This is a genomic window from Rugosimonospora acidiphila (assembly GCF_039543385.1).
GTDB lineage: Bacteria > Actinomycetota > Actinomycetes > Mycobacteriales > Micromonosporaceae > Rugosimonospora > Rugosimonospora acidiphila.
In genome coordinates this window covers 56,608-112,911 of the sequence record NZ_BAABJQ010000029.1, presented here as the reverse complement: position 1 = coordinate 112,911, position 56,304 = coordinate 56,608, and the positions used below count along the sequence as shown (strand labels likewise).

Here is a 56,304-nt window from a genome sequence, read left to right as displayed (position 1 = left end):
CGGGTCCGGTGGGCGATGCGCTGGAAGCCAGCGTTGAACGCCTTCGCTATCACCTTCAGCGACCGATTCCCGGCCGCTGAAACCTACTAACAAGATCGCCGGAAACACCGTTGAAGAAACAGACCCCGCGTTGGTGCAACCAGCGTGCACGGGCTTGGTGACGGCGTCGCCAGTCGAGCCAGTGTGCGTCATGCTCGGGTGGTTTCGGGTGTTGAAGGACGCTGGCGAGTAGTCGCTTTATCTCGGGGACGGTCAGCGGGATCATCCCAGGGTCGGGTGGCGGGGCCTGGTCCGGCGTAGCTGGGGGCGGCGCCTGGGTGTCGCTGCGATCCCGGAGACGGGCCGCGGTGACAGCGCAGACCGCCAGGGCCGGCCATGACCAGCACGGTGTGACGCAGGATCGCGGTGTAGAGCCTGGCCTGGCACTGGTCCAGGCCGAAGCAGTCCTTACCGAGCCCGAAATCTTCCTCGACTGGCCAGCGCAGCCCGGCAGGCGGATCAGCCTCGTCTTGGTCAGCATCTGCCCCTCGGGCACGTAGCAGTAGTGAAAAGCCAGCTCACCGGTCTTCAGGTGACGGCGGACCAGCAGATGATGGCGGCATGACGAGCCAGCTCGTCATGCCGCAACCGTCGTCGCTGATCTGAACAGTGCCGCAGAGGCGTTGCTCGCAAAACAGACGGTAGCCGTCATCCTCGCCGAACACCTTCACGTAGTCGCCGGTCGTCGAAGGGGTTGTATACGAGGCGTCCCACCCTTTTCGGTAGCAGGTTGAGGCAGCGCCTGTTGTCGTAGATGGGAACCTGTAGTTCGGCCGCGACCGCGATCATCTGCTTCAGGCTCCAATCGGCCTTGGTCCACATGAGCAGGCTGCCGTTCGGTCCGCAGAAGCTGATCCGGAACGGGTCGTAGTGGATCGCCCGGATCCGACTGCGCCCCACCTGGATGGGCCTGTTCCGCCGAAAATAGCTCAGCCTGACGCGCACCGTGGTCTCGGTGATCTCCAGCCGTATCCAGCGCCATAGGGCCCAGGTGAGCAGCCAGCGCAGCAGCAGAGCCCCGAACGAGAAATAGCCCTCTGGCTGGCTGACGGCGGCCCAAACGCACGCCCAGGCAAGGATCACCCATGAGATCACGATCCAGGGTTTCCACCACGTCGGTCTGACAATCATCTTGTCCCCCGCCCCAGTCCCCGGGGCAACGTATCAGCATTCCGCCACCTTGGGAGGGTCCAGCAGCCCGCATACTCCGGCCGTCGTTGCGCGGTGAACCCCTCAGACACTCAGCACATGAACGCGCTCATCTCGTACGGCAGCCGCCACAAGTTCCGGCCAAAGGGTCACTGTGAGGGTGCGACGCGTCGCGGTTCGCGATGCCGGCGCCTCAGCTTCGCGGGGAGCGCGCAACTGCTGCGGCTCGTCATGGTCGGGGATAGTCACGCGGCGGTGTCGTCACCGGGGTCGGCCGCACGCCGTGGCTCGGTGCGAGATGGGTGATGCCGCAGTTGTGTGACGAGCAGGTCGGCGAGCGCGATGGTGGCCTCGTCGGGTTCGGCGTCGATCTCCGCGAGACGCCGCGTCAATGCTTGTCGCAGGGTGCGAATAGCATCGAGGTCGCGCAGCGCGCTGTGAGCGCGCATCGCCTGCTGGTAGGTCGATTCGGAATATGGGTCAAGGTCGATCGCCGCGTGCAGGATCGCGAGTTGGTCATGAGGGTGCCCGTCGAGGGTGTCGGCGAGTGCCAAGTGCGCGTCGAGGACCTGCTGGCGAATGGCTTGTCGGTACGGTTCGATCCAGTCGTAGTCGAAGCCTTCAGCGAGCGGCCCGTGGTAAGTGGTCACGGCGCGGCGTAGCGCCTCCGTGCGCGACTGTGGGTCCGTAGCGTGTTGCGCGTCGCGCAGGGCTTGCCGCATGCGCCACAGATCGATGTCGAACAGGTTGTTAATCAGGGTGTACTGCATGGGGGCGTGGTTGATGAAGGTGGCCGACGTGCCGCTCGCGCGGCGTAGAGCGTTACGCAGGGCCGAGACGTAGGTGTGCAGCCGGTGGGGCGCTTTCGCGGCGGGGGCTTCGGGGATGAGGTCGTCGAGGATCGCGTCGTGGCGGGCGGCGCCGTCGTGTACGGCGAGGTAGACCAGCAGTTCGAGTGATTTGGCGCGGAGGTGGTAGGTGGGGTCGGCGCCCAGGATCCGGGCCTCGCCGAGCACGCGTACCTGCACCCTGCCGGCGCTCGTGTCCTGCGGGCCGCTGCCTGCGGCGTTCTGGCGTTCGGTGACGTCGGCGTCGATCTCCTCGCCGGCGTCCCAGGTCGTCGTTGCTACTGCCGGCGTCGCAGCCGGGGGTTCCGCGGTGCTGCCTGGTCCAGTGGTCGGGCCCTGGACCGGCACCTCGGTATCGGTTGGGGCCAGCGCGACTGCGCCGGAGACGGAACCGTCCCCGGCGCGGGAGGGTTGGCTGGCGGAGGCCGGGGTCTCCACCGGTGGCCTGTGCGCCAGTCCGGTGTGGGACTCGGCGAGAGTCGTGATCAGATCCAAGGTCTGACCAGGGTCGAGAACCGAGAGCCGATCGAGGTCGGCGGGGTGCCGGCCGTGCCGGGCGGTGTCGCCGTCGGCGGGGCTGGTGGTTCCGTCCTCGGCCACGGCCACGGTGTTGCCCGCCGGCCACTGGCCGACGAGGACACCGTGGATGTCGAGGCGTTGTCCCTGGGACAACAGGGCGGCGATGCGGGCCCGTTCGTGGTCGGCGACGGCGTCGGCGATCAGCACGATCGGGGGGAGTGGCTCTTCGTACGGGTCGGCGCGGCGTAGCGCGGCGACGTCGTCGACTTCCCGCCGGTAGACGAGTCGGGTGCGGTGCAGCGTCTGGGTTTCCAGGATTTCCAGGGCGTCGTCGAGGCCCGCGCTGATGGTCAGCCGTGGGGTGGTGGGCAGCTGGACGGCGGCAGCGCCGAGCAGGGTTGCCGCGGTGGCCGAGGGCATGACCACCCAGCTGCGCGCGTCTGGGTCGTTCAGGCCGCCAGCGGCGAGCGCGGCGGCGAGGAATCCTCGGGCGGCGGCTTGCGCGCCTGGGCCGGTCAGGCCGAGTCCGGCCGGTGGCCACACCGCGGACAGGGGGTTGTTCAGCGCGGGTACGGCTGGCAGATTGTCGGGGCGCTGCGGTCCCTCGGTCTGCCAGTCAGCCCCAGCAGCTGGGTCGATTTCGCCACGGTCGTCGAGGTCGAGCTCGGACAGATCGTCCTGCTCGGCCTGGTCCGGGTCGGGCTCGTCCACGTCGAGCGGGTCGACGCGATCCCGCTGGCCGTCGGCGAACACGTCGAGGTCGGCGTCGCGGTCGGCCCATCCTGGTGAGGCGGTGCGTGGGGCGTGTTGGCGCAGTCCGCGCCGGATCTGGGTGACGGCCGGCGGCATGGGGGCGAGCTCAGGGTCGTCCAGGCGCAGGTCGGGTGAGGGCGGTCGGGGTGTGTAGCGGCGTCGGCGATGGGCCCAGACCAGCGCCGTGGCGGCCACGATCGCCGCTGCCAGGCCCAGGTCCACCCAGCCGCCTTCGGGTAGCCGCACGCCGGCCGGCCGATGCCGCTGGGCGGGGGATGCCTGGTCGGCGTTGGTCGCGGTGGCGGCTGGCGCGGCACGGGCCGACGGCGGGGGAGCCGTGGGCGCGGCGCTGACGGTGGTAGGCGTCGGCGCCGTGGTCGATGGTGAGGCTGACGGGGTGACGCCGGTGGAGGCGGCGCTCGCGGGCCCAGGGGTGGCCGGTGTGGTCGGGGTGATCGTGCCTGGGCCGGCAGGGCCGGCGGCGGGCGGTCCGGCGGGCCGCGTGTGCGCGGGGGCCGGCGCGGGTGGGGTTACCGGCGCGGGGACGGGGGTTGCTCCGGCGGGTGGGGCGGCGCCGTCCGGCATAGTCAGCACCCAGCCGGTCTGGATGTGGTCGCCGTGACGCATCCGCCCGTGCTGGTCGTAGGCGTGTTGGTTGAGGTGGTAGATCTCGCTCCACCGCATGGGGTTACCCAGCCATTGCGCGGAGATGTGCCACAGTGTGTCGCCGGTTTTGACGGTGTAGGTGTAGTGCTGGTGGCCGACCAGCACGATCAGCTGAGTCGGCGCCGGGGCCACGGTCTGGCTGTGGCCCGACGGGTCGGTTGCGGGTGTGGTGGTCGTGTTGTCGGGCACCACCAGCGGTATCCGTAACGCCGCGGCGAGGTTCGGCCCGCTGGTGGGGGCCGTGACCGTCGTGGTGACGGCGACGGGTGGCAGCGCGGCGATGGGGGGAGCGGCCATCGCGGTCGCCGCCGTGGCGGCGGGACTCATCATGAGTCCGGCGATCAGCGTCGCGGCGAAGTAGCGCATCGGGTTCAACACGGTTCGGCTGGTGCGGTGTTCGCCACGGCGCAGGTAGCGGGCTTCGTCGACCAGAGTCGCCACGAACACCAACCAGAGCAGCCACACCAGCATCGCGAGGAGGTCCTCCACGACGGTGCCGGTGGGTGGGGTTGTCGCCCACAGCCACGCTTGCTGGGCGCTGGCCGGCAGGGGGCTGCCGATGACGCAGACCAGCGCCGCCGGCAGGCCGGCGACCAGGGCGGCCAGGGCGATGAGGCTCGTGGTGAAGCGGATCGCCCGCCCGGCGCGGGGATGGCCAGGCATGAGGGTCTCCTTTACGGTACGGGCGCGGTCACCCCGTGCAGCGGGGTCGCGGTTTGGGTGGCCTGTTCGTGGAGGGTCCGCACCCCGGCGAGGTTGAGCAGCTGGGTGGGGGTGGTACTGGTGACGGTGACCGTGACCGTGGTTACCGTCGCGGTGGCGGTGCCTGTGGCGCCGACCGTGGCCAGGTAGGCGCGGGCGGCGGCGGCCGCGGCTGCGGGGTCGAGCTGGATGGTGCCGGTCTGCCGGTACCGGGCGAGGTCGATCTGTTGCGCGCCGGTGCGGGCGGCGTCAGCGGCGTGGTTGCGGTCGGTGTTCCAGGCCTGGATGCCGGTGCCGGTGTCCAGGACGAGACCCAACGCGATCAGCGCGATCGGGATGGTCAGCAGGGTCCAGGCGGCGGCGACCCCGTCGTCGCGCCGCCACCACCGCCCGGTGCGGGAACGGGTGGTCATGAGGTGGCCGCGCCGTAGACGTCGACGGGTGAGGTCGCGGTGGCGCTCAGCCGCCGGGTCGGGGTGGTGGGGATGGGCAGGTCGGACAGGCTGATGGTGCAGGCCACGGTGACGGTCACCGCGCCGCCGGGCGCGAACCGATGAGTGTCCACCGCCACGGCGATCTTCCGGCAGGCGGTGGTGGCGCTGGTCAGGTCCGCGGTCGCGGTGCGCCGGGCGGCGGCGGTGGCCCGCCCCGGCGTCAGTTGCAGCGAGGCGGCGCGGGACGCGGCGGAGGCCGCGTTGGTCAGGTCCGCGCCGGCGGATTCCCCCCGAATGATGATCATTGCGAGGCCGAGCAGGAGAAGGGCGACAGGCAGGCCGATGATCAGCCACTCGGCGGCGGCCACTCCCCGGTCCGGGGCGGCGGCCAGGCGTGCGAGGCGGTGGCGGAAGGCGCGGGTCATGGTCAGCCTCCAGGGGTGAAACGCTCGAGGGGGCAGACCGCCGTCCAACCGACCGGCAGGTGGATGAGCGGGCTGTCGCCGCTGACCGTGACCTGGGCGGTGGTCGCGTCGCGGGCGGCGGTGACCCGCGGGTCGCGCAGCAGCTGGCCGGCGATGTTGTCCAGGCGGGTGGTGGCGCTGGTCTGCCCATCACGGGCGGTGGCACCGTACGCGGCGGCATCGCAGGCCCCGCCGTCGGCGGCGTCCCGGGCGCCCAGCAAGGCCAGGCCCCACAGCGCGAACTGGAGCAGGGCGAAGAACGTCACGGCGGCCATGGGCAGCACGAACGTCAGCGACTCGACCACCACTGCGCCCGTGTCGTCGCCCCAGCTCGGCCCGGGTCGGTGTGGGTGTCGGCGCATCGCGGGATCCCGGGCCTAGTTGAGGTTGATGCCGTTGGCCTTGGCGGTGAACTTCGGTACCAGGATGGCGGTCAGCACCAGACCGATGGCCACCACGATGGCCAGCATCAGCAGGTACTCGGCCATCGTCATCCCGGCATCGGGGTTTTCTCGCAGCCGCTGGACGCGTTCGCGCAGCAGCGACGGGGTGGTGGACAGGAACGCGGCGACGCGGTGGAACATCCGGGTGACCTTTCACCGAGGGGCTTAGCGGATTTCGTGAACTCACGGACCTTTCAGAGGCCGGCGCTGATCGCCTCCACCGCCGGGTAGAACAGGAAGATCACGTAGGCCAGGGCCATGAGCATGATCGGTAACACCATGCGTTGGTTGGCGGCTTTCGCGTGGGCTTTGAGGTCGGCGGCCTGCCGGGTGCGCAGGGTGTCGGCCCGCGCGGTCAGCGACGGGCCGACCGGGGCCCCGTCGCGGCCGGCCCGCATCACCGCGGCGGCCAGTTCCTGCAGCTGCCGCACGCCGGTGTCCGCGCCGAGCTGGCCGAGGGTGCGCCACGGGGCGACCTGCGCACGGTGCGCGGCCTCGATCGCGCCCCGCAGCCGGCGCATGCCCCAGCTGGAGCCGAGGATGGGACGGGACGCGTCGTGCAGGGCCTGCTCCACCCCAGCGCCTCCGGCCAGGCAGATGACGACCAGGTCGAGCAGGGTGGACAGGGCGTGGCGCAGCTCGACGCGTCGTTTCGCGGCCTGGGCGCGTAACGCCACCTGGGGGAGCAACGCCCCGGCGGCCGCGGCGCACAGCCCGGCCCACAGCGGCAGTTCAAGGTTCACCTGAATTCCCGCCGCCGCGGCGGCCAGGGTGGACAGCAGCGCCGGTGCCGCCAGCCCGGCCACGGCGGTGCCGAGTTGAACGGCGAGGTAGCCGGCCGGGTCGCGGTCCAGCAGCGCGAGGTCCCGCAGGGTGGCGGGTCGGGGGAGCCCGGCGCGGCCCAGCAGCCGCAGCGCGGGTCCCAGTGGGCGCGCGAGCCACCCGGGGACCGGCCGCCCGGTGCCGACCGGGGCTGCTGGCGCGGTCACGGTCGTGGTGTTCAGCGCGGCGACCACCACACCCAGCCGCGGCTGGGCGGGCAGCACCGCGTCGAGGGCCAGCCAGAGGGCCAGGCCGGTGCCGGCGCCGAACAGGATCGTCCAGATCATGGCCGCGCCGCCGAATCGTCGACCAAGACCCTCGGTGGGGCGCCGAACCGGGCCAGCCGGCCCATCCACCCGAACGCGGTCAGGAACAGGCCACCGACCAGCGCGAGAACCAGTTGCCCGGTCATGGTGTGGTACGGGGCGAGGAACGCGTGGCGGAAGATGTCCAGTCCGCCGACCAGCACCACGGTGGTGGCCACGACCATCCGGATCTCCGCCCGGGCCCCGGCCCGATCGGTTTCGGCGTCCAACCGGTCCGCGACGTGGGCGCGGGCCTGCCGCGCCATCGCCGACAACGCCTCCCCGAGCTTGCCGGCCTGGGCGTTGGCCGCCAGCGACAGCTGGACCAGGACGAGGTCGGCGATGGGGTCGGCCACGGTCAGGGCGAAGCGTCGCAGCGCGGCGGTCATGTCGACCCGTCGGGACACGTCGTCGGCCAGGGCCCGCACCGGGGCGGCGATCGCCTCCGGTGGCAGGGTGGCGCTGTCGACGATGGCCTGTTCCAGGCCGGCGGCCCCGCGCAGGGTGTCGCGCAGCGTCTCGGTCCAGGTCGCGATCGCCTCGACCCGCTGGTCGATGTCGTTGGCGGCGCGGCGCTGACCCGCCAGCCGGGGGAGCAGGACCACGGTCAGGGCGGTGAACAGGGCGGCGACCGGCCACCCGGTTCCGACCTGCACCAGCAGCCCGGCCCCGGCCCCGGCCGCGGCCCGCAGCACAACATCGCGGCGCACCCCCAGCCGCGCCCCGCGGCGAGGAACGCGGGGCCGCCGGGTGGCACCGTCGACCGCGAAGGTCAGCGCCGTGGCGCAGCCGACCCCGAGCAGCGCGGCGATCGTGGGCGCCATGATCACCTCCAGCCTTGACGGTCGGCGTCCAGCACGGCCGGGTCGAACCCGACCGCGATCAACGCCCGCAGGGTCTGCTGCCGCGGCGGCACCGCGTACCGGGCGCGGCGGTCCGGGCCCGGCTGGTACACCTCGTTCGAGGTCACCTGGGTGCCGTCGAACCCGGTGACCTCCCGGATCGAGGACACCACCCGCCGCCCGTCCGGGGACCAGTCCAGATGCACCACGACGTGGACCGCTTCGGCGATCAGCCGGCTCATCGTCTCGAACGTGACCGGGGTCGAGCCGGTGGTCATGGCGCAGGTGGCCAGGCGGCTGAACACCTGCTCGGAGTCCGACGCGTGCAGGGTGGTCATCGACCCGTCGTTGCCCTGCCGCATGGCCTGACACATCGGGATCGCCTCGGCGCCGCGGACCTCACCGACGAACACCCGGTCGGGGTTCATCCGCAACCCCATCCGGACCAGCTCGTCCATCGGGATCGCGCCGACACCCTCGATGTTCGCCGCGCGGGACTGCAACGCCACGACGTTCGGGTGGAACGGGTCGCGGTGCAGATCCAACTCGAGGACGTCTTCCACGGTGATCAGCCGCTCGTAGGCGGGGATCGCCCTGGCCAGGGCCCGCAGGAACGTCGTCTTCCCGGTGTCGGTGCCCCCGGCGACCACGATGTTGCGCTTCGCGCGGACCAGGGCGCTGAGCAAGGCGACCATCGCCGGGCTGATCGTGGCGAACTGCTCACACAACTGGGTCAGGTCGACCAGGCTCAACCGGTGCCGGCGGATCGACACGTAGGTGCGGGCACCGACCGCCATCACCGCGAACATCCGGGACCCGTCGGGCAGCTGCGCGGAAACCGACGGGGAACCCCGGTCGAAGCGGCGTTCCTCCCCACCGCCTGCGTGCGCGGCGATCTGGCGGATCAACGCGTCCAACGCGGCGTCGTCACCCCGGTCCACGTCCGGCCCGAACAAGGGCCGCGCCTGCGCCCGCCGACCGTCGGTGTACTGCAGCCACACCTCGGTCCACCCGTTGATGTCGATGTTCTCGACGTCCGGGTCGGCCAGCAGCGGCTGCAACGGGCCCAAGCCGAGCAACGCGTCACGGACCCGGCTGCTGATCGCGGCCCGCAGGGCCGGATCCGGCGGGTCGAACCCGGCCGCGATCGCGGCCTGGGCGTAGCTGACCAGCGCCTCACCGAGCAGCCGCTCGACCAGTTCCTCCCTGCCCACCACCGCCTCGCCGGACCCGCCCGGGCCGTGGGGGACAGGTCGTTGCAGCTGACTGGAGATCATCTGACTGATCTGGGTCGCCACCTCGTCCACCACCCCGGCACCCGCACCGGCTCGGGCGGGCGACGGCGGCCACGAATAGCCGGTGACCATCGCGTTCACCGCCGGGTCACCGCCGCCCACCCCGCCGCACCAACCGCCGCCGCCGGCGGCGGGCACAGCCTGTGGTGCAGGGCCACGGCGACGCTGCGCCCGGCACGCGCCAGACTCAGCCGCCGCCAGCCAGGCCCCGGCGGGAGCTCACCCCCGAACACCTTCGCCCCCCACCGGTCCTGCCGCGTCTGCAGCACCACCAGGACCCCCAAGTCACGGCCGATACTCTTCGCCGACAGCGGGCCATCGCCGACCAACACGACACCGACGTTGTCGACCCGCGCCTCGCGCAGCGCCGCGACCGTCGCGGCCGCGTGCGCCGCCTCGTCCCATCTGGGGCGTAGCACCAGCAGCACCACGTTCGACGCGGCCGCGATTGGGAACGCCGGTGATCCGGCATCCAGCCGGCCCACGTCGACCACCACCACCGCGTCACGGCCCCAGGCCGTCAGCAGCCCCGAACTCGCCGCGTGCGTCACCGACGCCGAGGCCTGTCGGTACGACGACGCGCACAGCAACGCCCCGACCCCTACCGGCAGCCGCTGGGCGTGCGCGGCCGGAAATCGCGGACCGTCGAGGCCGCTGGCCGCCGCGGCGGCGCTGGCCAACCCCGGCGCCGGGGGCAGATTGAACCGGGCCGCGAGGTCCCCACCGGCCGGGTCGGCCTCGACTAGCAGAACCGGGGCCGGGCCGGGCATCCCCGCCGCGACCGCGACCGACAGTGTCGTCACGCCCGTCGACTTGCCCGAGCAGATCGTCAACACCCCCACAGTCGCCCCCCGCTCCTCATCCGCGCGGCGCCAGGAGCACCAGCGACACGTCCCCACTCGACGCGCCCGCCAACTGCAGCCCCGCGTCCTGCGTCACCAGCAGCGACACGAGTTGGGCCCCGGATCCGTCGCTTGCCGCCGCCACGGCCACCACCGTGGCCGGGTCCCGCACTTCCGCCGTCTGCGCGCCAGACGTGGCTCCGCTGGTGGCCGCCGGGCTGATCAGCACCATGACGGTCGCGCCGGGTTGCAGATCCATGGGGACGTGTCCCGCTTTCACTGGCAGCGCCACCTCCGCCTGCCCCGCCGGCGGCCACGCGGCCTGCCCGATCTGCCGCGGCGCCAGCAACGCCCCCCGCACCAACGGCACCACCGCCGTGTGCCCCACCACCCCGCCGAGCTGGTCGGCTGGCACGACCGGAACCCCGGCCTCCACCGCCACCCGCACCGCGACCAGATCCGCGGCCGTCAGCCGCTGCCCGGCCGCGACCGACCTGGTCACCGCCAACACCGGCACCTTGTGATCGGTGCGCTGCGACACCATGACGAAGACCAGCGCCATCACCGCCGCCAGCAACAGCCCCGCGACGAGACGGCCGACCGAGCGACGCGGACGTACCCCGGTCGTGTCCACGGGTGCCGCGAAGTCCGGCGCGCGGGCGTCCAGACCTGGCCGATCCATGGTCCTCAATGGGCCCGACACGGATTCCTCCCCTAGAACTCGGTACCGCCGTGGTCAGCCGATCGTGACCGTCTGTGACGTGCCCACCGTGACACCGACCTGGGCGGTGGTCTGCATATCCGGGGCGGTGCCGGTCTGCCCGCCCCCGGCCCAGCTGACCTGCCAGGTGACCGCGGCCGTCAGGGTGAACGCGTTGCCCGGCGCCCCGGCCGAGGTGGAGAGGTAGGTGTGCCCGCAGGTCGGCGACGCCGAGGCCGGGTCGTCACCGGCCGACCAGGGTGTGCCCGCACCGGTACAGGCGACCGATGTGCCGTCGCCCGGCGACCACACCACTCGCGTCGGGCGCGCGGTCGCGGTCACCGACATGCCCGGCACACTCGCCGTCGCCGTCTGGTCCCCCCACGAATCCAGCCACAGCCACACGGGCACTCTGATCAGCACCTGGGCCGCCACCGAGGGATTCGTTCGGATCACCGGCGCGGGCAGGCGTAGTGCCTTGACCGCCATGTCCGCGAGTAGCTGGGGACCCGGTGCGGAGCCAAAGACGCGGAACTGGGTCAGCCCCGGCACTGGCGGGTAGCCGCACTGACCGACGTACCACTGCGCTGGCGGGGTCAGGATTCCACCGGCGGCTTCGGCGGCGGCGAGTTCGTCCCCGGTGGCGGGCTGGTAGTAGCAGCCGTCGTCGGCCAGCCAGCCCACCCCCGGCAGAGAGCAGGGCACGACCGTGCCGTTGGGGTCGTGGCACGCGCTGGACGCGGTGGTGCCCGGGCTGCCCGGGCCGCCGCTGGTGCCCACCGTCACCAGGCATTGCGGGTTGGAGGGGGTCTTGCGGCAGTCGACGGAGCCCCAGGCGCCGGCGAAGGCTGGACGGCCGATGGGTGCGAGCGTGATCGCCAGCACGAGCACGGCCGTAGCGGTGAGGACTGTGGTCAGTCTGCGCATGTCCCGACGTCCTTGATGGCCAGGGAGGTCACTTTCCACACGCTCCCGCTGCGGTCAATCACGGCGCTGGTGCCGCGGCGCCCCGACGGCGGGTTGTCGGCGAGTTTGCCGTCGTACGTGTAGAGGAGCCAATGCGTATCGTCGACGCAGCCTGTGACGGTGACGCTGGTCGGGTCATCCGCGGGGGAAATCTTCGTGACTTGCGGCGCGTCGATACCCGGCTGCCCCTGCGACTTCACCCCTTTGGACTTGTTGTCCTGCAGCCCGTCGGACAGCACCTGCAGGGCTGTTCCCGTTCCGTAGTTCGACAGGTCGCTGGTGTCGGTCGTCCCGGCATTACTCGCCGCGACGAACGCGTGCAACAGGTCCATGTACGCGGTCACGGCCTGCTGGACCTGACCACCACTCGGGTCGGTCGACGGGCTCGACACGGCGGGAGCGCTCAGTGTCGGCACGGGCGGGGTCGCCGCGCTCGACGGCGAGTCGCTCGAGCAACCGGCGGCTGACGAGGCTGTGAAGACCGCCAGCGTGACCGCCAGACAGCTCGCAAAACCTCGCACCGGCACACCCTCCCGCTTGACGCCGACAACAGTCATAGCCCACCTCCACCGATCTCCGCTACGGGCAGTAATGACGCGCAAGCCGCACGTGCCAGCATGACGCGAAGCCGGCACGTGCCGGCATGACGTCATCGCGGCACGTGCTGTCGCGACGTCAGCGGTATCCACTTTGCCCGCAAAACTCATCTCAGGAGGGGTTGTCAGCGCGCACCGGCCGGCACAGAATGTCGCCAACCCGCCGCACTACGCGGTGATCTCCACGAATGTGCGGACCGGCGAATCGGGGTGGCAGGCATGGAATTCGAGTTCGAGGCGCTGCTACGAACGGCCGAGTTCCTGCAGACGCCACATGTCTTGGACGTCCTGGGCTGCCTCGCGGAAGGCCTGCCGCCACACGCCCACCTCGCTACCGCGGACCCGGACGCGGTCAACGCGGCCGTCTGCTTACTCATCGAGGTCGAAGCCGCACACCAATGTCCCGACGGGACAGCCCTCGGTAGCCCCTCAAGTGCCCGTGTGGCGGTGACCGTGAAGGGCCGTACCATCCTGCGACTCGCGCAGGACCTCGACTGGCCGCCCGTCTCGCCGGAATTCGCGATAGACGAACGCGCGGCCTGGTAATCGGGAAAGCGACTCTACCCGCTTAGTCGGGCGGGCGGACCTCGAAGAACCGATCACGCCAGCATGAATATTCAAGATCACCAACAGTTACGGGTCTTGACACCCACAGCGAACCTCGCTGAAGTGAACGCTTGCATTGAGCAACCTGAGAAATGACAGACGGCGGGGTGGGACGTCGCTCGGGCCTGGGGGCAGGACGGTGTGTGAGTGAGCTACGACCAACTACAAGAGATCAACAGCCTGGTGTACTACGTCTGGGACGCGGCCGCCCTGGTCTGCTTTCAAGGGCGGAACCAACCCCTGCGCTACAGCGAAGTCGGCGCGGCCCTGGCCGAATGGGGACAACGGCGGCCCAGCGACAGCGATCTGACACGCCTGCTCAACCGTCTCCACGACGCCGGGCTCGTCAGTCGCAACGGAGCCAGGCGACGCGACCACATCTACGCCCTCACCCCCACCGGCCACAAACAGGCCACCAAAATCGCGGCACTGATCAAGGCCCTCCAGGCCAACACGCTTGCCTAGGGCTACCTGAGCCCATGCAGGTCTGGATCGCCGTAGCCGCCCTCGCAGCGGGCGGCGTCGGTGCTACGACCTCACGCGTGGCCTACCGCCTCAGCGTCCCCTCCGGCGAACCCGCCCGTAACAGTTGCACACAGTGCGGCCTCATCTTCCGATCCGGCCTCGCAGGCTGGATATCAGCACGCCCACGCTGCTGCGGTTGCGGTCATCCTCAGGGCCCGTCGCCGTGGGTTCTCGTCATCGCCGCAGTCACGACCACCGCGGCACTGGCCTGGGGGCTACCCGCCCACAGATTCAGCCAGGACGCGCTGCTCGCAAGTTGGATACTGCTAGGACTCTCAGGCATCCTGCTGTCCACAATCGACATCGCGGTCTACCGGCTGCCCACCCCAATCATCTGGCGCACCGGTGCCGGCCTTGTGGCCCTCCTCACGACCGCGGCCGCAGCCTCGCGGCGTCCAAGCCTGCTCTTCGATGCAGCAATCGCTTCTGCAGCGCTCGGCGGTGTCTACTTCCTCCTGGCGCTGCTGTCACCCCGCGTGATCGGGCTCGGCGACGTACGTCTGTCGGCACTGCTCGGCTTAGCTCTCGGCCCCCTTGGCTGGCGGTGCGTTGTACTGGCTACCGTGCTGCCGTACCTCGTTGCCAGCCCGTTGGCAGGGGCACAGATCGTACGAGGCCGGCTCGCTCCTGGAGATTCCATACCTTTCGGGCCGTTCCTGCTAGCAGGGGCTTTGGCAACGGCGGTGTTATCTCGCGTCATGCGAACTCATTGACCGCTGGCGCGACAACTGGCCATTCGCCGTCCGACCGCGCAGCTACTATCGGCGATGTCAATCGGGAACGCGACATCCAAGATCCGACCCGTGGAGATCAGGATCAACTGGAATAGACCCATCCTTCAGCTGCTTCAAGCAGCGTATCCAATTTTTCGTCGGGCAGGTCGAGGTCTTCAACTAAATACACGAACAACTGCATACGAATCTCGCTTACCATCCTTTTCGGAATACCCTTCACGAGGCCTCTTTCGCCCAATGCCGACCGAATCAGCGCTTCCGACTCCACGACGGGAAGCTTCATCTCAGGAGACAGCGGCACACGAGGCTGAGCGAGGAATCGCGCGATGTCGCGAACATCTCCGCCGACAGGAAACCGGCGGTCCGCAGCTTCTCGGAAAGCCTCGTAATACATCGCGTAAAGGGTACGCTTTGCCTCCTCGTCGTCGTTCATTCTGATCCGCCAGTACTTAAAACCTTCGTCATCTCGCTTCGCTAACGCGCGCAGCATTTTACCATTTATTGTCCGCGGACCCGCCACCGACAACCTTCCTCCGCTCCAATCAAATCCACTAGTTCACGAGGTCATCTTATATGCTGGCGCGCTTCGGTGAAACAACGGTCCGCGTCTTCGATCAAAGAGTCGATCTCACTTTCAGTCAACGCTAGGTCCCGTACCAATTCTATTAATAGTGGCGATATCGTCGACAGAAAACTCTTGGACTCCAAGACCTCCGCAAACATCGCTTCGCCGAGCGCGTATCGAATTGCAGCCTGCCCGTCGCGCAGGAAACTCGCCCAGCCGATACTCCCGAGTCTTGTGTGAACATCAGCCACAAATCCGGCGATATACCGCACTTCACTATTGAGAAAACGACGTCTCGCCAACAACGCAAACGCGGCCACAAGAAGTGCCTGGCCCTCTTCTAGTGAATCGTGGGCCTTGGACGAGTCGATTCGCGTGGCTTCGTCGAGATCAAGGTTCAACACGTTCTTGATATATCGCGCGGACTCGTCATCCACGTATCGCTCCCCATGCGACCTTAAAAATCATGACGCCCACCGCTATCAGGCCCCCGACACTGGCGTCAGGTGAGGCCGGCTCGGGGAGCTGAATCGGGCCTGGCAGATTGTTAATTGACGTCGAGGTAATAGTACTGACGTTATTCGTACCATCGATCGCATTGTTTATCGCCTCGTCCGTCTCGCCAGCGTCTTCCGCAGTCTCGTCCCCTGCCCGAGGCCGCGGTGCCACCGTACCTCCCCGACGATCATCCGGGGCGCGATGGCGTGCTGAATAGCTACCACAGTCTTCGTTATGAACGAGGACTGGCGTAGTGCCAGCTTCCACGTAGAAGGTGTGAAGGGTTGCCACGGTGAGGTCGAGCATCCGGCGGGTGGCGGTGTAGTTGTGCACCGCAGTGACCCACGCGCTGTGTCCGCCGACGGTGGCGAGCTTGGAGCCGATGGGTAGCGCGCCAGCGTTGATCCAGATCTGCTTCGTGGGGTCCCAGAACGGGTGATATTGAGTGGTCTGAACGACCCAGCTGCGTCCGCTGTGGTCGGTGACCGTCAGGTCGGTGAGCAGCACATCGTTGTTGTCGTGCAACAGGGTGACCTGCTTGGCTGACGTGGCGCCGGTGGTCGGATCCGCAGCGGCGACCTTGTCCCCGACCTTGACCTCAGCTAGGGGTTTGCTGCTGCCATCGGCCATCAAGACCTTGGTGTCGGGTGTGAAGCTGTTGGTGAAGCAACTACCGCGATTGCCACCGCCACTTTCGCCCTCGCCGCCATCCGCTCCCTCGGCTGCGGATCCCGCGTCGTCGGCGGCGGCGGAGCCGGCATCATCCAGCGCGGCGGTTCCCACATCGTCGACGACGTCGTCGAGGGCAGCGTCGGCAACTCCGTCGAGTAATGCGTCGGCTGCACCCTCTATAGCCGCATCGGCAAAAGCCGACTCGCCGCCAGTAGCGATGAGAGCTCCGACCATAAGTCCTGCTTGGATGCAGCTGCCTAGCGTCGGGTTGGTGGCACAATCGACGACGGATTCGGCTCCGGAGTACTTGTACACCGCGTGAGCTACGTGCTTGAGCAGGCTGGATTTGACGACGCGGGAGAAGAGGCCCTTCTTCTTTTTCTTGGTCGGGTGGCTAGTGCTCTTGCCCGGGTCGGGCGTCTTGGGGTCCGACGGGTGGCCGTTGGTGCAGCCCTGCTTGCATTCGTATGCCCCGTTGGGATTTGCCGGAGGAACGGAGCAGTCGCCGTCGGGGCAGGGTCGGCCTGTCTCGCCGCTTGGGTCGCTTCGGGTCACCGGGTTGTTGCCCGCGTAGCCGTATCCGTTGAGTTGGGTCGGGTCGCCGGCTTCGAACACTGGGTCTGCGGACAGGAACCGACCGGTGCTCGCGTCGTATTCACGAGCGCCCAGGTTCTCCAGGCTCGTGGTGGCGTCCTGGTCCCCGCCGACGAAGCCCTTGTCGCCGGGCCAGGCGGTCGGCGCGGTGCCGCGGACCTGTCCAAAGGGGAGGTACTGACGGCGAGTCACGGCTTCGGTGTCAGAGGCGATCGATAGCTGGTCGGTGCCCTGTCGGTCGGGGATGAGGTAGTCAGGATTGCTGGTGCCGGTTCGGGCGGCGATCGTAGCGCCGTTCATGGTGTAGTACCGGGTGGCGTCCAGTTTGCCCGAGCCGTTGAGTACCACCTGTTCGTCGCCGAGGTAGAGCGTGGTCGAGCCGGGATCACGGCGGACCAGCAGGTTCCCGTCGCCGTCGTAGACGTACGAGGTGGTGCCGGCGATGGTTGTGTCAGTGGCGAGTCGGCCCTGGTCGTTCCAGGTGAGGGTCTGGTCGCCCAGAGTCCCGCCCGTGATGCGCCTCGTCTCACCCGAGGTGTCGTAGCTGTAGGTGGCGGCGGTGGCGCTGGGGCCGGCGACGGTGGTGCTGCGTAGGGTGTGCGGCTGGTCGGTGGCGGACCCAGCGGCGGGGTATTGGTAGGTGGTGACCGTGTCCTGGGTGCTGTTGCCGGTGGTGTCGTGGTCAGTCTCGGTCTGTCGGTTACCGGCGGTGTCGTAGGTCCAGGACTGCCAGTACGGGGCGACTGGGCCCCCTACCGAGGAGCCGCTGTTGGAGTCGGGATCGGCGGCACACGAGTCGGTGGCGGTCCAGGCCTGTTGGAGCCGCTGCGCGTAGTCGTACTGGTAGCACTGGGTGTCTACGGTGGTGCCGCCGTTGTACTTGTCAACGGTCTTGGTCAGCAACCCCGCGCCCTTGGACACATCGCTGTTGCCGAACGTGTAGGACACATCGTCGATCAGGCCGGCCGCATCGGTGCTGGTGGAGATTTTGGTCAGCGCCTGGGTCTGCGGATCATAGGTCATGTCCGCTAGGACTCGGTTGGTGGAGGGGCCGAACGTATACCGCAGTGGCTTGCCGAATTCGTCGTACCCGACCGCGCTCACATAGTCCCATGCCACACCGCCAGGAAGCGCCGGGCTGTCCAGGGAGGTCGGTTCGTCGAGGTTGTCGTAGCCGTAGGTGAGGTCTTCCGCGGGCAGGTCGCCGGTGGTGGGGTCGTCTTCCTCGTCCCGCATGCCGTTGTATGTGTAGCCGTAACCGAAGCTGTATCCGCTGGAGGGGACGAGAGCGGCGTCGGTGCCGGTGAGGGTGATTTTGTTCCCGGTGGGTTGGTCCTGAGGGTTGTAGCCGGCGATGGTCGAGGTGTAGATGTCGCCGTCGGAGTAAGACGTCGTCGCGCTGGGCCGGCCCTGAGCGTCGTAGGTCCAGGTGGCGATCGCGTTACCGGTGCTCAGGGTCTGTGTGGCCGTGGTGTCGTAGGCGCCGGTCTTCTGGCCGTCCGGGTTGTACGTGTAGGTGGTCTGGTGGCCCTGCGAGTCGGTGGTGGTGAGCAGTTGGTCGGCGTTGTCGTAGGTGGTGGTGGACTGACCGGTGTCCGGGTCGTTGGACTGGGTCTGCTGGCCGCGCAGGTTGTACTGCCAGGACCAACTGTTTCCTGCCGGGTCGACTTCGGTGTGCTGGTTGCCGTCGGGGTAGTAGGTGTACCTGGTGTCGTCGAAGGTGTCGGCGGACCGATGCAGATAGTCGGGTGACACCCCCGCGTGGTATTGGATCAGGTCGGTGGTGTTCCCGCGGGCGTCAGTGACCGTGGTGGTGGGGGTCGCTCCGGCGGGCGGGATGGTGGTGGTGAAGTTGCCGCCGTAGATGTAGGTGGTCTGCCATGTCTGGGTGCCCCGTGTGGACGCGATCTCTGCCTTCGTGCGGCCCGCCGGGTCGTAGAGATAGCCGGTGATCGAGTCGACGAGGCCCGCTTGGGCCTGGACGAGAGTGGTGGAGACGGGATTCGGATCGAAATACGGGCCCGCGACCTGGGACTGCCACCCGTCGCTGTTGTAAATGGTGTCGGTGATGGTCCGCCCGTTGCTAGGGGTCTCCACCTGAGTCTCTCGGGCCCGCAGCATTGAGTCGTACAGCGTCTCCGACAGTGCGTAGGCGCTGCCGTCGTGGTTGAGGGTGTACGTGTCCTCAACGGACGGGCCGGTGCTGGATACGGTGTAGCTGTACTTCAAGTTTGGTTTGCCGGTCCCGACCGGGTTGCCGGGCTTGTATACCGCGGTGAGGCGGCCTAGCGCGTCGTACTGCTCGGTGGTGAGGTATCCGGCCGGGTCGGTGACGGTGGTAGGCAGGTTGCGCAAGGGGTCGTACTGCGTGGTGGTCTTGAGGTGCATTGGATCGAGGGTGGCGATCTGGGTGGGTTGCGCGCCGCTGCTCGGGGTGTACGCGGTCAAGGTCGTGTGGTTGTCCGCGTCGGTGGAGCTTGTGGTGCGTCCGTACTGGTCGACCCTCAAGGTCTGGGTGGTGATGTAGTTCGGGGTGGAGCCGGTGTAGGAGGCGACCTCCTTGGTCATTGTGACGTCTCCGAGCGTGGGCGCCGCGCCCAGCGTGGTGGAGTTGTCGTAGAACGTCTGGTCGTCGGAGACGACATCGTCCGGCACCGACGCAGTGGTTGAACAGTCCACCGACACGGTGGAGACTTCCGAGTCCAGGTCCAGGATCCACGCCGTGGTGCTGTCCGCGTACGACGTGGTGGTACACAGGTCATCGGAGCTGGTATTCACGTCGCCCTTGTCATCGACCTTGACCGGGCGGCCGTAGCCGTCGTAGCTGGTGTCGGTCTCCGTCTCCCGCGTCGTGCCGTCCGCCAACGGCGTGTACACCCGGGTCTTCGCGGTGCCGGTGTGGAACGCCTGCGAGGCCGGCAACCCCGTCGATGGGTCATAGGTATGACTGGCGGTCGCGACGGAGGTGTAGGGGTCGGTGATGGTGTCGGTGACGATGTCGGAGCCGTTGAAGACTTGAGTCTCGTAGGTCATCCCCGAGTACTGGTTCAGGTCTCGAACCGAATCGCCTCTCGAGTCCGTCACCGACACGGAGCGAGTACTGGATGCTGACAGGGTGTCACCATCCATGCCCTGGAGGTACTTGTACGTAGTCTTGGTGACCGGATCCGGTGCCGTACCCGTGGACACGCTCATGCCGGCGTAGCCGCGCCATTGGTCCCAGGTCCGTCGCGATGTCGGGGTCGTCGGGTCGTCGTTGTAGTGCCAGGCTGGGGAGCCGTCCGGGGTGTACTTCGTGATGATGTCGTCGTTCGCGGCACCGCCGGTCGGGTCCTGCTGGGTCACGTCAGTCACGACGTATTTGTTGAACCAGTCCAGACTGGGATCGCTCTGCCCGTCCCGGGTCCAGTAGTCCGGGTAGGCCAGCGTCGTGTTGTGCGACGGGTCACTGGGTACGCAGGTGGGACAGACAGCCGTGGAGTAGTTGATGCTGATCTTCTCACCGGTTTCGGTGTCGATCTCGTACATGCGCTGCCGGGTGATCGGCAGGTTCCCGTCGTTCGCCGCTACTCGGTTCGCCATCCCTCGTCCGGTGAAGGTCACCGTAGGCAACGGGATCGTCGAAGAACCCGGCGCGGCGGTCGTGTCCTGACCGGTGCGGGTGATCGAGGATAGCCACAGGGACGGCTTGGTGCTGTCTCCGGTGGGCGGCAGCGAGTGCTTCAGGCTCCAGGAGTCGACGTTGGTCTCCGTGCCGTTCACTAGCGCCTGGGTCTGGATGCCGGTCAGCATGCTCTCGGTCCAGAACGTCGGCGACACGTTGGCGCACGCAGCCTTGTTCGCGCAGTTTTCGTCGAACGGCACGTCGGGCCAGTGCGACGCGGTGGTGGAAGTCAGGGTGGAGGTGTCACACCCGGTGTCGGAGGTGTCGCACCGGCCGTTCGTGGCGAAGAGGACCTGCGCGGCCGGCTGGGTGGTGTAGACCTGACCGTCCCGCTGACCATACGCGATCTTCTCGAGGTAGCCGCCGCGGACGTAGGAGGCGTTCGCTGTCGTACCCGAGTCGGTGGAGTAGTAGTTGGTCTCTGGGTGGTAGTAGTACGCGATCGTGTCGTGATGGGTGTCCACCACGTAGTCCAGGTTCCACCTGTAGGCGTCCTGGCAGAAGGACTTCACGAACGTCGCGTTGTAGCAGGACTCCCGGCCTGTCACCTGGGAGGTAAAGAACACGGGTTCGGTGTATACCGAGTTTGTCGCGGTGTCTCCGGAGGCGTAGCCCGGGAGCTGGTTCTTGCCGAAGTAGTACTGGATACCGTCCGCGGTGGTGATGCGCCAGTACTCGCCGTTGTACGCCCCGTTGGGCGCCCCGGAGAGCAGTTCCACCTTCTCGTTCGTGTCGTTCTGCGGGTGGTAGATGCCGGTCTTGTCGTCCTTGACGAGCTGACTGCTGGAACTGCCCAAGGACATCGTCAAGGTGTTCGCGCTGTCCGACCAGCAGCTGTCGCCCGTCTTGGTTGGCCCCTTCGGGTTGTCGTTGCACGACGGGTAGGACCGCTCGATGTAGCCAGGGGAGTAGTCCCACCCATCGCCGATCCACGACGCCTGGTTGTTCGTCGACGAGGTCAACCCGTCCTGGGACTGCGAGTCGTACGACAGTGCGATCTGCGGCGTGAGGTCGCCGGGTACATCTGGCACGGTGATCGGGTAGGACCAGTCGAATGAGTCGCCGGCACCGCCGGCGCTCCAGGTGCCGGACGTGCTCAACGAGGTCGCGGTGAAGTCTCCACCGCCTCCGCTGTCGCCGGACGCGTCGGCCGCCAATACCATCGTGCCGGCCCGCTGCCCCGCCGTTGCCGCCGGGATCGTGACATCGGCCTGCAGCATCTGAGAGCTCACGTCGTTGGTGAACGTCACCGCTGTTTCCACGCGGCAGGATGGTGTCGCCGGTGTGGACACCGCACAGGCAGGCAGCGCCCTCAACCGCAGCCGCGAACCCCAGTCACCACCGAACGCGTCCTGGAACTGCGCATACGACAGCATGACATGCACTTCACCGGGAGCCGTGCCGCCGTCGGATCGGCTCAGCGACAGGATTACCCCATGAATGCCGGCCGCGGTCGCGGCCGCCTGCGGTGCCACGTCGACGTGTACCTTGGCCACACCCGCGGCGGTCCCGTCGGTGTCGGCGACGGCCTTGGCGTCTCTGCCGGCAGGCTTCGCGGTGGGCGGCCCGAGCCACACTGGTAGGGAGCCCGCTCGCACCTTCGGGGACGCACTTGCCGAGCCGGCGGATGTAAGGCCGGCCGGTGAGGTCCCGGCCGCCGCAGACGATTCCACGGCTGTGGAGGTCAGGGTGGCGTCCGCGCTGCCCGACGGCCACACAATCGCCGACGGTTGCCACTGCGGCATCGGCTTCGGCTTCTGGTAATGGCTCTTCACCGGCGTGACCGGGACAGCCCTCGTCTTCGGCAGAGGCGGGGGGCTGAAACGGTCCTTGGCGACCGCCGCGGTCGGTGGTATTCCGGCTAATACGGCGGCCACCATCGCCAGCACGGTGACCCCAGACAGCAGGTCGCGCCAGCGGTGCCACCCGCGGCGCTCGGTGGTGCCGGAGTCGAACAACAACCGCGTGCGACGCACACCCATGTCGAAGCCATTCTCGTCGGCGACGTTGATCACGGACAGCGAGCGGACCGTATCAGATCGCGCAAACCGTTGGGAAGACAGGGATTCAGGGCTCTGGAGTAGCGACCGGCGCTGACCAGCGGTGATTACTTTTCGTCAGGCTAATCGACATGCATTTATTTGCTCATGTTCTTAACTCTTATTCGATATGCGCGGAATCGGTGTTTTTACATGATCATGAAGGTGGGCCGGACGAACCCTTGCCGGCGGGAGGCGGAACACCTAGGTTTCGCTCACTGAAACGGGGAAGGGAGTCACCGTGCGTGGTCGCTTCTCGCCGTTCTGGGCGAGACGGCCTTGACGCACGAACCCTTGGCCGCGACTGCGTCCCCGTGTTTTCGCCGATCCGGCATTGGGCTTCTGCGGTGCACCTCCAAGGACCGGACCTCACGGTGTCCGCAGTCGCGCAACTATTCACCAGCCATTCCGGCGCGGTTCAGTGCGCTGGGTGACATGGAAGGGAACGTCCGTGGACAGACCGCATCCTCGCCACAGGACCAGGAGAGGCCGTTACCGCGGCGCGATCCTGCTCAGCGTCGCCCTGACCGCCGCAGGCGCCTTCGTGAACGTGGCGCCGGCGTCGGCCGCGCCTGCGCCACCGCCCGCCCCTCCGCAAAGTTCCGGCAACGCGGCCCCGTTGCCCCAGACGCCTCCCCGACCGTCCGGGATGGACACCCTTGACGATGGGTACGGGCCGAGCCCCACACAAGACCAGGCGATGCAGGCCGCTGCGAGGAAGGCCAGCGCCACCGGTAAGCCGGTTGTGGTTGACGCCCTGACCACTGAGACCCAGCAGGTCACTGCTCAGCCCGGGGGCGGATTCAGCCTTTCCGGTAATCCCGACCCGGTCCGCACGAAACAGGATGACACCTGGGTACCGGTCGACACGACTCTGCACGTCACCGCGAATGGTCTGATGCCCGCGGCCACCGCCTACGGCAACGTCATGTTCTCCGACGGCGGCACCGGGCCGCTGCTGACCACCTCTTCGGGCTCCACCCGATACTCGCTGTCCTGGCCGACCGCCCTTCCGAAGCCGACCGTTTCCGGGGCCACCGCGACCTACCCCAACGTTCTGTCCGGCGTCGACCTCGTGGTCTCGGCCACCGACACCGGCGGCTTCAGCGATGTCCTCGTTGTCAAGAACGCCGAGGCCGCGAAGAATCCCCAGCTGGCCGATCTCACCCTGTCCAGCACTCTGACCGGCGGCGTCCACACCACGGCGCAGGCACCTCAGGGCATCGCGGTGGCCAGCACCGACGGGCACAGCGTGCTGGAATCGGCCTCACCGATCATGTGGGATTCCCAGACCGCCACCGCTCCCGCAGCCGGCGCCAAGGCCGCTACCCCCAACACGAGCCAGGCTCTACCGGACCCGTCGGACACCGGGCACCCTGGCGCGGCCGCCCACATCGCCACCGTTCAGGCCGAAGACACCAGAGGCGTACTACGCCTGACCCCCGACGCGGGCATGCTGACCTCGACGTCAACCGTGTACCCGGTCTACATCGATCCGACCGCCAACTGGAAGATCGGAAACGCCGGAACCCCCGCCTTCGACGAGGTTAAGCAAGGCGCCCCGTGTAACGGCGTCTCGCTGTACAACAACGCCAGCGAAGCCTCCGGCGACAGCGGCCACCTCGGTGTCGGTACCAGCAAGGGCTGGCCCGGCGGCTGCGAAGGCATTATGCGCGCCTACTACCAGTGGTCGATGCCCAGCCTTCTGTTCGGAGCCAACATCAGCAGCGCGACCGTAAACGCCAGCAAGGAGTACTCCGCCACCTGCGGCGACTCCACCGTCAACCTCCACTGGTCCGGCGGCATCGGCTCGAGCACCGACTGGAACAACAAGCCCGGCTACCTCTCTGGCGCGCTTAGCACAAAGGTTGTCGGGCCGGCAGGCCGGACCGGCTGTAGCCCCACCGCTCCCGAAAAGGTCGACGTTGGCTTCGACGCCACAAGCGCGGTGCGTACCGTCGTGGCGCAGCACACCACCCAGTTCACCGTCGCGCTGGCCGAAGACGCGGCCGAGGCGTCGGGCAATAACAGTGGCTTCAGCCGCTTCTACGACAACCCCACCCTGCAGATCAACTACAACCGGATACCCAACACTCCTGGCGCCGCTCAGATGCGCGCCACCAACGGTGCCGACAATGTCGGCTGCGCCACCGCCGCCCCATACCCCTACATGGGCAAGAGTACCCAGAGTAGCCCTCCTGCGCTGTCGTCGACCATCAGCGACCCCGACGTCGACCACCTGCAGGCCACGTTCAAGTACTGGATCAATGGCACCAGCACCACCCACACCGGCCTGTCCGGCGACAGCCTCGCCTCCGGATCGGTAGCCAAATACACCCTACCGGCGAGCTTCACCAATACCCTCACCGACGGACAAGTCGTCGACTGGCAAGTCCAAGTCAGCGACGGCATCAACACCTCCGCCTGGTCCACCGCGACCTGCCACTACACAGCGGAACCGACCGCACCCGACGCGCCGGAACTGGACAACCCCGACCACAACTTCCCCAACATCGACAACGGAGGCGGCAAGGGCGCGACCGCCGACACCACCGGCTACTTCACCGTCACCAACACCAGCTCGGTCGCCGTCACCAAATTCGTCTACAGCCTCGACCAGCCACCCGCCGTGGTGAACCCACCGTCCTACCAGGTCGTCGACGCGGTCAACAACACCGCCGACCTATACATCACGCCATACGCCCCAGGCCCACACACCCTCTACGCCGCATCCATCGACGTCGCCGGAGACGCCTCCGCAATGCAAACCTGGCGATTCGAGGCCGACAAAGATGCGGACACCACCTCCTGCCAGACACTCGCTGACTGTTTCAACAACACCGCGATTAGCCCCGACAACCACATGGACTACGGCGCCGCTGACGGGTACGCCTCCTACTCCGCCACCGACCTGACCAACGCCGGATGGGTCTCCGGCAAACAGGTCACCATCGATGGCGCTACCTTCACCCTGCCCACATACGGGACTGATGCCAACGGCCAACCAGAGATGGACAATGTGCTGGCCGCTAACCAGACCATCGACTACGACTTCACCGCTCCCCTCACAGGCGCAACATCCCTCATGGTCCTGGCTTCCTCATCCAGCGACCACCAGGTCACGCCAGGAAGCCCGGACAGTCCCGGCACCGTCAGCACCGCCCCCTTCGTCGCCGGAGGCTGGCCGGTCGCCGGCACCTACTGCTTCGACTCCGATAAGCCGTCGGACTACTGCCCCGCCAGCGGTCAGATTGACTACACCGACGCCGCCAGCGACAGCTACAACCTAGTCGCACCCGACTGGATCAGCGGGCAGCCCAGCCTCGCCGCCGTGACCCTGCCGCACATCAACACCCCCGACGGGCAGGTCACCGACCCCACCACACAACCTAAGATCTACGCCTTCTCCATTCCCCTACAGCCCGGCAAGACCATCAAAGACATCGTCCTGCCGGACGTCAGCACCCAGCCGTGGAACAACACCACAGTGCTGCACATCTTCTCCCTGGCCACCCGCAACACCACCACCGCGACCCCGCAACCCACTGGTGGCCAGGTCCAAGCCGACGACGGCAAAACCTGGACCGGCGCCTGGGCAAACCCACCGGAATGGCAGCACGACGACGCGGGCCAGAACTTCAGCAACCTAACCTTCCGGATCGCCGTCAAACCGACCATCGCCGGCGACACCGTCCGCATCAAACTCGACAACGCCCTCGGAGGGTTCCCCCTGAACATCGGTCACGCCACCATTGCCTTGGACGGGCTTACCGTGGCAAATTCACAGAGTGGCGTCACACCGTCACCGCAAACCCAGGGGGCGGTCGCACACCTCACATTCGACTCCACCAATAGCGCCAGTGTCAGCATTCCCGAAGGGGGGATGGTCTACAGCAATCCGCTCGAGTTCTCCGTGAGCCCCAACCAGTACGTTCTGGTTTCCTTCAGCCTTACAAACACCGTCCCATACCTGGTAGAGCACTCCTGGTCTAACAGCGGGTACGAATACGTCACGGCCCCCGGCTCCGGCGACCACACAGCCGACACCGGCGCCAGTGCCTTCGCCGCAGCTGGAACGAACGCCGGCTGGTTCACCGACATCCTTACTGATCTCGACGTCCAGACTGGGGGAATACCCACCCAAGCCGTACTCGGCGACAACCTCACCGACGCTTGGCAACCCAACAGCGCACCAGCCGTCGGCGGCATTTCGCGGCGCCTGTCCGACGATATCGCCGCCGCCGAACCGACCATGCCTGCCCCCTACGGTTCGATCGCCGAAGGCATCGAATCGAATCAGGTCATCGAAGATTTCGGCGAGACGCACGATGGAGTCGATGCGGGCGGGCCCTCGATCCTCTCGCGCATCGACCGTGACATCCTCGACCAACCCGGTTTGAACACCGTGGTCCTGAACGAGGGGCTCGAGGACATCCTCAACGGCCAATCCGGTAGCGGCCTGGGCGACGCATATAGCCAGCTGCTGACCTATTTCAGGGGCGTCAACGTCGTCGGCATCGGTCTGACTCCCTGCGGAGGCTACCCCGGGCCGAACAACAACGAGCCCTGCGGCGCCAGCGGCGGCGGCCAGACAAGTACCGACCAGAACCGCGTCGGCGCAAACGCGCAGCTAGCCGTGATCCTCGGGCAATCGGGGACACCGCTTCGGCTCTACATCGACGCGGACAGCGCGATCGGCGTCGCTAATAGCACGGGCTTGACTCAGGCCGACCCCAATGCCGCCACTAGCGACCACGTCAACCTCACCAACGCTGGCTACGCGGCTCTCGCCAACGCGTACCTAGGCCCGCAGCACCGCTGGGCCCTCGACGACCTGTTCCCATACATGGCAGACTCTGCCCGGAATGTCGCCACCCCCTACCTAGACAATAGCGGGCAACTGAACGAGGCCTCACTAACAGGATTCGACAACTGGACGGACGATCCCACGCACGGGGAGGTGCTCACGCTCGACGGAACCACCAACTATGCCGAGACCGATCCTCCCAGCACAGGCGCGCCCCTCACCGTGAACACCACGAATAGCTTCACGATCTCCGCCTGGGTCAAACTCACCGACGACACCCCCACCCACGACGCCACCATCGCCGCAGAAGACGGCGCGAACAGCAGCGCCTTCGAACTGCAATACAACTACAGCCACGCCGACGCTCCAGGCTGGGCCTTCAGCTTCCCCACTTCCGATGGCGCCACCACCGTCACCACGGCGTACGCCGCTGGCGCCACCACCGCCTGGACACACGTCGTCGGCGTTTACAACGCCGCCACCCACACCGCCAAGCTATACGTCAACGCAGTCCAAGCCGCCAGCGCTACCAACGTCGACCCCTGGGCAGCCACCGGGTCGTTCACCATCGGCTGCGACATCTCCGCCGGCATCGCCGTCGACCTCTTCCCCGGCTCCGTCAGCGACCTAGAAACCTGGCACTACGCTCTGAACCCTGACCAAATCAACGCCCTATACCAACGAATCTCATAACGCATGATCGTCCGGCCGGCCCGCTCTCACCTCGGTGAGGGCGGGCCGCCAACATCTTGGAACGCATGACGCCGTTACACTCCGTCATCGAGGCGTTGACAAGACCACGCGATCACAGGAAAGTAGCGAAGCCGTGCCACGACGTGAGCCGGTCGCGACGGGCGGTGGGTCAGCCCGGGCAATGGTGATGGCGGGGAGGCAGCATGCGGAAACCCCTCGATGTAGTCCTGATGCGCATCGTCATGGGCCTTAGCGGGCCGCTCATCGTGATGGTCGTGGCCTGCGAGCTGGTCGCGCGTGCCTCAGGAAGCTTCGCCGGGCTCCGGCTCCCATGGACGATCGCGCGGATCCTGGCCGTGATCGTGGTCGGCCTCTTCGGCTATGCACTGGTGCTGAGGTCGCGGCGGGCACGGCGAATGAGGGCACGCAAACCCCCTGCCTCTGGCGGGTAGGACATGCCGGCCCAACAAACGGGATTCTGCCTTCGGCGGTGAGGACTGACCCCCTGGCCGCCGGTGATCCATAGCCGTGCGGGACGGCTCGCCAGTGGCGCATCGGAGGCAACCAGGCCGGGCAGCGTTTGTGTCCCTGCCAGGGCGAAGCACTGATCCGGCTGTTCTGCAAGGCTGAGGCTCCTTCCAACGCGCGTTGGCATGAGACGGCGCGCCAACGTGAACGCTTATTGGGGATAAGAGGCGTTATCTCCCAACTAAATAGTTGGGAGACAACGCGGGAGACATGGCACATCGCAGCAGGAAATCGCGGTTACGGGTGTGCTGCCAGGCCCGCCGCCTGATGAAGGCCCACGTCAGTATCGAGCGCCACCCAACCGATCAGGGTTGGCCCCTGATCGGTTGAGTGGCGGCCCTTCCTTCCGCGTGGCTCCGAGGCTGCTACTGCCGCGACCAGCTCAGTGAGTTCGCGACGGCCGGACTCGTGCCCGCCTGCATGCCTAGCCCCGAGGTCAGGGCCCCGTTTACCGGGTCGACTGTGAACAGCTTGCCGGTGTTCGCCTGGAATGCCTCGACATAGCCGAGCGATCCGGGGGCCGTCGTGATGGCCGGACTGGTCCCGGCCAGCATGCCGAGATTGGTGTCCGCCGTACCCGTCGCGGAGTTCCAGGTGAGCAGATGACCGGTATTGGCCTGGAACGCGATTTCGAAGCCACCGTCGAGCGCGCTCGCGATCGACGGGCTCGTGCCGGGCAGCATCCCGAGTTTCCTGTCCAGCCCGCCGTTGCTCGCGTCCCAGGTGAACAGGTTGCCAGAGTTTGCCTGGAAGGCAATCTCGTAGCTGTCGGTCGCGAGCCCGGTGATCGCCGGGTTCGTGCCGGCCAGCATGCCCAGGCCGAGGTTGCTAGGTCCGATGGTCGCGTTCCAGGTGAACAGGTTGCCGGTATTGGCCTGGAACGCGATTTCGAAGCCACCGTCGGGTGCGCTCGCGATCGACGGGCTTGTGCCGGGCATCATTGCGAGCTGCGTGTCGCTCGCGGCGGTAGACGAGTTCCACACGAACAAGTGACCGGTGTTGGCCTGGAACGCGACGACGAATCCACCGCCGGGCAGTGGCGCGATGGCCGGGCTTGTGTCGGGCATCATTGCGAGCTGCGTATCGGTCGCGCCGGTCGACGAGTTCAACGCGAACAAGTGACCGGTGTTCGCCTGGAACGCTCCCTCGTAGCCGCCGCCCGCAAGCGCCGCGGTGGCCGGGCTGGTGCCCTCCATGACGCCCAAGCCGGTATCGGTTCCGAAGCTGACCGGTCCGTTGAGGAATAGAAAACCGGTATTGGACTGCACCGCGCTTTGGATAGCCCCGGTGGCGAGCGCGATGGACGCGGCGTTGACGCCGACCGCGTCCGGGCATGCGCTCGCGGCCGGACACTGCCCGACCGGTACGGCCTGCCCGCCGTGCGACTCGAACAGCCCGCCGGTCTCGACGGCCTCCAAGAAGGTGCCAGCGGCTGGGGCGGCATTCATGTGATCACGGTTGTCGATGTCGGACTGGTTGATGCTGACCGGCGTGCCACAGCCAGAGGCGCAGTTGGGCAGCGGCAGGGGCGAACCACCGCCGAACTTGTAGACAGCCCCGGACTCGGTTTCTGCGGTGGCCCCGTCCGCCGGCGTGGCCAGCATGTGGTCCAGATCGGCGATGCTGGCACCGGAGATGGCGACCGGAGCGCCGCAGCTCACTGAGCAGGAGGTCAGATGGATTGGGGCGCCATGGACGAACTTGAACGTGTCTCCCACCTCGTCCCGGATAGTTGTGCCGTCGGCCGGGAAGGGCAGCATGTGGTCGAGGTTGGCCACGCTCCAGGTAGTGACCGGCACCTGTTCGCCACACCCCACCACGCAGGACGCCAGGTGGATCGGTGCCCCGCCGGCGAACTTGAAAATCTGTCCCTGCTCGTCCTTCAACGTTGAGCCGTCCAACGGGTACGGCCGCATGTGATCGATATTGGACACGCTCCACGTCGTGATCGGCACCGGTGTGCCACAGCCCGCCGCGCAGGTCGCGAGGTGGATGGGGGCGCCACCGACGAACTTGAAGATCTGCCCTTGTTCGTCCTTCAACGTTGAGCCGTCCACCGGGTAGGGCTGCATGTGCTCCAGAGTGGACACGCTCCACGTCGTGATCGGCACCGGTGTACCGCAGCCCGCCGCGCAGGTGGCCAGGTGGATGGGGGCGCCACCGACGAACTTGAAGATCTGCCCTTGTTCGTCCTTCAACGTTGAGCCGTCCACCGGGTAGGGCTGCATGTGCTCCAGGGCGGATACGCTCCACGTCGTGATTGATACCGGCGAGCCGCAGCCCACCGCGCAGGACGCCAGGCGAATCGGGGCGCCACCGACGAATTTGTAGATGTCGCCCTGCTCGTCGACCAGGGTCGACCCGTCGGCCGGGTACGGACGCATATGCTCCAACGCCGCGACACTCCATGTTGACACGAGCACCGGCGTGCCGCAGCCCACCGCACACTCAGACAGGTGGATCGGCGCGCCACCGACGAATTTGTAGATGTCGCCCTGCTCGTCGACCAGGGTCGCTCCATCTTTGGGTGTAGCGGGCCCGGCGTTGATTACCGCCTGCGTTGTCGGACGCGGGGTGCCCGCACAAATGCTTCCCGCGCAGGTCGACTGCCACACCGGTGCGCCACCGACCATCTTGTAGATGCGGTGCGTGTCCGTCGTGGCCAACAACGTGCCGTCCGCTAGACCCACCACCGAGGTCACCGGCTGCGGCGCCGGCGCGGTCGGCGGGTTCAACACACCCGGCGGAGCTGGCGGCAACGGCCCAACAAAAGCCTTGGTCGACACCGAGGATAGCGACCAATCCGGCCCCGTGATCGGCACGCTGACCGATCCGCTGCCCCCCGTGGCATCTATTAGGGCTCGCAACACCTGCCCGAAGATGCTGTTATCGACGCAGCCCGACGGCGACCAGGTCATGCTCACTGAATACACGTTCGCGAGATAGCCGAAGACCGCTAATTGCGTCGTGTTGGGCGGGAGGTTGAACGTTCTGCTGATAGAGCCCGTAACCGCGAACTTCAGACCGGCGTTCCCGCCGAGGTCAGCCTTGATCGCCTCAACATCGACACCGAACGTTCCTTGCAAACTGAGGTCGATCTCAGCGTTGAGCTGGACCGTGATCGTCTTCGACCCGCCCCCGAGCCCACCTTGAAGGAACTGGTTCACGGCCGCAGGGTGTGGTCAGGCTCGGGTCGAGTGGGATAAAAACATTTTTTTGCTCGCCGGTGATCCGCTGAACAAGCGAGCAGGAGGCGGGCGCGCCTGCGGCGCCATCCGGCGCCAGACCCACCGCCGGCGCCGGGGCCGCCGAAACCGCTGGAGCCGAGACGGCTGATACTCCGACAGTGCCTGCGACCAGCAGGGCCGCCGCTAATAGACGATTAATCACGCGCATATTAGTGCTCCATCGTCTCGTCTTTGGACAAGCGTGGGAAAACGCTCGATCAGTCTTGAGCGGGCCGATGCCGAAATTCTTCTGATATTCTCCTGATCATGATTGGGAGCCTGGCGGATAGCGAGCCTCGATGAGGCTCCTGCTGTTGGGACCGGTCGCGATTGAACTGGCCGGCGGAGTAGTGAGCCTCGGTACCCGCCAACAGCGCCTGACTGCCGCGGTCTGGCGCTGTCGGCCAATCGGCTGGTGACCGTTGACCGGCTCGTCGACCTGTTGTGGCCCGGCGGGCCGCCAGCGTCGGCGCGCGGCGTCGTTCAGAGCCACATCAGTGCGCTGCGCCGCACCCTGTCCATGCACGACGCAGACCGCGACGAGTTGCGCATTGACACGGCCGGCGCAGGATATCTGCTCCGCTGCGACCCCGACAGCATCGACGCACACCGGTTCAGCCGGCTTGTAGCCGAGGCCCGATCCGCCAACGACGATGAAAAGCGCGCAGTGTTGCTGGATGAGGCATTAGCGCTGTGGCGCGGCCCGGCATTGGCCGGTGCCGCCAGCCAAGACGTCCACGGCCGGCTGTGCCGGGACCTTGATGAGGCCCGCCTGGGTGCCATCGAGGACCGCGCCGAGGCGCTTGTGCGCCTGGGTAACCATCGCAACGTCGCGGAGCACTTGGCCGCACTCGCCGATGAGCACCCTGACCGACCACGCCTGACACGTGCTCTGATGCTCGCCCTGCATGGCAGCGGCCGCACCGCACAGGCCCTAGACGCCTACCAGCGCGCCGCCCGGCACCTGCGCAACGAGCTCGGCCTCGAGCCGACACCTGAACTACAGGACCTGCAAGTATCAATGCTCCGCGCGGAACCCAATCGAAATGGCCGGGCACCCGCGACGGTCGTCAGGCCAGCAGTGCCCCTGCCGATACCGCGTCAACTACCGGCTGACATCGCCCAATTCACCGGTCGCCAGGCCGAGCTCCGTCACCTGCTTGGCCTGAGCGGCCCTGCAACCGAGCCGGGCGCCACCATGGTCGCTGCGATCGACGGCATGGCCGGCGTGGGCAAGACGACGTTGGCGGTGCGGGCGGCGCACCAGTTGGCGCCCCGGTTCCCCGACGGACAGGTGTTCGTGGATCTGCACGGGTACACCGAAAACATCGAACCGGCCGACCCGATCATGGTCTTGGAAACCCTGCTGCGTACCGCCGGTGTGGACACTGCGAGGATCCCCGCCAGCCTCGACGAGCGGGCGGCATTGTGGCGTACGCACGTGGCGGACAAGCGTCTGCTCCTTGTTCTGGACAACGGCCGTGACGAGAGCCAGGTGGCCCCTCTGCTTCCGGGCTCGCCGCTGTGCCTGGTCATCGTGACCAGCCGCCGGCGGATGGTCGGCCTAGACCGCGCGACACCGATATCGCTGGACGTGCTGTCGTTGACCGAGGCGGTGACCTTGCTCAGCCAGGCGGCCGGAAGCGATCGGATGGCCGGTTCCGCGCCGGCCACTGCCGTGCAGGTCGCGGACTGGTGCGGACGGCTGCCGCTGGCGATCCGAATCGCCTCCGCCCGGCTGCGTCACCATCCCGGCTGGACCGCCGATCATCTTCTCGAACTGCTCCGTGGTGAGCAGGGACCCCTGGCGACTCTGCACGCCGGACAACGCAGCATCACCGCCGCGCTGAACCTGTCCTACCAGCACCTCACCGAGGCGCAGCAACGCCTGTACCGCCGACTCGGCCTGCACCCCGGGCCCAACCTCGACTCATACGCGGCCGCCGCACTGCTCGAAACCGACCTGAACCACGTCCGTCGGCATCTCGACGAGTTGTACGACGCTCACCTGCTCACCGAACCGCGACCCGGCCGATACGTGCTGCATGATCTCGTGCGTCATCACATGGCAACGGCCGTGGCGCAGGATCCAGCCGGGCATCGGTCCGCAGCTCTCGGCCGGTTGTTCGACCACTACGCGTACACGGCAGCGAACGCTGTGGATCGCGCCCACCCCTACGAGGCGCACCGGCGCCCTCACCTGCGACCACCGGGCACTTCCCGGCTAACGTTCGACACGAGAGCCGCAGCCGAGGCGTGGCTCGATACCGAACTGAGCAACATCTTCGCGACCGTTCGTATCGCCGCCGAACACGGCCGATCCGACCACATTCTCCGTCTATCGGCCATCCTGCACCGGTATCTGCACACCCGCGCCGACGACGCGCGCGACCTGCACGGACGGGCCCTAGCCGCAGCCCGGAGTGTGGGTGATCACGGCGCCGAGCTGCGCGCCCTGGTGGGCCTCGGCCTCGCCGACCGAGTCCAGGGCCGCTACGAGGCCGCCTCCGACTACTACAACCGGGCGGTGAACCTGGCCCGCCGCATCGGAGAATATTTCGGCGAGTTAGAAGCACTGTGCGGACTAGCACGCATTCACTCATTACAGGGTCGCCGTGCAGAAGCGACGCAATACTACGAGCTGGTGCTCGACATGGCGCCGGACGTCGGTGACCGTGTGAGCGAGGTGGAAGCGCTCAACGGCCTCGGCCAAGTCCATCAGCTGCAGAACCGCTCCGAGCAGGCCATGCAGTGTCACAGCAGGGCACTGGACCTCGCGCGGGAGATCGGTGATCGCACCAACGAGCTGCACGCGCTCCAAGGCTGCGGTTACTCCAACCAGATGCTGGGCCGACATGCCGAGGCTGCCGAATACTTCACCGAGGAACTGACCCTCGCCCGCGACACGACCACCCGCACAAACGAAATGTATGCCCTGATAGGCCTCGGTCGGATCCATCAAGTGGACGGCCGATACGAACGGGCCGCCGACTGCCTCGGTCAGGTACTGGCCATCGCACACGACATCGCACACCCCGTCGGGCAACTGAACGCGCTAGTTAGTATCGCCGATGCCTATCGGCTGCAGGGTGACCACCAACTGGCCGCCGATCACTTCCGCCGAGCCCTGGACCTCGCCCGCGACATCGGCTCCCAAAACGACCAGTTCGAGGCCCTCCAGGGTCTCGGCCGCGTCCAGCACATCACCGGTCATCCCGAAGACGCCATGATCTCCCACACCGATGCCCTTCATTTGGCCACTGGCCTTGAGCAGCCAGCGGACATAGCCCGCGCCCGCGACGGTCTCGGACATGCCGAACACGCCCTCGGCCACGTCGACGCCGCCCGCCGCCACTGGCAGGCCGCTCTGGAACTACTCACCGCCAACCACATCAGCCATACCGACGATCCGAGCGTCACCCCACACGCGGTCCGTGACCACCTTGCCCAGTTAACGAAGCCGCAGTCGTCGTCGGTCGTCAACGCCGGCCGCGACGCCCGTGCGTACGAATGAGCGGCCGAGGTCGCCTCCGCGATCGCGGCAAGCTGTCGGAATCCTCACCCAAATCGGGCCAGCACCGAAGGACGACCGCTTAGCTTAGACGCCGTTCCTGAACCTCAGGGTCGGGTGAGGCGTTTGCTGGTGATGCGGATCATGGCCCAGCGGACCATGGCTTCGTGGTGGGTGGGCAGGGCTTCGTAGTCGCGGGCGCAGCGGCGGTGTCTGGTGATCCAGGCCAGGCCGGCCGCCTGAACTGCAGGTCGGCAGTTCAGGCGTTGAGCGGAGCGGTCATTGGATAATAGGGGTTATCTCTCAGGTGGTCATCTAGCAACGCTCTGATGCACCGGTTGACCTGGAAGGCTGCGGCCATCTCAGATTCGTGCGATCGTGCGGTTTGTTTGTCTCGGACAAGTCTTGTCGCGGTTGGTTTCGGTCAAGGTGTTACGTCCCGTGCAGGTTCCGTGGGGGTCGCGGGTTCAGAGAGGATCTGCCGGGCACGTTCGTGATAGCCGAGGTTGGTGAGAGCGCGGGCTAGGTTGAATGAGGACCGGACCAAGTCGGGCGTGAACGCTTCGGGTCGGGCAGTCGCCAACCCACGGTAGAGGTCGACAGCTTCCTGGACCGCGGCCAAACCCTCCTCCCACCGTCCCAGGTTCCCTAGGCCAATGGACAGGTTGTTCAACGAGCCGGCCAGACCGGGCTTGAACGCGTCGGGTTGGGCAGTCGCCAACCCGCGGTAGAGGTCGACAGCTTCCTGGACCGCAGCCAAACCCTCTTCACGCCGTCCCAGGTCTCCTAGGTTAATGGACAGGTTGTTCAACGAGCCGGCCAAGTCCGGCATGAACGCGTCGGGTTGGGCCGTCGCCAACCCCCGGCGGATCCGGACGGCCTCCTGGACTGCGGCTAGGCCCTCCTTCCGCCGCCCTAGATCTCCCAACCGGATCGACAGGTTGTTCAACGAGTCGGCCAGGTCGGGCTTGAACGCGTCGGGTTGGGCCGTCGCCAACCCGCGGCGGATTCGGACGGCTTCCTGGACTGCGTCCAGGCCCTCCTCTCGCCGTCCCAAGTTCCCTAAGCCAACGGACAGGTTATTCAACGAGCCAGCCAGACCGGGCATGAACACGTCGGGTCGGGCCGTCGCCAACCCGCGGTAGACGTCGACAGCTTCCTCGATCGCGACCAAACCCTCTTCCCGCCGCCCCAGATCCGCCAGGCGGTTCGACAGGTTGTTCAACGACAAGCCCAAGTCAGGCAGGAACGCGTCGGGTCGGGCGGCTGCCAACCCACGGTAGAGGTCGATGGCCTCCTGGACTGCGTCCAGGCCCTCCTCTCGCCGTCCCAAGTTCCCTAAGCCAACGGACAGGTTATTCAACGAGCTGGCCAGATCCGGCAGGAACGCGTCGGGTCGAGCCGCTGCCAACCCACGGCGGATCTGGACGGCCTCCTCGACGGCAGTCAAAGCCTCTTCCCACCGCCCTAGACCCGTCAACCGGTTCGACAGGTTGTTCAACGAGCTGGCCAGGTTGGGTAGGAATGCGTCGGGGCGTGCCACTGCCAACCTGCGGTAGACGTCGACAGCTTCCTCGACCGCAGCCAAACCCTCCCCCCACCGCCCCAGGTTCCCTAGGCCAATGGACAGATTGCTCAACGACATGGCCAGGTCGGGGAGGAATGCGCCAGGTCGAGCCGCTGCCAACTCGCGATAGACCTCGACAGCTTCCTGAACTGCGGCTAGACCCTCTTCCCACCGCCCTAGGCCCGTCAACCGGTTCGACAAGTTATTCAACGATCCGGCCACGTGAGGCAGGTACGCGTCCGGGTCGGTGTTGGAACGGGTTCGATAAAGGTGGACCAGGCGGGCCGTGATCTGCGCAGCGGTATCTCTCAGCACCTGTGTGTCCTGCGGAATCGCGTCGTGTACCGCGAGCATCAGCTCGAGGTCGTCCTCGCCGATGTGACCCAAGGTGGTAGCGATCGCCTGGAGTACCGGTTGAGGGTCGGCCGCCTCGGTGGCCACCGCGATCGCGATGGGCAGGCTCAGGGTGGAGTGCAGGCCGATCAGCCCAACCAGAACGGGCGTCAGCTGTGGCCGGGTGGCGGCGGCGCGGGTGAGCACGGTCAAAGCCCGCTCCCACTGGCCCTGGTCGGCGTGCCCGGCCGCCTGGTCAAATAGGTGCGGTTGCTCGGCCAGGATCTGAGTGATGTGGTACTCGGCTAAGACGTCCGGGGTCAGCGCACCCCACCAGCCACCGTCGGTCGGATACAACCGGGCCAGCCACCGCACGATCGCCGCGCGTTGATCCTCGCTTTGATCACGGGTACCGGGCAGATGCTCCACGATGGTGGCGGCCTGGTCGCGGGTGTCCGCGCCGAATACGGCCGCCGCGGCCACCACGACCGGCAGGGTGACCGGCGACAGGGTCACCTTCCCTGTAGTGGCGGTCGTGGTCCAGTAGCGGCTCTCGTGGCGCAGCAGCACCTCCTCGGCCCGCCCTTTGTCGACGCTGGGATAGGCAGTCTCCAATAGGCTCGCGAGCGCGCCCATTTGCACCGCCAACACGGTGGCGAATCGGCTCGTCTCCAATTCGGCCGGTGGCCGGGTAGCCACCGTTTCCGCCAGCGTCGGCCATTCGGCGTCGCCGTATCCGGGTACCTGCGGCAGCCGGGCGGCCAGGTCGCGCACCGCGTCGTGGAACAGATCCTGTCGCCCCGCCGGGTCCGGTTCGACCGGTCCCAACGCATCTACCGGACAGTCGGCGACCGGAGCGAGCGTCTCGTCGCGGGCGGCGACCTCCTGCCGCCATTCACCCGCCCCCCGGGCCAACAGCAGCATGCGCACTCGGTGCTCCGACCTTGCGAGCTTGTTGACCAGGTCCAGGAGTTGTTCTCCGCGGGCCTCGGCGTAGTCGACCACCAGCAATACATCCACGCCCAGCGATCCCAACGCGATCACTGCCGACTCGTCGGGCAGCGGTCGCACCGCGCCGGCCACCCACCCGGCGGCCCGCATGCGCTCGACCAGTTCCCGGGCTAGCCGGGACTTGCCCTGACCGCCCGGCCCCACCACCAACCGAACCCCGAACCCCGTCGGCCGCTCGCACCACGTCTGCAGGTCGTCCAGCAATGTCAGCCGAGATGCACCCCGGAACGTCACCGCCGCCACGTCCGCCCGCAACAACAACGCCGGAGAGGTCGGCAGCGGGGGAGACGTGAACAGCCCGTCCAACTCCACCGGCTCAACCACTGCTGGCCGACTCGCCGCGTCGGCGACCAGCCCCGCGAACCGCGCATCCGCCAACAGCCGGGCCACCGGCACCGCCGCCAGCCGCCGGCCGTCAAACCCGGCGGGATCCCGCACCACCACTCCGACCAGCAGTTCGCCGCACCACACCCCGGCACCGGACATCCCCGCCCACGGCGAACCGCCGCCCGTCACCTGGGCCTTCACCCGCTCCGGTGGAGCATCCACCCCGATCGACAACAACCCGGCCTTGGCCAACCGACCCGGGTTGATCCGGCCCGACATCTGTTCTACATCCCGCATGTCCGGGCTTGCGACCACCTCGGGGAAGCCCCAGCCCGTACAGGGCACGGCCGGCGCGGTACCGACCAGCCGCCCCCACCGCACCCCGTGCCGGCGCGACACCGGCGCAGACCCCGAGTCCGCGACCTCCACCAACGCCACGTCCACACCGATCTCACGGCCCGACCAGACGACCCGACCCCTAACCGCCTCCGACCCCGGGCCCAACTGAATCGCGGACACGGGGGTGTCCGGGTCGGTGACGACGTGGGCGGCCGTCACCACCAGGCGGTCGCTTAGCCACACGCCCGACCCGCACGACCACGCGCCGCCGACCCTGGCGTACACCTCCACGGCGCGATCAGACACGACCGACTATCCCTTTCTGAGCGGGTCAGCTGAGACGGTTATCGCGACGGTGGGGACGTGATCGACCCGTGCACCTCGAAGTCCCCGCCGTCATCGCTATGTGGTGTGAGCGTCAACTTGACCCGGTGTGTCGCCGCTGACGAACCACCGCCCTGCCCACCGGCGGTGAACACCCCGAACTGCACGCCGACCTTCCCGTCCACGTTCCGGCGGGCCTCGATCGTGAACTCCACCTCCACCGGCCCCACCGCGAACCGTGGTGAGGCACCCTCGCCCGCCTCTCGCGCGGCGCCCAATTGATCCCGCAGCACCGCGATCGCCTCGGCCAACTCCACGAATTCGTCGTCTACCACGCGAACCACCCTCACAGCCAGATGAGCAGGACTCGGGCACGGTACCCGCTACACCATCATCGTGCGCTGTCAAATCAACTACAGAGCGCAACGCAGTTCGAACGATCAATCACTACAAAAAGATCAATGATGCGATCGGTGCCCGACAACAGGCGGTATCACCGGGTCGGGAGTTCACAGGGCGGGTATCAACGGCGCCAGAATTGAGGCCCGGCGTGCGGCAGCGCGATCCGCTTCCACAGTAGAGGTGACGAACAGCGGCGGTGCTGACCTGGATGGTTGGCGGATTCCAAGCCGAAATCGGGATTGACCATACGTCGGCGCCAGCATGGCAGGTCGAGGCTCCGACCAGCGCTGGAATCTCACTCGAACCTGGTAACTACTAGACGGCGGGATGCCATAACCGACACGCCAGTCGAGGCCACCCGGACGGCCACGCTGGGCAGAAGGTGATGGCAGTAGCAGTACGGCATGCTCGTGTTCGCATGCTGGAAGCCGCCCGGGCAGTGAGCCAGCCGCCGGCTGACTGACTGGGGAGAACTCCCACGAACGGCGGCCCCCCACGTCCGGCGGACCCGTCTGATCAGTTGTATGGCACGAGTTTGTTCCGCCGCCGCGGACCGCTCTGGGGTTAGTTTTGAAGAACCCACCCGCCCTATAGGATGCGGCGGCGGTGGGGATCGTAGAATAATCACCCGCAAGAAACGATCGGCGGGTTGTCGGCCAATTCCATTGGCACGATCCGCGAATGCCAGCCGACATAACGCCCGGTCGACTTCCTCGTCTCACTACCGCGAGAGTGGCAACCGTGACCTCCTACACCATCACCATCGCAGCCGACGACGGCAGCGCCACGAGCACCACGCTGCGGCTGGACACCAGCGGCGGCGACATCACGCTCACCGACCTACACCTGCACGCCGGCGGTGGCCTGGCCACCGGTGCGCTACCGGTCATCGACTACAGCATGCTGCTGAAGGCCATCACGCCTGCCGCGCCGATTCCCGCGGTGAGCTCCGCGCCGGCGGCAACGACGATCGAAGCGCCAGCCACTGCCGCGGTCGAACAATCCGCGACCGGGGCCGCGCCGGCGGCCAAGCGCACCCCGCGTAAGGCCCGCTCCGCCAAGGCAGCGGCCAGCATCCCACCCGCGGCCGACAAGGCTGACACTGCGCCGGCTAAGGCCCGCACGTCGCGCGTTACCGCCGCAGCCGACACGACGGCACCGGCGACGCGGACACGGGCGGCCCGCTCCGCGCAGTCGACTCGTCGCGCGGCCGGCGCGGCGCCCACCGTGCCTACTCAGGCGACCCCAGCTGTGGAAGAGGCGAAGCCAGCCCGCTCACGCCGCGCGGCGGCGAAGACTGCGGCGAAGGCGACCGCGGCCGCGGGTGCCGACGCGGCGAAGGCGAAGAAGACCGCGAAGTCTGCTCCCGCCAAGAAGGCGGCCACCAAGGCCACCGCTTCAGGCAATGAGCGTGCGTACCGGCGCATGCCCGACGACTTCGCCGCCATGTTCGAGCAGGCCGGCAGCGCCGCCGCGGTAGCCGACCACTACAGCGTGCCGAGGCACACCGCGCACGGCTGGATCCGCCGGCTGGGCAAGGACAAGGCCGCCAGCTGACAGTCCGGCAACCACCAACATCGGCGAGGTGGGGCGCAGCGGAACGCAATCCGCAGCGCCCCACAGCTGTCTGATCTCACTACAGACAACTCGCGTTGTCGAACGGCCCTCAGCCGTGATGGGACGGGGTAGCTAGTGCCGGCTGCTAACGCATGGGCGTGCGAGGGCGCGCCGACCTGGGCCCCTTCGATAGGCCGAGTCCAGGCAATTCGTCGAGGTCGCGGTACCTGCGCCAGCGCGGCGTCGAGGCCACCATTCCAATCACGGGCGACCAGGCCGCGAACCGGCGGAGAAATGGGCGTAGCGGTGGAGGGCCGCTGGCATCCGACCCAGAGACCTACAAGCGTCGCCGCGCGGTGGAGTGCCGATCGACCGGCTGTAGTGTCCGGCGTTGCGGGCTGAGGCTGCGGTCCGAGCGGCGGGCGGGATCTCCTCGGCCGGGGATTGTCGCTGCCCGGTTTTCGGGCAAGGGCTCTTTTCGGTCTTGGGTCGCGCGGCATTGCTGGCCTACTGTCAACGACGTGGAGCGCGACGAGTTGGCTGGGCTACTTGCTGCTGGCCAGGGGGAGGCCTATGACGCGTGCCTCCAGCAACTGCGGCGAGGCTCGACCTTCACGATCTACCAGGGCGTCCAGCCGGCGAGTCACTACGAACGGATCTATCACCACCGCGATCAGCACACCCACCGGATGGGGATATCAACGGTCGGCGTCGGCGAGACGGTCGACAGGTTGCGTAGCCTGGGTGAGGAGCCGATGCGCCTCGGGTCGATGACGGTCGCCCACCCGCCCTACCACTACCTGTTCTTCCTGTCCGTCGACTTCTCAGCTGTCGTAGGCTGCCTCGGCGTGGATCAGCGGTTTCAGTCCACTCGCGACATCTGCCCTCACGCTGAGCTTGCCTGTGAGGCGGTTGCGTGGGCAGAGGACGACTTCCCCGGCTGGATCCGTGTCCGGCTGGTCGACGCGGCCGGGCGTGACTGGTTCTTCGTCGACAAGGTGCCGATTTTCACGGCCGGGGTGATCACACGGGAGACGAGCTTCCCGGTGTCGGTCGGGATCAGGTGTCGCATCCTCACGGCCGGTCCGGGCCGTTTCGACGCCGGGGACCTCGTCGTCAGAACGGATGTTGACGGCGTAAACGCGGAGGACGGGACCAACGAGTTCCACGTCCGTCGGAACCAGGTGGTCTGAGCGAGCTGATTTCGACCGCGCGGCGCCGGGCGGCCGGACCAGGGCCTGGTCCTCGTCGCGTTCCTGCTGATTGCACCGTCCCGGCCATGCCGGTGGCCCAGCCGCGTGGCGGCGCGGTAGCGATCGTCGGAAGCCCGCGAGACGTGGAACCACTCCGGCGATCGTCACGGCGGCTAGTCGCTCACGAGCGCCTGTAGTGGTAGGTCCGCCCTCCCTCTCCTAGCGTGAAGCCATCGGGCCACAGGCCCAGCGAGAGGGCTGTGTCAGTGATGATCGCCATGGCAATCCCATCGGTCCGATCGAGCCGGCCCGCGTCAATTCCTCTGGCACCCATAGATCTACGGTGCCGTTCGACAGCGCACGCTGACGCAACTCGTCGCACAGCATCTCCACCGTTCTTGGCTGACCCATGATGATCATCAGATCATGGCACGTGACCAGCGGTCCATAGCTGTGGCGGCGTCTCCAGCGCGGAGCCGGTCGGTCGCTTGGATCGACACGACCCGCTGTCAGCCTGTTGGTCATGTGCCTTGTCGTGAGAAGATCAACGGGCGAAGGGAGCAGTGGGTGGGTCGACAGAAGTTGCGACGGGTCGCCGATGGGCTGCCGTTCGTCGTTCTGTCATCTGGGTTGGTTGAATATTTCGTCCCCGGGCGGCTTCGCGGCCACCGTGACGCTGGCCTGGTCGCGGTTGCGTTCGTTCTTGCCCTGATCGTCGCTTGGGTGATGCGCAGGTTGTCCGGGATGACGTGGCGCGAGGCGCTGTGGCCTCGACGGGAGCCACCGCCCTGGACCAAGTTGCCACCCAGCATGACGTCGGTTGATGAGCTGGCGCGGGCCGGGAAGCGACTCCAGGCCATCAAGATGTACCGCGAGCTGACCGGCGCGGATCTCAAGGCGTCGAAGGAAGCCGTGGAGACAATGATCGCCCCCGCGGCCTTTCATGAGCCGGTACTGCAAGTCGAGCCCGCTCCGCTGATCGCGCTCGGCCACACCGTTGGTCACCCGACGGTGCGGCCGGCCGATGCCAGCATCCGAAAATAAGGGTCATTATCTCCCGGCGTGACCCGCCCTACGCCTCTCGTGTCGTAGCACAGCCTGAGGATGAGCCCTGGCGGGCAGAGGCTGACCGTACCCGGCGTACAGGTCGGCTCCCCCTGCTCGGAGTTTTCCGACGGTTATGTCCTGTCCCGCCTGACGCTCGACACTCGCCTCCCACCTGATGGCTGACGACATCACGAGCGTTGCAGGCTCGATCTTATTGGGATGCGCACTGCTCCGTGGCGTCAGATGATGTGGCGGTGTCCTCGAATCGTGGCATGCCTGATGAGGCGGTACCCTCGCCCGGGTTGGTTGCAGCGTGGTTTGTGCTGGGGCAGGCCGAGTTAGAGCGCGTGCCATGGTGGGCGGCTCATTGGCTCGTTGCCGGTCGCGATGGCCAAGCCTTGCGAGAACTGGCTGGCCTGAACGGTCGAGACGTGCACGAGGTTCGCGACCTGCTTCCCGTCGCGTTGGCGGAGATGTCCGTCGCCCTGCCGCCGACCACCGTCGCGGCCGCGGTATTCGTCTTTGACGACTTGGCCCGTCGGTACATGTCCGGAGAGGCGGGGGAGCGGTGGGTCGCCCACGTGGTCGCGGATGTCGTCACGCGAGCCGACTACTCCTCTGAGGTCATCGACCTGCCGTTGGGCCGTCTGTACGAGGTCGACGATGAGTGGCGTGCCGGCTGGGGGCGGACGGTGGAGGAGTTGAAGGCGGCCGTCCGTGTGGCCTGTGCCGAACAGCTCCAGCCAGTGCGGACGCAGCTGTTAGCACCGGCGAAGATCGGCTCGACGACAGCCGCCGGCCGAATCGAGATCATCAGTCAGGCTCCAGGTGTGACGGAGACGTCGAGCATCTGGTGGGACTCGACAAGCAATCGAGAAGCAAGTGGCGACGTGGCCCGTGCGGCGGAGGGGAGGCTCGTGTCGGTTGAGATTGACGGCCGCGAGGTGCGGACCGAGAGGGATCTTCATCGGCTCCTGAACCAGGCGCTCGACTTCGGGCCGTACTACGGGTGGAACCTCGACGCGCTATGGGATCGGTTGACCAGAGATGTTCTGCGTCCAGTCAAGGTCGTGTGGACGCACTGGGAGACAAGCGAGCGGAACCTCGGCACGGGAAGCTTTGGGAGAATTCGCGACCTTCTGAACGCCGTGCAGGCTGAGGACGAGAGGCTCGCCTATGACGAACGGTTCGAGTTCGAGTTGCGGTGATCCCTCGGACCGATGGACTATCGGCGGTGCGGTCGGTCGGGGCGTTCCGAGCGGTGAGACGCCCACCCGGGGTTCGTCACAGCCGAATGAGGTGGCCAAGGTTGCTGTACTTCGCTGGTGACATGGATCTGTCTGAAAGATTGACCTCGCCCGTGTCAGGCAACGATCATGGCGGCGCGCCCAGCGGCGGCCCACTCGTTCACCTGGGCGGATAGCGGATAGTCCTCCGTCGCTCACTCCCGTGAGTCACGGTACGTCGCGGTAGTCACTCAGTTAGCCACGCATGCGGTACGCCGCTCCTCCGCCGATGACGGATGACCGCCTCTATTCCAAACGCAACCATGGTCGTCTAGCTGGACGCGCCACCCTCGTCCAGAGGCTGATCTGCGTGAACCGCTCGGGGCCACGCGATGCCGCCTGGCCCCGAGCTTTGACTGCCGTGCAGCAACCGATTATCTGTCCCGAATGGATCGTCCGTCGTCGTCGGTCAGCTTGTGCCCAACCTCCTTCGGGCCCTCACCCGGCCAGCACGTCAACAAATGCTGCTCGGTCGATTCGGAGGCCACCGTCCGCAGGGGCGTACGCGCGATCCCGGCCCCGGCATGTACACGCACGCGATAAGCGCTCAGCCGCCCTGACCTGCTCCCCAGGCGCGCGACGCCTGCCAGCCTTACCTCCGAGTGGCACTTCACTGCGCCGGGCCGAGAAAGTACCCCTCTTCGTCGGCGATGACGTGAACGGTGCCCGGGCCGGAGTTGTACGCCTTGACGGCGCCGTTACCCGTGGCCATCACCGCGTTGGACACGGTCTGGTTGGCCGCAAAGTCCAGGGTTGAGGCCGCCGGCCGAGTCGCGGCGTCAGCGTCGTACACGGTCAGGAACCCGCTCGTAGTCGGCGCGGTCGCGGTGAGGTTGAACACCAGGGCCGCGGGCCGCGAGCACGGTCCCTCGCAGTAGTAGTCGTTCGATGAGGCGTATACCTCGACGTAGCCACCGGCCGGTACGGGACCCGCAACGCCCCAGTTGCCGTCGCCGGTACGGGTGTCCATGAGCCGGGTCGGGCCGGACGGTACGAAGGTCAGCGTCGCTCCCGTGGTCCCCTGGGGGCCGAAGTAGCCCTCTAGGTCGGCGAAGACCTGCACGGTCCCGGAGTTGCCGCCGTCGTGGATGGACACCTGCCCGCCGCTGACCGGAACTATCACCAGGTTCGCAACCGTCAGATTCGCCACGAAGTCCAGATCGGACACCCCCGGCAGAGGCTGACCATGCGGATACAACGCCAACCAACCCGACGCGGTCGGCTGCGTCGCCCCCACATTCAACACCACCGCCGTCGTACCGCTGGGCACCTTGCCGGTCAGGTTGAGCGTGAGGTCGCCACCGGCCGCGAGCGGATGCGCCGGGGCACCCGTCCCGTTGCGGGTGTCCAGCACCCGTACCGGCGTCTGCGACGCGACCTCGTCACCCGGTGCGCCGTAGAAGCCCTGCAGATCGGCGAGCACGTGAACCGTGCCGGAACTGCCGTTGTAGAACCTGATCGCTCCGTCACCCACCGGCACCGTCACCAACACCGACGCGGTCTGCCCCGGGGCGAAGTCGATGTCCGAAACGCCGGGGCGCACCGCCCCCACCTGGTCGGGATACACGGTCAGGAAACCGCCCGACTTGGGCTGCGTCACCGTCACGTTGAGCACCACCGACGTGATGTCCTTGGCCGGCGTCGCACCGATGGACGCCAGCGGCAGCACCACCTCACCGTAGGGTGCGACCGGCGCCACGTCACCGGTGCCGAGCCCGGACCTTGTGTCCATCAGACGGGTCGGAGTCACCGGATCGTAAGCGGCTCCCATGACCGCACAGGTCGGGCGGGATCCGGCCGGCAGGTTGTGGAAGTCGCTGTCGCTATCGTAAACCGTCACGCAGTGTTTGCCGCCGGTACGGAACGTGTGCTGGATGGTGGTCTGTGTGGTGATCAGTGGGTACGGCTCATCGTTGAACTGGTATGCGAAGATCCCGATCGGACCGTTGGTGGTCCAGGTGGGCGTCTCGCTCTCGGACACCACCGCCTCCAGCGGCGTGCCGCTCGGGTCGCGCTGCAGCAGGCTGCCGTGCTCCGAGGTCGGGCCCTCGACTTCCGACGCGCCGCGGTCGTAGTACCCGGCACCGGTGCCGGTGTTGGCGACGGCGGGATCGTCGGTCCGCGGTTCGTGGACGTGGTCGCTGGGGAGTTCGGCGCTGGCGTCCGCCGAGTCGATCGCGGGCGAGGTGGCTTTCAGCGGGTACCAGGCGAAGCTTGCGCCCATCTCCGGCTCGAGTTGGGGGTCGGCGGCGACGTCGTGGACGCCCTGTGCCGTGGCTGTGGTGAACGACGCCAGGTCGGCGTAGCCGACACCGCCCCAGACGTAGAGCGGCCCGGTGCTCGCCGGGTCGATGAGGTTGTAGTCGGCGGCGGTGTTCGCCACCGATCCCGCCGACACCGAGATAGCCGCCGCGCTACCCGGATCGACACACGCGCCCTGGGTCCCGGGCGTGCCCTTGGAGGTCTCCACGATGTTGTTCTCGATCGAACCGGACGACGCACCGGCCACCTCGATGCCCGCGGAGCAGTTCGTAACCAGGGTGTTGCCGGTGATGGACAGGTCCGGTGCGTCGGTCGCCAAGACAGCCAGTTCCCCGGGACTGAAAGTGTTCCCGGACACGACCGCCCCGGTCACGCGCGACTCGACGTCGATGCCCGGCCCGGTCCTGCGCGAAGTTCCGGCTGATGGTGACGTCGCTGGAGGCTCCCGTGATCTGGGTCCCGACCTTCGCATTGGAACGTATCGCACCGCCGTCGATCACAATGTCCGACGAGTCGTCGATCGCCACCGCGACCGCGGCGCCGCCCGAAACGCCCTCACTGCCGCGCGGCGCAAGCGTCTCGATCGCGGGCAATAGTGGCCTCCTCGATTCTTCCCGCGCGACCGGCGCGCCGCCGGCACGCTGAGCCTGACCGCCGCCGGTGCTGCGGTGACCGCAGCCGGCATCTCGGTGACCACCGCGCTGCGCGCGACCGGCGCGGTTGTTTGAGACTCGTGGCTGCTGCTCTCACATCGGGGTGGGCCGGTTGATGCCCCGCTAGCGGCCGATCTTGTTCAGCTCGGTGAGGTCGTCGGTGGAGAGTGAGAGGCCCGCGCCGGCGACGTTCTCGCGCAGGTGGGCTGTGGAGGAGGTACCGGGGATCAGCAGGATGTTCGGCGAGCGCTGCAACAGCCAGGCCAGGGCGACTGACATCGGTGTCGCCTCCAGCCGGGCGGCCACGGCCGAGAGTGTCGACGACTGCAGTGGGCTGAAGCCGCCGAGCGGGAAGAAGGGCACGTAGGCGATGCCCTCTTCGGCGAGCGCGTCGATTAACTCGTCGTCCTGGCGGTGCGCGAGGTTGTACATGTTCTGTACGGACACGATCGGCGCGATCGCTTTCGCCTCGGTGACCTGTTCGGCCGTCGCGTTGCTCACCCCGAGGTGCCGGATCAGGCCCTGCCGCTGGAGTTCGACAAGCGTCCCGAATGCCTCGGCGATCGAGCCGGGCTGAGGTCCCTCGGCGTCGCCGAGCCGAAGGTTGACCACGTCGAGCGCCTCGATGCCGAGAGCTTCGAGGTTGTCGTGGACGGCCCGGCGCAGGCTTTCCGGGTCCCGGGCCGGCGGCCAGCCGCCCTGCTCGTCGCGGGTCGCGCCGACCTTGGTCACGATGTGCAGCGATTCGGCGTACGGGTGCAGCGCTTCGCGGATCAGCTGGTTGGTGACGCGCGGTCCGTAGGCGTCGGCGGTGTCGATGTGAGTGATGCCGAGGTCGACGGCTTCGCGGAGGACGGCGAGGGCACCGTCGTGGTCGGCGGGCGGTCCCATCACCCAGGGGCCGGCTAGCTGCATGGCACCGTAGCCGAACCGGGTGACGGTTAGGTCTCCTAGCGTCCAGGTACCGCCGGGAAGAGAAGTGGAGATCATGCTCGTACCTCTGTCTTTTCGTGTTTGGGTCAGGCGGTAGTTCCGCCCGCCGGTTGCTTGCTCCACTATGGTTGGGTTACTCTCTAACGGGAAGTAGGCACTTCCAGGTTCGTTAGGCACCCAACGGTTGGAGGGGCCGCCGATGGCGACGACGACAGCAGCGCAGAAGAGGGCGCAGGCGAAGGTCGAATATGACGCTTTCCTGGCGGTGTGTCCTAGCCGTCAGCTACTCGACCGCATCTCCGACAAGTGGGTCGCGCTGATTCTGGCCGCTCTGGGCAGCGGCCCCGGGTGCGCCGGCGAGCCGCGGCCGATGCGCTACTCGGAGTTGTCTCGCCTGCTGGCCGGTGTGAGCCAGAAGATGCTGACCCAGACGCTGCGCTCTTTGGAGCGTGACGGGCTGATCAGCCGCACCGTGGTGCCGACCGTGCCCGTCACGGTCTCTTATGAGCTGACCGAGCTCGGTCTTTCCTTGCATCAGATGATGCGCGGCCTCAAGATCTGGGCCGAGACGCACATGGACGACGTGCTCGCCAACCGCGCAATGCACGACGCCGGCACCGCCTGATATCGACCAACCGCTGCAGTGGGCCGCGTGCTCGGCAAGGTGCTGGACGGCTGCGCGCAGCAGGACCGCCGGGCCGAATTCGCCGGTGCTGAATGGGCATTCCTGGACGCAAAGCTCGGAGACGTGCGCGCCGCAGCCGACGCACTCCAGGTTGCGGTCGGTGATCCGCTCGGAGGCCGGGCTGTCGATCCTGTCAGGCTCCCGTCGTGGGTGGTTCGTGGAGTGGGGGAGGATGGGGGCCGGACCCCGAGGGGTGCCCGGCCCCGTGCGAGGGGGTCAGCGCCGGTATAGGTTCCCGTCGCCGATGCGCTGGTCTTCGCGCTCGGCCGCGCCGCGCAGGTCGTCAACCAGGTCATCGGTGTCGGTGAACAGGCCGTACCGGTAGATCGCCTCGGTCAGCGTCGGCGCCAGCTCCAGCGCGCGCGTATCGGCGAGGTAGTCGCCGAGCAGGTGCAGGGTGGCGTCGGCTTGGGTCCAGGCAGCGTCCGGGGCGACCGTCTCCAGGGCGGCGCCGCGCAGGGCTGAGAGGATGTGTCGATGCTCGCGGGCTGGCCTGTTTTGTCGCCGATGGCCAGCTCCCAATGGCCAAGGTGGTTGCGCCAGTCGCGGATGACAGTTCCGAGGGTGGCGCGGTCGTTCGCGGGCGACACCCTTGGACAGGCGACGCCTTCGATGGCGAGCACCGCCTGGTCGTATGCGTTGTCGGGGTGTGGGTTTCGGCCATACGCGGCCTGCCACGCGCTCCGCAGATGTTCGCCGGCATCGGGCGCTGCTGCGTCGGCCGCTGCGGTGGCAGCGACGATCGCAGTGGATCTTATCGGTAACGCACGGAAGGTCTGCGACCAAGTACCGATGTAGGCCCATTCTGCGAGAGGAGATTCGGTTGGAGCCCGATGGCCGATCAGCATCGCCACCCGACGTAGCCCGCATCGGCGGCGACCCCGCGGTGTTCGAAACGTTCTACCGCGAACATGTCGAGAGACTGCAGAACTTCGTCGCTCGGCGAGTCTCTGACCCGTACCTGGTCGCGGACTTGACCGCGGATGTCTTCCTCGCCGCGATCGACGCGGCCGGCAGCTACCGCCCGGCGCTCGGCACGCCGACCGCCTGGCTGTTCGGCATCGCCCGCCGGACCGTGGCGGCCGAGTTTCGCCGCGGACAAAGAGAGAACCGTGCCACAAACCGTTTCGTGGGACGCCGGCTGGTCGATGACGATGACCTCGAACGACTGGAACAGCGCGTCGACGCGCAGAGCCGGGCCCGCGGCCTGTACCAGGCAATGGACCTGTTGTCCGAGGGCGAGCGCGCAGTCCTGGAACTTGTCGCGCTCGACGACCTGACCGTGACCCAAGCCGCGCGGGCACTCGGCATCAACAACGTCACGGCCCGCGTCCGGCTGCACCGGGCACGACGCCTTATGTCCGATCAGCTCGGCGGCTCAGCCGACGGATCGGGCGAACGAGTGAGCACGCGAGCCTTCCTGCTTGAGGTGGAATCATGATCGAGACCGAAAGTCGCTTTGAAAACCGGCTTCTGGCCGAGCTGAGGCAGGTCGTGATCGCGCGGGCCGCGACGGGATCCGGTGGCGCCGGTGTTTCTCGTCGCGTCGCGGACCGCCGGCCGAAACGTCGGCTCGGGCTGGCACTTGCCGGCGGTGCCGGTGCCGTGGCCGCAGGGGCCGTCGCGGTGGTGCTGCTGACCCAGGGCACGGCCGTTCCGGCCTACGCGGTCACCACCAAGAACGATCGGGTCACCATCGTCGCGCACTCGGTGGGGGACCCGGGCCCGGCCAACCAGGCACTGCGCGCCGCCGGGGTACGGGTCGTCATCATTCCGCCCTCATCCGCATCCGCCTGCCCCGCCGAGGATCAAGGCAGCGAGGCGTCGATCGATGCGCGGACCGCGGCAACCCTGGCGGTGCAGGCGGTCGCCAACACGGTGCACTTGACCGCGAATGATGTCCCGGCCGGTACCGTCATGGTCCTGACCCCGACGTCGGCCTCGAATCGGGACCCGGTGCTCCTGATCGGCTTCTATCGTGAGCCTGGACCGAAGTGCGTCGTCGTCCTCCCCGCACAGCGCACTGGTCCGCTGCCAAGCGGGTCGGTCCTTCCAACACGGTAGGACACCGGCCGAGGCTCACGCGTGGCGTGCCCCGGGCAACCGCGCCCCGATGAGGGGACATTGATCGATTGATGGCCGGATCGGCCCCCGGCGTTCGGCGCGCCGATCCGGTTGATTGTTGGTGATGTGCCGGTTACCGGCGCCGAGCCGGTAGGCGCGAATGATGGCCTGTCACGCTGGTTTCCGGCGCGCGCCGGACGGGTCATACGCGCAGCACCCGGCAAGGATGTCGCCGAAGTCCACGACTACCACGACCAGGCAACCCCCATCCTCGCCGCCTCGCTACAACGCCGTATGTCCGGATACCGAGCGCTCGCCTTTGTCACCAAGGACAAACCACTGCAGGTAGGCTCCCCGAGGTAGACGGGTTGACCATGCGTGGTCGCTCGGTGGCCGCTCGGACGTCACCGACCTAGAACGGACGTGCATCGATCTACCAGGATTCCGGTTCAGACACGGGCCTTCGCTCGACGAGCACAGTCAGCTACCTGGCCCACGACCTGCCCGGACTCACCCGGACAACGTCGAGGCGGCGACGGACCGGCGCGGGCTACTCCCTGAAACCAGGATAATGCTCGGGAATCGGACTTTTAATCTGCGGGTTCAGGGTTCGAGCCCCTGGCGGCCCACTATCCATCATCAGGGAATATAGCCAGGCCCGAATGTCGTGATGATCGGTGGCTGGCACCCGGTTGCTACGCGTGGCCGTGACCCGGGGCTCCGGTGAGCCGCGTTTTCGCTGCTCAGCATGGGTACGACCGGGTCTGGTGCGAGCAACTCGACGGCCTGGGCGGTCAAGGGAACGGCGGCGGCGCTGTCAGCCGCGCAGGCCGCGATCGATGAGCTCGATGAGCCAGTGGAACGTTTCGTCTGGGTCGTCGGGCCGCTGGAACCCGTTGAAGGCCTGTAGGGTCGCGAATCCGTGAAAGGTCGCGCGCAAGGTTCGCAGGGCGTGCACCGTTTGATCCGACGGCAGGCAGTATCCGCGCAGGGCTGCCGTCATGGTGTGGAGCAGCCGGGCGCCGGCCTGGTACAGCGGATCGTCGTGGCCGGACATCGGGGCGCCGATCGTCGCCACGTAGCGGCCGGGGTGGTGCCGGATGTAGTCGCGGAATGCGGTGGCCAGGGCGGCCAACGCCTGCCGCCCGGCCCATCCGGCGATCGCATCGCGGGTCACGTCATCCAGTTGTGTCACGGCCAGGGTGGCGATCCGGTGCTGTACGTCGGCCAGGCTCGTCACGTGCTTGTAGAGCGAGGGGGTACGAACGCCCAGGCGTTCGGCGAGCAGGCCCATCGTGAGGTTGTGGTAGCCGACCTCGTCGGCCAGGTCGGCCGCGGCGCCGACCACGGCCGATCTGGCGAGTCCGGCCCTAGGCACGGACCTGCTCCTTGAGGAAGGACAGCACGAGTTCTGCGGTGCGGTCCGGGTATTGCCCGTGCGGGTAGTGACCCGCGCCGTCAATCATCGTCACGGTGGCCACCCCTGCCGGCAGCTCCGCCGCGATGCCCTGCGCCTCCACCCGCGGGTCGTTCCAGTCAGGGTCGAGTGTGCCGGCGACGACGAGTACCGGGCAGCGTACCTGGGGCAGAGCGGCGCCCGCGTCGGTCGGGGCCGAACGGCCCATCGCCTGCAGCACCTTCATCCGGCCGGGCTCACTCAGGTTGGCCCGGATGGCTCGAATCTGATCGGCCCAATCGGCCGGCTTCACCGAAGGGTAGGCGTGGTCCAGGTATCGCACGAGCGTGTCGATGTTGCCGAACATGCCGACCGACATCAGCAGCCGCATGCCCTTGCGGTAGCGGCCGTTGCGCAGCAGCCCGCCGAAGTTCACGTGCTGCGCGCGGGTGAACGCGTCCAACTGCACGACCCCGGAGACCAGCTCGGGTGCCTGCGCGGCGGCGATGGCCGCGGACCCACCGGAGTATGAGTGGCCGACGATGACCGCGGGGCCGCCCAGGTGGCGGATCAGGGCCAGCAGGTCCTGGGCGGTCGCGGTGCGGGTGTAGGCGGACCACCCGGTGCTCGACTCACCCAGGCCGCGCAGGTCCGGTACGGCCACGCGGTATCCGGCGTTGACCAGGACCGGCGCCACGAAGCGGTAGGCGGTGCGGGTTTCGCCCATGCCGTGGGCCAGCACCACGAGTGGGCCCTCGCCGGCCACGTCATAAGCGATCCGGCCACCCTCGACGTCGAGGAACTCGGTCATCACTACCCCCTGCGCTCTTAGCTATCTCGGTTAGCTAGAAAACTAATCCCATTAGCCAAGGTTGTCAAGCGCGGTGTGAGCGGTCGGATCGGATCCATTGCGGGGGCGAGGCGAAGGTCGGGTCAGGCCCGTAGCGGCGTAGGGCAGCCTGTTGGACGCGGGGTGTGGCCGGCCGGGGTTCGGCTGAGGCAATGCGTTGACCCGGCCGGCGGCGTCGTCTCCTCGTACTGGAGGTACGGAAAGCGACACAGTGCGCCCTCACCACGCCGCTGGTTAGCCCATGCTCTTGGCGCCGTCGAGAGACTCGCGAATGATGTCGGCGTGGCCGGCGTGCTGGGCGGTCTCGGCGATGATGTGAATCAACACCCGACGGGCCGACCACCGCGCGTCGGGCTCGAACCACGGAGCCTTCGGCAGCGGCTGGGTGGCGTCCAGGTCGGGCAGGGTGGCGACCATTTCGTCGGTCCGGCGGGCCACCTCGGCGTAGCTGGCCAGCACACCGGCCAGTGCCTCGCCGGGTAGCAACCGGAACTCGTCGGCCCGTCGGGCCCAGTCGGCCTCGGTCATGGTGGTGAAGTCTCCCATCGCCAGCGGGCCATCCAGAATGAAGTCCACCCAGTTCCGCTCGACCTCGGTGACGTGTTTGATCAGGCCGCCCAGGCACAGCTCGCTAGCGGTTGTCCGTAGCCCGGCCTGCTCGTCGGTGAGGTCGCGGGTGGTGAAGCGCAGGAAGTGCCGGTGTTTGGCGAGCATCGCCAGCAGGTCGGCGCGCTCGCCAGTGACGGGCGGCGCGCCGGCCGGGTCGCGGGTGGTGCGTTCATCGACGGCCGTGGTCTCGCTCATGGTCTCTGCCTTCCCTCGTCCTGCTCGTCGGTCAGGAATTACGTTAGAGCTCACTGCGGACACTTTCTGACCTCAATTACGCGAGAATCGAAGACATGGCGAACACCAGCACCCGAACGCTGCGTCTGCTGTCCCTGCTGCAGACCCACCGGTACTGGCCGGGAACCGAACTGGCGCAGCGACTGGGGGTCTCGGTCCGCACGCTGCGCCGGGACATCGACCGGCTGCGCGAGCTGGGCTATCCGGTCGACGCGCAACGCGGGGTGGACGGTGGCTACCAGCTCACCGCGGGCGCGGCACTGCCCCCGCTGGTGGTCGACGACGAGGAGGCGGTCGCCCTGGCCGTGGGGCTGCAGGCCACCGCGCAGAGCCCGGTGGAGGGCATCGCCGAGGCTGGCGTGCGGGTGCTGGCCAAGGTGGTGCAGGTGATGCCGGCCCGGCTACGGCGCCAGGTCGAGGCGCTGCGCGCGATGACCCTGCCCGCCGCCTGGGACGGCCAGGCCAGGCCAGGCGTGGACCCGGGGGTACTGACCGCGGTCGCGCTGGCATGCCGGGACAGTGAACACCTCCGCTTCTCCTACACCGCCGCCGACGGCCAGCACACCGACCGGCACGTCGAACCGCATCGGCTGGTCTCCCTCGGCCGCCGCTGGTACCTGGTCGCATACGACCTCACCCGGCACGGCTGGCGCAGCTTCCGGGCCGACCGCCTCACCACGCCGCACGGCACCGGCACCCGATTCCGGCCCCGAGAGCTGCCCGCCGCCGACGCCGCCGAGTTCGTCCGCACCAGCCTGGGCAACCTGCCCCACCCGTACCGGGTGGAGGTCCTGGTCGACGCCCCGGCCGCGGCCGTGCGCGAGAAGATCGGCCGGTGGAGCACGGTCGAGGAGCTTGACGCCGAGCACTGCCGGGTACGCATGACCGCAGACTCCCTGGACTGGGCGACCATGGCACTGGGCGTGCTCGGCGCCGACTTCCGCGTTCTCCACCCACCCGAACTTCTTGAGCAGATCCACGACTGGGGCGCCCGGTTCAGCCAGGTGTAGGGCTTGATCCGCTTGCTACCGGCGGATCGCCTCGGCCCAGCCGTCGGCGCGCGACCGCCTCGAGCAGACGCGGTGGCGGGACGATCGTGTCTTCCTCCCCGCCGGGCCGTGCGCTACCGGTGACTGCGGCGGTGGTGAGATCGGTGATGCTGCGGCGTTGTCGTGGGACGGGATTGTCGTCCTCGGCCGCCACGCCGATGGCCGTCATCGTGAGGATGTGCCAGCCGGGTGCCACGTGCAGGTGGTCGTGGAGGGCGTCGAGGTCGAAGGCGCGGAACTGGCGGCACGCCAGACCCATGGCGTGGGCCTGTACGGTCATGTGGGCGACCGCTTGGCCGAGGTCGTAGTCGGCGAACTCGGAGTACTCCATCCCACTGTCGTCCACTTCCCGATGGGCGAGGTTCACGACCAGTGCGCTGGCCTGCGGGGCCCATCGGCGTGAACTCGGCGCGAGGTGGCCAACCAGTTCGGCATGGCCCGCGTCACCTCGTCGGCGGAGGTGGAACGCCCACGGTTGCGAGTTACCGGCCGACGGCGCCCATCGGGCCGCTTCGAGCAGGACCGCCACGTCCGGGTCGGACAGGTGGTGGTCCGCGCTGAATCGCCGGGGGCTGGACCGGTCGTGCAGGACCGGTGCGATCCCCGTGGCGGTCATGCCCGACCCCAGTGCTTCGGATCGTGGGCCATCAGCGGCCGATTCAATCATTCCGGCACGCTAGCGCGCGCGCCGCAACGGCCGTTCCGGCGGTGGGCCGGGTCGGCCGAAGCGAGTTTCGGGATGAGGTAAGTGGTTGGCGGCCCCGAAGCGTAGGTGGAGCGTGGGACAACACCAGTCGGAGTTCACAGAGTTCTACGAGTCCAGCAGAGACGACTGCCTCAGGGCGGTGCTGGCCGTCGTCGGCGACCGGCAGTCGGCGGAGGACCTGGTCGCCGAGTCCTTCGCCAGGGCATGGGAATCCTGGCGGAAGGTACGCCGGCACCCCGCTCCCCAGGCATGGATCATGCGGACGGCCCTGAACACCCGGGTGAGTCGGGCGCCGCCGCCGGCGGGAGGTGCCGCTCGAAGACCTCGACGCGCCGGCGCCCGACCAGACCGAGGTGGGCTCAGCCGGCTCGCTGGCGCACGCGCTGCGCCGGTTGCCCCGGCGGCAGCGGGAAGTGATCGCGCTGCGGG

40 protein-coding genes and 2 pseudogenes (1 of these 42 only partly in view) are annotated in these 56,304 nt (G+C 67.5%); 15 read left to right on the top strand and 27 right to left on the bottom strand.

What is annotated here, in order from left to right; all coding sequences use genetic code 11:
• Positions 1-55: 55 nt before the first annotated feature.
• The 14 genes and pseudogenes from ABEA87_RS42775 to ABEA87_RS34240 all read right to left on the bottom strand — a co-directional run.
• Positions 56-613, bottom strand: a pseudogene (locus tag ABEA87_RS42775) (hypothetical protein); the annotation flags it as partial.
• Positions 614-687: 74 nt separating this feature from the next.
• Positions 688-1,170, bottom strand: a complete 483-nt coding sequence (locus ABEA87_RS34300) for a hypothetical protein (protein WP_345636813.1) — start codon at positions 1,168-1,170, stop codon at positions 688-690.
• A gap of 263 nt (positions 1,171-1,433) precedes the next feature.
• Positions 1,434-4,637: a BTAD domain-containing putative transcriptional regulator gene (locus ABEA87_RS34295; protein ID WP_345636811.1), complete on the bottom strand. Its 3,204-nt coding sequence runs from the start codon at positions 4,635-4,637 to the stop codon at positions 1,434-1,436.
• An 11-nt stretch (positions 4,638-4,648) separates the two neighbouring features.
• Positions 4,649-5,089 carry a TadE/TadG family type IV pilus assembly protein gene (locus tag ABEA87_RS34290; RefSeq protein ID WP_345636809.1) on the bottom strand — a complete coding sequence of 147 codons (441 nt, stop codon included), beginning with the start codon at positions 5,087-5,089 and terminating at the stop codon, positions 4,649-4,651.
• Positions 5,086-5,535, bottom strand: coding sequence for a pilus assembly protein (locus tag ABEA87_RS34285; RefSeq protein ID WP_345636807.1), 450 nt, complete (start codon positions 5,533-5,535; stop codon positions 5,086-5,088). The genes ABEA87_RS34290 and ABEA87_RS34285 overlap by 4 nt, the downstream gene beginning before the upstream one ends.
• 2 nt (positions 5,536-5,537) lie before the next feature.
• A complete protein-coding gene (locus tag ABEA87_RS34280; protein WP_345636805.1) occupies positions 5,538-5,936 on the bottom strand; it encodes a hypothetical protein in 399 nt (132 codons plus the stop codon).
• A gap of 15 nt (positions 5,937-5,951) precedes the next feature.
• Entirely contained in the window at positions 5,952-6,158 is a 207-nt protein-coding gene (locus ABEA87_RS34275; RefSeq protein WP_345636803.1) for a hypothetical protein, read from the bottom strand.
• A 53-nt stretch (positions 6,159-6,211) separates the two neighbouring features.
• Complete coding sequence (locus ABEA87_RS34270; RefSeq protein ID WP_345636801.1) at positions 6,212-7,126, bottom strand: type II secretion system F family protein; 915 nt, start codon at positions 7,124-7,126, stop codon at positions 6,212-6,214.
• Entirely contained in the window at positions 7,123-7,968 is an 846-nt protein-coding gene (locus ABEA87_RS34265; RefSeq protein WP_345636799.1) for a type II secretion system F family protein, read from the bottom strand. Before ABEA87_RS34265 ends, ABEA87_RS34270 begins: the two co-directional genes overlap by 4 nt.
• 2 nt (positions 7,969-7,970) lie before the next feature.
• Complete coding sequence (locus ABEA87_RS34260) at positions 7,971-9,353, bottom strand: CpaF family protein (RefSeq protein WP_345636823.1); 1,383 nt, start codon at positions 9,351-9,353, stop codon at positions 7,971-7,973.
• 5 nt (positions 9,354-9,358) lie between these two features.
• The gene (locus tag ABEA87_RS34255; RefSeq protein WP_345636798.1) at positions 9,359-10,123 is read right to left on the bottom strand and encodes a hypothetical protein; all 765 of its coding nucleotides are present in this window, start codon (positions 10,121-10,123) and stop codon (positions 9,359-9,361) included.
• Positions 10,124-10,139: 16 nt separating this feature from the next.
• Entirely contained in the window at positions 10,140-10,805 is a 666-nt protein-coding gene (locus ABEA87_RS34250) for an SAF domain-containing protein (protein WP_345636796.1), read from the bottom strand.
• A 54-nt stretch (positions 10,806-10,859) separates the two neighbouring features.
• Positions 10,860-11,750 carry a hypothetical protein gene (locus ABEA87_RS34245; RefSeq protein WP_345636793.1) on the bottom strand — a complete coding sequence of 297 codons (891 nt, stop codon included), beginning with the start codon at positions 11,748-11,750 and terminating at the stop codon, positions 10,860-10,862.
• Complete coding sequence (locus tag ABEA87_RS34240; protein WP_345636791.1) at positions 11,738-12,346, bottom strand: hypothetical protein; 609 nt, start codon at positions 12,344-12,346, stop codon at positions 11,738-11,740. Before ABEA87_RS34240 ends, ABEA87_RS34245 begins: the two co-directional genes overlap by 13 nt.
• Positions 12,347-12,604: 258 nt before the next feature.
• Between ABEA87_RS34240 and ABEA87_RS34235 the strand changes: the two genes are divergently transcribed.
• Together ABEA87_RS34235 and ABEA87_RS34230 are read left to right on the top strand one after the other, a co-directional pair.
• Entirely contained in the window at positions 12,605-12,931 is a 327-nt protein-coding gene (locus tag ABEA87_RS34235) for a hypothetical protein (protein WP_345636789.1), read from the top strand.
• A 207-nt stretch (positions 12,932-13,138) separates the two neighbouring features.
• Positions 13,139-13,456: a MarR family winged helix-turn-helix transcriptional regulator gene (locus ABEA87_RS34230; protein WP_345636787.1), complete on the top strand. Its 318-nt coding sequence runs from the start codon at positions 13,139-13,141 to the stop codon at positions 13,454-13,456.
• 876 nt (positions 13,457-14,332) lie between these two features.
• Here ABEA87_RS34230 and ABEA87_RS34220 read toward each other — a convergent pair.
• The 3 genes from ABEA87_RS34220 to ABEA87_RS34210 all read right to left on the bottom strand — a co-directional run bounded on the left by ABEA87_RS34220 (position 14,333) and on the right by ABEA87_RS34210 (position 22,258).
• A complete protein-coding gene (locus tag ABEA87_RS34220) occupies positions 14,333-14,740 on the bottom strand; it encodes a hypothetical protein (RefSeq protein WP_345636783.1) in 408 nt (135 codons plus the stop codon).
• 74 nt (positions 14,741-14,814) lie between these two features.
• Positions 14,815-15,252 carry a hypothetical protein gene (locus ABEA87_RS34215; protein WP_345636782.1) on the bottom strand — a complete coding sequence of 146 codons (438 nt, stop codon included), beginning with the start codon at positions 15,250-15,252 and terminating at the stop codon, positions 14,815-14,817.
• A complete protein-coding gene (locus tag ABEA87_RS34210; protein WP_345636780.1) occupies positions 15,245-22,258 on the bottom strand; it encodes an RHS repeat-associated core domain-containing protein in 7,014 nt (2,337 codons plus the stop codon). Before ABEA87_RS34210 ends, ABEA87_RS34215 begins: the two co-directional genes overlap by 8 nt.
• A 673-nt stretch (positions 22,259-22,931) precedes the next feature.
• Here ABEA87_RS34210 and ABEA87_RS34205 point away from each other — a divergent pair.
• Positions 22,932-27,782 (top strand): LamG-like jellyroll fold domain-containing protein, encoded by a 4,851-nt coding sequence (locus ABEA87_RS34205; RefSeq protein WP_345636778.1) that lies wholly within the window; start codon positions 22,932-22,934, stop codon positions 27,780-27,782.
• Positions 27,783-28,675: 893 nt separating this feature from the next.
• Here ABEA87_RS34205 and ABEA87_RS34200 read toward each other — a convergent pair.
• A complete protein-coding gene (locus ABEA87_RS34200) occupies positions 28,676-31,477 on the bottom strand; it encodes a hypothetical protein (protein WP_345636776.1) in 2,802 nt (933 codons plus the stop codon).
• A gap of 475 nt (positions 31,478-31,952) precedes the next feature.
• Here ABEA87_RS34200 and ABEA87_RS34195 point away from each other — a divergent pair, with 475 nt between their 5' ends.
• A complete protein-coding gene (locus ABEA87_RS34195; RefSeq protein WP_345636774.1) occupies positions 31,953-35,051 on the top strand; it encodes an AfsR/SARP family transcriptional regulator in 3,099 nt (1,032 codons plus the stop codon).
• Positions 35,052-35,472: 421 nt separating this feature from the next.
• Here the strand turns inward: ABEA87_RS34195 and ABEA87_RS34190 are convergent, their stop codons facing one another.
• Both ABEA87_RS34190 and ABEA87_RS34185 read right to left on the bottom strand, forming a co-directional pair.
• Positions 35,473-38,916, bottom strand: coding sequence for a tetratricopeptide repeat protein (locus ABEA87_RS34190; protein WP_345636772.1), 3,444 nt, complete (start codon positions 38,914-38,916; stop codon positions 35,473-35,475).
• Between the two features lie 53 nt (positions 38,917-38,969).
• Positions 38,970-39,284, bottom strand: a complete 315-nt coding sequence (locus ABEA87_RS34185) for a trypco2 family protein (RefSeq protein ID WP_345636770.1) — start codon at positions 39,282-39,284, stop codon at positions 38,970-38,972.
• An 808-nt stretch (positions 39,285-40,092) separates the two neighbouring features.
• Here ABEA87_RS34185 and ABEA87_RS34180 point away from each other — a divergent pair.
• The 4 genes from ABEA87_RS34180 to ABEA87_RS34165 all read left to right on the top strand — a co-directional run bounded on the left by ABEA87_RS34180 (position 40,093) and on the right by ABEA87_RS34165 (position 44,356).
• On the top strand, positions 40,093-40,908 hold the full coding sequence (locus ABEA87_RS34180) for a hypothetical protein (protein WP_345636768.1): 816 nt from the start codon (positions 40,093-40,095) through the stop codon (positions 40,906-40,908).
• Positions 40,909-41,429: 521 nt separating this feature from the next.
• On the top strand, positions 41,430-42,101 hold the full coding sequence (locus ABEA87_RS34175) for a hypothetical protein (RefSeq protein WP_345636766.1): 672 nt from the start codon (positions 41,430-41,432) through the stop codon (positions 42,099-42,101).
• A gap of 567 nt (positions 42,102-42,668) precedes the next feature.
• The gene (locus tag ABEA87_RS34170) at positions 42,669-43,145 is read left to right on the top strand and encodes a hypothetical protein (RefSeq protein ID WP_345636764.1); all 477 of its coding nucleotides are present in this window, start codon (positions 42,669-42,671) and stop codon (positions 43,143-43,145) included.
• A 434-nt stretch (positions 43,146-43,579) separates the two neighbouring features.
• Positions 43,580-44,356, top strand: a complete 777-nt coding sequence (locus tag ABEA87_RS34165) for a barstar family protein (protein WP_345636762.1) — start codon at positions 43,580-43,582, stop codon at positions 44,354-44,356.
• 688 nt (positions 44,357-45,044) lie between these two features.
• Here the strand turns inward: ABEA87_RS34165 and ABEA87_RS34160 are convergent.
• Positions 45,045-47,168: a right-handed parallel beta-helix repeat-containing protein gene (locus ABEA87_RS34160; RefSeq protein WP_345636760.1), complete on the bottom strand. Its 2,124-nt coding sequence runs from the start codon at positions 47,166-47,168 to the stop codon at positions 45,045-45,047.
• Here ABEA87_RS34160 and ABEA87_RS34155 point away from each other — a divergent pair.
• Positions 47,120-47,341 carry a hypothetical protein gene (locus ABEA87_RS34155; protein ID WP_345636825.1) on the top strand — a complete coding sequence of 74 codons (222 nt, stop codon included), beginning with the start codon at positions 47,120-47,122 and terminating at the stop codon, positions 47,339-47,341. The two genes, ABEA87_RS34160 and ABEA87_RS34155, sit on opposite strands and share 49 nt — an antisense overlap.
• Positions 47,342-47,472: 131 nt before the next feature.
• Here ABEA87_RS34155 and ABEA87_RS34150 read toward each other — a convergent pair whose 3' ends face one another.
• Positions 47,473-48,339: an aldo/keto reductase family oxidoreductase gene (locus tag ABEA87_RS34150; protein WP_345636758.1), complete on the bottom strand. Its 867-nt coding sequence runs from the start codon at positions 48,337-48,339 to the stop codon at positions 47,473-47,475.
• Between the two features lie 142 nt (positions 48,340-48,481).
• Here ABEA87_RS34150 and ABEA87_RS34145 point away from each other — a divergent pair, with 142 nt between their 5' ends.
• Positions 48,482-48,907, top strand: a complete 426-nt coding sequence (locus ABEA87_RS34145) for a winged helix-turn-helix transcriptional regulator (protein ID WP_345636756.1) — start codon at positions 48,482-48,484, stop codon at positions 48,905-48,907.
• Between the two features lie 276 nt (positions 48,908-49,183).
• Here the strand turns inward: ABEA87_RS34145 and ABEA87_RS34140 are convergent, their stop codons facing one another.
• Positions 49,184-49,489, bottom strand: a complete 306-nt coding sequence (locus ABEA87_RS34140) for a hypothetical protein (RefSeq protein ID WP_345636754.1) — start codon at positions 49,487-49,489, stop codon at positions 49,184-49,186.
• Positions 49,490-49,790: 301 nt separating this feature from the next.
• Between ABEA87_RS34140 and ABEA87_RS34135 the strand changes: the two genes are divergently transcribed.
• Together ABEA87_RS34135 and ABEA87_RS34130 are read left to right on the top strand one after the other, a co-directional pair.
• Positions 49,791-50,408: an RNA polymerase sigma factor gene (locus ABEA87_RS34135; protein ID WP_345636752.1), complete on the top strand. Its 618-nt coding sequence runs from the start codon at positions 49,791-49,793 to the stop codon at positions 50,406-50,408.
• Positions 50,405-51,031, top strand: a complete 627-nt coding sequence (locus ABEA87_RS34130; protein WP_345636750.1) for a hypothetical protein — start codon at positions 50,405-50,407, stop codon at positions 51,029-51,031. Before ABEA87_RS34135 ends, ABEA87_RS34130 begins: the two co-directional genes overlap by 4 nt.
• Before the next feature lie 817 nt (positions 51,032-51,848).
• On the opposite strand, the gene ABEA87_RS34125 is transcribed toward ABEA87_RS34130, so the two are convergent.
• The 3 genes from ABEA87_RS34125 to ABEA87_RS34115 all read right to left on the bottom strand — a co-directional run bounded on the left by ABEA87_RS34125 (position 51,849) and on the right by ABEA87_RS34115 (position 54,081).
• On the bottom strand, positions 51,849-52,409 hold the full coding sequence (locus tag ABEA87_RS34125) for a TetR/AcrR family transcriptional regulator (RefSeq protein ID WP_345636748.1): 561 nt from the start codon (positions 52,407-52,409) through the stop codon (positions 51,849-51,851).
• Positions 52,402-53,238 carry an alpha/beta fold hydrolase gene (locus ABEA87_RS34120; RefSeq protein ID WP_345636746.1) on the bottom strand — a complete coding sequence of 279 codons (837 nt, stop codon included), beginning with the start codon at positions 53,236-53,238 and terminating at the stop codon, positions 52,402-52,404. The genes ABEA87_RS34125 and ABEA87_RS34120 overlap by 8 nt, the downstream gene beginning before the upstream one ends.
• A 273-nt stretch (positions 53,239-53,511) precedes the next feature.
• A complete protein-coding gene (locus ABEA87_RS34115) occupies positions 53,512-54,081 on the bottom strand; it encodes a DinB family protein (protein WP_345636744.1) in 570 nt (189 codons plus the stop codon).
• 95 nt (positions 54,082-54,176) lie between these two features.
• Here ABEA87_RS34115 and ABEA87_RS34110 point away from each other — a divergent pair, with 95 nt between their 5' ends.
• On the top strand, positions 54,177-55,130 hold the full coding sequence (locus tag ABEA87_RS34110; protein WP_345636742.1) for a helix-turn-helix transcriptional regulator: 954 nt from the start codon (positions 54,177-54,179) through the stop codon (positions 55,128-55,130).
• Here ABEA87_RS34110 and ABEA87_RS34105 read toward each other — a convergent pair.
• Complete coding sequence (locus tag ABEA87_RS34105) at positions 55,117-55,785, bottom strand: nitroreductase family protein (RefSeq protein ID WP_345636740.1); 669 nt, start codon at positions 55,783-55,785, stop codon at positions 55,117-55,119. The genes ABEA87_RS34110 and ABEA87_RS34105 overlap by 14 nt on opposite strands.
• A gap of 163 nt (positions 55,786-55,948) precedes the next feature.
• Between ABEA87_RS34105 and ABEA87_RS42770 the strand changes: the two are divergent.
• Positions 55,949-56,092 (top strand): annotated as a pseudogene (locus tag ABEA87_RS42770) (sigma factor); the annotation flags it as partial.
• A gap of 91 nt (positions 56,093-56,183) precedes the next feature.
• Positions 56,184-56,304 carry the 5' portion of a sigma factor-like helix-turn-helix DNA-binding protein gene (locus ABEA87_RS34100; RefSeq protein WP_345636737.1) on the top strand. It continues 68 nt past the right edge of the window, so 121 of the gene's 189 nt are visible here — the first part of the coding sequence; it begins with the start codon at positions 56,184-56,186; the stop codon falls past the right edge of the window.

Excerpts from the sequence above, each read along its gene's own strand:
- ABEA87_RS34270 (WP_345636801.1), bottom strand. The coding sequence starts at position 7,126 with ATGATCTGGACGATCCTGTTCGGCGCCGGCACCGGCCTGGCCCTCTGG.
- ABEA87_RS34160 (WP_345636760.1), bottom strand. The coding sequence starts at position 47,168 with ATGCGAAGGTCGGGACCCAGATCACGGGAGCCTCCAGCGACGTCACCA.
- ABEA87_RS34280 (WP_345636805.1), bottom strand. The coding sequence starts at position 5,936 with ATGCGCCGACACCCACACCGACCCGGGCCGAGCTGGGGCGACGACACG.
- ABEA87_RS34260 (WP_345636823.1), bottom strand. The coding sequence starts at position 9,353 with ATGGTCACCGGCTATTCGTGGCCGCCGTCGCCCGCCCGAGCCGGTGCG.
- ABEA87_RS34205 (WP_345636778.1), top strand. The coding sequence starts at position 22,932 with ATGGACACCCTTGACGATGGGTACGGGCCGAGCCCCACACAAGACCAG.
- ABEA87_RS34290 (WP_345636809.1), bottom strand. The coding sequence starts at position 5,089 with ATGACCACCCGTTCCCGCACCGGGCGGTGGTGGCGGCGCGACGACGGG.
- ABEA87_RS34235 (WP_345636789.1), top strand. The coding sequence starts at position 12,605 with ATGGAATTCGAGTTCGAGGCGCTGCTACGAACGGCCGAGTTCCTGCAG.
- ABEA87_RS34285 (WP_345636807.1), bottom strand. The coding sequence starts at position 5,535 with ATGACCCGCGCCTTCCGCCACCGCCTCGCACGCCTGGCCGCCGCCCCG.
- ABEA87_RS34275 (WP_345636803.1), bottom strand. The coding sequence starts at position 6,158 with ATGTTCCACCGCGTCGCCGCGTTCCTGTCCACCACCCCGTCGCTGCTG.
- ABEA87_RS34105 (WP_345636740.1), bottom strand. The coding sequence starts at position 55,785 with ATGACCGCCACGGGGATCGCACCGGTCCTGCACGACCGGTCCAGCCCC.
- ABEA87_RS34130 (WP_345636750.1), top strand. The coding sequence starts at position 50,405 with ATGATCGAGACCGAAAGTCGCTTTGAAAACCGGCTTCTGGCCGAGCTG.
- ABEA87_RS34110 (WP_345636742.1), top strand. The coding sequence starts at position 54,177 with ATGGCGAACACCAGCACCCGAACGCTGCGTCTGCTGTCCCTGCTGCAG.
- ABEA87_RS34245 (WP_345636793.1), bottom strand. The coding sequence starts at position 11,750 with ATGCGCAGACTGACCACAGTCCTCACCGCTACGGCCGTGCTCGTGCTG.
- ABEA87_RS34150 (WP_345636758.1), bottom strand. The coding sequence starts at position 48,339 with ATGATCTCCACTTCTCTTCCCGGCGGTACCTGGACGCTAGGAGACCTA.
- ABEA87_RS34220 (WP_345636783.1), bottom strand. The coding sequence starts at position 14,740 with ATGCTGCGCGCGTTAGCGAAGCGAGATGACGAAGGTTTTAAGTACTGG.
- ABEA87_RS34250 (WP_345636796.1), bottom strand. The coding sequence starts at position 10,805 with ATGGATCGGCCAGGTCTGGACGCCCGCGCGCCGGACTTCGCGGCACCC.
- ABEA87_RS34155 (WP_345636825.1), top strand. The coding sequence starts at position 47,120 with ATGGTGACGTCGCTGGAGGCTCCCGTGATCTGGGTCCCGACCTTCGCA.
- ABEA87_RS34295 (WP_345636811.1), bottom strand. The coding sequence starts at position 4,637 with ATGCCTGGCCATCCCCGCGCCGGGCGGGCGATCCGCTTCACCACGAGC.
- ABEA87_RS34120 (WP_345636746.1), bottom strand. The coding sequence starts at position 53,238 with ATGACCGAGTTCCTCGACGTCGAGGGTGGCCGGATCGCTTATGACGTG.
- ABEA87_RS34300 (WP_345636813.1), bottom strand. The coding sequence starts at position 1,170 with ATGATTGTCAGACCGACGTGGTGGAAACCCTGGATCGTGATCTCATGG.
- ABEA87_RS34240 (WP_345636791.1), bottom strand. The coding sequence starts at position 12,346 with ATGACTGTTGTCGGCGTCAAGCGGGAGGGTGTGCCGGTGCGAGGTTTT.
- ABEA87_RS34265 (WP_345636799.1), bottom strand. The coding sequence starts at position 7,968 with ATGGCGCCCACGATCGCCGCGCTGCTCGGGGTCGGCTGCGCCACGGCG.
- ABEA87_RS34115 (WP_345636744.1), bottom strand. The coding sequence starts at position 54,081 with ATGAGCGAGACCACGGCCGTCGATGAACGCACCACCCGCGACCCGGCC.
- ABEA87_RS34145 (WP_345636756.1), top strand. The coding sequence starts at position 48,482 with ATGGCGACGACGACAGCAGCGCAGAAGAGGGCGCAGGCGAAGGTCGAA.